Source organism: Micromonospora sp. C95, assembly GCF_018070465.1.
Classification (GTDB): Bacteria; Actinomycetota; Actinomycetes; order Mycobacteriales; family Micromonosporaceae; genus Micromonospora.
Genome location: NZ_JAGPXT010000026.1, coordinates 1 through 57,671 on the forward strand (window position 1 = coordinate 1; position 57,671 = coordinate 57,671).

The following is a 57,671-nucleotide window of genomic DNA, read 5'->3' on the forward strand; positions in this document are numbered from 1 at the left end:
TGTCGAGGGAGAAGCTTCCGGAGTTGTAGTCGTTGGCGCGGTTGAACGAGTTGCCGTCGGAGGTCCAGCGGTAGATCCGCATCGTCCCGTCACCCATGTCGTACCCGAGCGACGGCGCAGCCGGACGATCGTCCTCGACGATGTTGTCGTACCGGATCGGGGTGTAGAGCCCGGCGTACGACTGCGTCCAGGTGCGCTGCACGGTGTCCCGGCTGCCCGTCTGCTCGATCACCACCGGCTGGGTGTGCGCCGAGTCCGCCCACTTGACGAACAGCGCCACGTGGTTCTCGCTCGGGTCACCCGTGTGCCGCAGCAGCGCGTCGCCCGGCTTCAGGGAGCCACGGGAGATCGTGTAGGCGCGGTCCATCAGGTTGCCGGTCCAGAACGCGCTGCCCGAACCGCCCAGGCCCCACGCCATCGCGACGAAGCCGGAGCAGTCGGTGCGGTAGTCACCGTACTGGTTGCTGTAGCAGCGCACCTGGCTGTATGGGATTCCGACGGTCAACCAGCTACGGGCGCGGGTGAGCGCCTGTGACCGGGACATGTTCCGGTCGGCGCCGTTGTTGTCGCACGGCGTCGGCGTGGTGTCCACCGCGAGGAAGGTCCGGTTCGGCAGTGGGGGCAGGTCCGGGTAGAACGGCAGTGGCGGGTTACCGGGCGAGGCCGGCTCCGCCGCGTCAGGCACCGCCGGCGGTGCCGCCAGCACCGGCGCGGACAGGGCCGGGCCGGCGACGAGCAGCGCCAGGGGCAGTGCGAGCCCGGCGGCCAGCCGTCGGGCTCGGCCGACGCGGTATCTGTCGTGCATCCTCAAAGGTCCTCCCGTGATGTCTGCGGGGCCAGCTCGGCACCGCTTTACCGAGAGCCTGCCAACCGGGGCTGTCGATCGGCTGGAGGGCCAACTCCCGTACCGGATCCGTACTAGGCTCACCATTCGACCTAGCGGAGGCGGTATCGGTCGCACATGGATGGACACGGGGAGCTCGATCTCGGCCGGCTGCTGCGCGACGCACGCGTAGAGCGCGGCCTCACCCAGCAGGAGTTGGCCGTGCGGGCTGGCGTCGGCGTCGGCACGGTCCGCGACCTGGAACAGGGACGCAGCAGCCATCCGCGAGCCAGCTCCGTGCAGGCGCTCGCGGGCGCACTCAACCTGAGCCGGCGGCGCCGCGCCGAGCTGCAGAAGCTGGCCATCCGACAGCCGCCCCGCGCCGCTGCGCCCAGCGGGCCGGTACGCCTCGCGGTGCTCGGCCCGCTCACCGCGACGCGGGCGGGCGAGCGGGTGCCGCTCGGCTCCGGCCGTCACCAGATCGTCCTCGGGCGACTCGCCCTCACGCCGAACCGTCCGGTGAGTATCGAGGAGCTGATCGCTCTGCTGTGGGGCGATGGCGCACCACCATCCGCGGTGAACGTCGTGCAGACCCACGTCAGCCGCCTGCGGCGGCTACTCACGTCGCGGAACGAGCCGGACCGTCCGGCGCTGCTCACGCTCGCGCCCGGCGGATACCGCCTGTGTGTCGACGATGATCAACTTGACCTGGTGGCGTACCGGTCCCGGCTGGCCCAGGCCCGTCGACCCGGCCTCGAACCGCAACGCGCATTTGACCTGCTGGACGACGCCCTGGACCGGTGGCGTGGCGACCAGGCCGCCGAGGATGTGCCGGAGCTGGATGGCGATCCGTTGGTCACCGCGCTGGCCGACGAACGTGTCGAGGCAACCATCCGGCTGGCCCGGCTGGGCGAGACCCTGCGCCGGCAGTCGCAGGTACTGCCGCTGCTGCGCCGGCTGGCCGCCCAGCATCCCTGGCACGAGTCGCTGCATGCCCGGCTCGTCGTGGCGCTCGCCGAGTCCGGACAGCAGGCCGCCGCGCTCGATGCGTACGACGAGGTCCACCGCCGACTCACCGAGGAGCTGGGCATTGACCCCGGCACCGAGCTGATCGACGCCCGACAGTCCGTTCTTACCGGACAGCGGGTGCCGCGCGGGCACCTCACCGCCGGCCCGACGCGGCCGTGGCAGGCGCCCGCTCCGCCGCTCGACTTCATCGGGCGCGACGCCGAGCTGGACCGGGTGAAGTGGCTCCTGCGATACCCGCCGCACGGCCGAGGCGCCCCGCCGATGGTGGTGTGCGTGATCTCCGGAATGGCCGGGGTGGGCAAGACGAGCCTGGCCCTGCAGGTCGCCCGGTCCGTGCGGTCCGACTTCCCGGACGGCCAGATCTACCTGGACCTGCGCGGGGCCGACCAGCGACCGGCCGACGTCCCGTACGCCCTCGCCCGACTGCTGCGCGCACTCGGCGTCGAGGGACGCGCCATCCCCGGCGACGTCGACGAGGCGGCCGCGCTGTACCGCAGCGTGCTGATCGACCGCCGAGTTCTGGTGATCCTCGACAACGCCCGCAACGCGGCTCAGGTGCGCTGGCTGCTGCCCGGCCCGGGGGGCAGCGCGGTGCTGGTCACCAGCCGCAACCGCTGTGCGGAGTTGGATGGAGCGTCGTTGGTGGACCTACCGGTGCCCGGCATCGACGAGGCGCTCGGCATGCTCGCGGCACGGATCGGCCGGTCTCGGGTGCAGGCGGACCGGGGGAACGCGCAGGCGCTCGTCGAGGCGTGCGGACGGCTACCGGTGGCGCTGCGGGTGGTCGCCAGCTGGCTGGCCGTACACCCTGACCGTACGCTGGGTGACCTGCTCGACCGCTTCGCCGACGAGCGGGCCCGGATGACGCAGCTCGCCATCGGCGACGTGGCCGTGACGACCAGCTTCGAGCTCGGCCACCGGGAGCTGGAACCGCTGCCGGCCGAGGTGTTCCGGTCCGCCGCGCTCATCCCTGGCGCGTCCTTCTCCGCGGCCGCGGTGGCGGCCCTCGTGCCGGCAGACGAGCCGGCGGTCCGACGGGCGCTGAGCGCCCTGACAGCCGACCACCTGTTGCAGGCCGACGGCAACGGACGCTATCGCTTCCACGACCTGCTGCGCCTCTACGCGGCCCGGTCCGCGGAGCAGGCGCAGAGCCCGGCGGACCGCTCGGCCGCGCTCGGCCGGCTGTTCACCTGGTACCTGACCCGGACCGTGGCCGCGATGCAGCTGGTGTACGCGGAGATGGTGCGGCTCCCGGTCGACGTGGAGCTCGGTCCATCGCCGTTCCCGGACACCGACGCAGCGATGGCATGGCTCAACGAGGAGATCGACAATCTGGTCGCCGCGATCGAGGCGGCCGCCGCCGGTCCGCACCGGGCTCGTGCCTGGCAGCTCGCCGATCAGCTGCGCGGCTACTTCTTCGTGCGCCGGGACGCCGTGGCGTGGCTGGCCAGCGGAGAGGCCGGGCTCGCCGCGGCGGAGGCGGCCGGCGACGAACGCGCACAGGCCGCCATGCACCAGACGATCGGGCAGGCGTACTGGGCGATCGGCCGCCCGGAACCGGCGGGGGAGGCATACGGACGGGGCGTGGCCGCGGCCGCGCGCAGCGGTTGGCTGGTCGGCGAGGCGTACCTGATGCACAATCTCGGCCTGGTACACGCCGAACGTGGCCGGTTGGACGAGGCGGAGGCGCTCTATCAGCGCACGCTGCGGATCAGCACCGGCCCGGGGTTCGACCACATCCGCGCGGTCACGCTGAACGACCTCGGCACGATGTGCCAGGAGCGGGGCGAGTTCCACGAGGCAGTGCGCTACTTCGAGGCGGCGCTGGCCATCAACCGGGGGGCAGCCCGTCGCCCGTCGTCGATTGCGAACCGCGCGAACCTGGGCATGGTGTTACGCCAGTTGGAGGACTTCGACGCGGCCCGCGGTCACCTCGACGCCGCCCTGGAGCACTACCGTGCCACCGGTTCGCGCAACGGTCAGATGGCCGTGCTGGACGAGCTCAGCCAGCTGTACCGTCAGCGCGGCGAGTGGTTCCCCGCGGTGGAGACGGCCGTCGACGCGCTCCGCATAGCCCGGGAGCTTCGCGATGTCCGGTCCGAGGCCGGAATCCTCAACACGTTGGGGTTCGCGCTGCTGGGCACCCGGGCGGTCAGCGACGCGCAGGAGCGGTTCACCGAGGCGCTCGCGCTGAGCCGTCGGTACGGTTACCGCTACTACGAGGCGCAGGCCGGGGTCGGCCTGAGCGAGACGCTGCTGTACGACGACGCGACCGGTCAGGCGTACGCGACCGCGCGTGCGGCCTGCGAGACCGCCGGCCGCACGGAATACCGGGCGGTGCAGGCCGATGCGCTGCTCGTGCTCGCCCGGGCGGCTCTGGCGATGGGCGACCGGCACGCCGCTTCCTCACACGGCCGGGCTGCCCGCGAGCTGCACCGGGCAACCAACCTGCCGGGCCGGATCCGCGCCTGCGACGAACTGCTGGCCCGCATAGACGCGGCGACCGCGAGCACCGCCAGCACGTCGGCCTGACCCGGTGATGCGGCGATCCGGCCGGCTGGCCTCGGTCTCGCTCAGCCCGTGGACCGGCCCGGACCGAGTCGGAGCGTCACCTCGGCACCGCCGCCGGCACGCTCGCCGAGCGTCAGCCGGCCGCCGCTGGCCTGGGCCGCCCGGCGCGCGATGTCCAGCCCGAGCCCGGTCGAGCCGGCCTGGCTCGCACCCCGGCGCACCGAGTCGGCCGTGATGCCGGGGCCCTCGTCGGCGACCGTCAGGACCACCTGGTCGCCGACGGCACGGAGCCGGACGGCGAACGGGGTGCCGTCCGGGGTGTGCGCGAAGACGTTGCCGAGCAGGGCGTCCAGCGCGGCGGCCAACTCGTCGGCCGCGACGGCGACCGGGACCGGGCCGGGGGCCAGGTCGAGGTCGACCGCACGGCCGGTCTCCTCCGCCAGCACCGACCAGAAGGCGACCCGATCCGCCACCGTGGCCGCGGCGTCGGCGACCACCGAGCCGTCGGTGGGAGCACGCCAGCGGGCCTGCCGGATCAGACCGGTGACCGCCCGCTCCAGTCCGTCCACCGCGCCGATCACCCGGGCGGCGTCCTGCGGGTCGCGTAGTGACTCTGCCTCCAGACGCAGGGCGGTCAGCGGCGTACGTAGCCGGTGCGACAGGTCGGCCACCTGTTCCCGCTCCTGCACCAGCAACTCCTGGATCCGGCCGGCGAGGTGGTTGAGGGCGCCGCCCACCTCGCGTAGCTCCGCCGGCCCGGACGGCTCCACCCGCGCGCCAAGTTCGGCGTTGGCCAGCCGGTGCGAGACCTCCGACAGCTCGCCGATCGGACGGACCAGCGTGCGGGCCAGCCGGTCGGCGACGGCCAGGGCGATCAGCACCAGTAGCGTTCCGAGCAGGGCCAGCACCAGCCAGGCACGTCCCACCCCGGCGGTCATCTCCGCCCGTGGCACCACGGTGCGGATCACGGTGGTGCCGTCCGTGCGGCCCTGCACCGCGATGACCACCTCCCGGCCGTCGGCCGTCTCGGCGGTGAGGCTCTGTCCGCGCCCGGCCAGCTCCACCGCCGGGGTGCGGGTGGCGTTCGAGCCAAGCACCGTGCCGTCCGGCAGGAACACGCTGACCGGCCGGGCCGATTCGGCGGCGAGCTGTTCGACGGTAAGCCGCACGGTCTCCGGGTCGGCGGTGCCCACCACGGGGGCGAGGCTCTGTGCGTCGGCGGTGGCCCGCACCGTCGCCCGATCCTCGGCGGCGGTGCGCAGCAGCAACGCCAGCGGCACCAGGAAGGCGATCACGATGAGGACGCTCACCGCGGCGACCAGCAGCGCCAGGCGGGCCCTCACCCGTCGACCTCCGGGGTGACCAGGCGCACCCCGACCCCGCGTACGGTGTGCAGGTAGCGCGGGCGCTGGGCGCTCTCGCCGAGCTTGCGGCGCAGCCAGGACAGGTGCACGTCGACGGTCTTGTCCGCCCCGCCGTACGGGATCTGCCACACCTCGGTCAGCAACTCCCGTTTGGTCACCACCTCACCGACGCGGGTGGCCAGATGGCGCAACAGGTCGAACTCACGCGGGGTCAACTCGACCGGCTCGCCGTCCAGGTCGACCTGCCGGGAGCGGGGGTCGATCCGCAGGCCACCGACCACCACCGTCGGATCCTCCGGCTGACCGCCGGGCCCGCGACGGAGCACCGCACGTACCCGCGCGTCGAGTTGGGCGGCGGTGAACGGTTTGACCACGTAGTCGTCGGCCCCCGCGTCGAGCACCCGGACGATCTCCCGCTCGTCGTCGCGGGCGGTGGCCACGATGACCGGTACGGCGCTGACGGCCCGCAGCATCCGCAGCAGTTCGCGACCGTCCAGGTCGGGCAGCCCGAGGTCGAGCACGACGAGATCGGGGCGGTCGTCGAGGGCGTCGCGCAGCCCGGTCATCGCGGTGGAGGCGGCAGCCACGGCGTGCCCCCGCTCGCGCAGCGCCCGCACCAGCGGGGCGCGGATGGTGAGATCGTCCTCGATCAACAGCAGGCGGGCCACAGCAGGCAGAGTATCTCCGGCTCTCGTCACCGGCCGGCCTCGTTAACCCTTTCTTAGCGTTGCCCGAAGGTCAGCCCAACCGCCGGTCGGGGATAGTCGGGTGATGGGTCGTCGAACCTTCCTCGCCGTGGTCGGATGGCTGGCCACCGCGGTCGTCGCCACGCTGATCGGGCTAGCCGCGATCCGATTGGTCGGTGAGAGCCTCACCGGTACGCCCGGTGGGGTCCGTAGCCAGGAGGAGATAGCCAGGGCGCTCGCCGAGCCGGCGTCGGCCGGTACCGGTACGCCCGGCAGCGTGCCGACCGGCGCTCCGGCACCCGACAGCACGACGACCGGCACCGGCCCGAGCGGGTCGCCGTCCAGCCCGGTGCCGGCCGACCCGAGCGGGGATGCGGGCGACCGGCGCGCCTTCTCGACGCTGGGCGGCAGCGCGGTGGCCGAGTGCCGGCCCGACGGGGTCTACCTGGTCTCCTGGAGCGCGCGACCGGGCTACCGGGTCGACGACGTCGATCGTGGCCCGGACGACGACGCGGACGTGACGTTCGTCGGCCCGAGCGGCGAGTACGAACTTTCGGTGCAGTGCGTGGGCGGGGTCCCGACGCTCGATCCCGACGACTGAGCCGTCCGTACGTCCGGACGTCATCGCAGGTCAAGTACATGATCGGTATGTCGAATGTCCTTGATTGGACAGCCGTTCGCCTGGCTACCGACCGGGAACGCGACATACGTTCGAGGCACAAAGGGGGCTGATCGGCGCTGATCCCCCTTTAGTCGCCGCAACCAACTCAACACGCCAGGGTCGCTCGACCGGGCCGGGGAGGGAGTCCGATGTCCAGCGCGAGAGCCAGGAGCAGAGGGGCTCCCCAGCCGGTCCCGGGCGATGAGGCCACGGCACACGCCGAGGCCGAACACACCACCTGCGCCGGCGTCGGCATGCCGCTGAGCGCGAGAGTCCTGTTCGCCGTGGTCAGCGCCGACGGTCTCCTGGTCCGTGGACTGGGCGCGGCGGCGGCCAACCGGTTACGGACGGGGATGTACCAGGTGGTGTTCGACCAGGACGTCACCGGTGCCAGCCTGGTCGGCACCGTCGGCCTCACGGGTAGCTCCGGGTTGGCCCCCGCCGGTCAGATCGCGGTGGCCGGGCGTACCGGCATTCCGAACGCCGTCTTCGTGGCCACCTTCGACCCTGCCGGGTCGGCCGCCGACCGCCCCTTCCACCTGGCCGTGCTCTCCTGAGCAGGCCCGGGTCGCAGCCGAGCGCGCGGCGCCGTTGACCCGAGGGTCGAAACCGCGCCGCGCTCGGCCGTCTCCCACCGCCGCAGCCGTACGGCGGTACGTCAGCGGGGACCTGGCATGACCGGTCGTACCGGTCGGTCGTGTCGATCCCCGATCGGCGCAGGTCCAAACCCCAGGGTGGTGGTCAATTCCACCATCTGCGAAGCGCGGCGTGCAGCGGCCCCGGACGGGGTATGTGTCTGGGCATGGAGCACTTCACTATCGCGACCGTCGCCGAGAAGAGCCCGGACTTCCGGCGGGTGCTGTGGACCGGGAAGCACACCCAGTTGGTGATCATGACGATTCCGCCGGGCGGCGAGATCGGTGCGGAGGTCCACGAGGACATCGACCAGATCCTGACCTTCGTCAGCGGCACCGGCGAGGCGCGGGTGGCCGGTGAGAAGCGTGCGGTGGTGCAGGGCGACCTGGTGGTCGTACCGGCCGGTACCCGGCACAACTTCGTCAACACGGGGCCGAACCCGCTCGTGCTGTACACCGTCTACGGGCCGCCGGAGCACGCCGACCAGGCCGTACACCACACCAAGGAGGAGGCCGACGCCGCAGAGGCGGCGGGCGAGGACGAGCCGCCGACCTCCTGAGCCAGCCCGCCGGCCCGGGTCACCGGGCCGGCGGACCTCCCCCGGCGCCGGATGAGCCCCGGAATCGCGGGTACGCCGACCGTCATGGAGCAGCCGGCGATCTCGGATTACGGATACCTGTCCGACTGCCGTTCGGGCGCGCTGGTCAGCCGGGACGGTTCGATCGACTGGTGGTGTCCGAACCGGTTCGACTCGCCGTCGGTCTTCGGTCGGTTGCTCGACCCGGACGGTGGTCACTGGCGACTGGCACCGGTGGCCGTGGGACAGACCGAACACCGGGTACAGCGCGCGTACCACCCGGAGACCCTGGTACTGCGCACCGTGCACCACACCGCGGCGGGCAGCGTCGCGGTGACCGACGCCCTCGCCGCCGAGGTGGGTGCCCGCGCCCATGAGTTCGGCATGCGCTCCCCGGCCGTGCTGCTGCGCGTCGTCGAAGGGCTCTCCGGCCGGGTGCCGATGACTCTGGACTACCGGCCGCGACCGGAGTACGGCCTGGTCAGCCCGTACCTGAGGGAACTGCCCGACGGAGCGGTGGCGGGCGTGGCCGGCTCGACGACGCTCGTGCTGCGCTGTGCGGGGTTGCCCCTGCACGTCGAGCACGACCGGGTGCGGCAGACCTTCGTCGTCGGCGAGGGGCAGGTGCTCGGCTTCGATCTGGCCTACGCGCCGGCGTACGGCGAAGCACCGGCCCGGCTGGACCCGGTCCCTACGCTGGCGGACACGGTGCTGGCCTGGGAGGCGTTCCGCGAGAGCCACCGGTACGAGGGCCGTTATCCCGAGGTGGTGCGGCACAGCGCCACGGTGCTCACCGGCCTCACCTACGCCCGCAGCGGCGCGGTCGCCGCCGCGGCGACCACCTCACTGCCGGAACTGATCGGCGGCGACCGCAACTACGACTACCGCTTCTGCTGGCTGCGCGACTTCGCGATGACCATGCGCGCCCTCTGGGTGGCGGCCTGCCCGACCGAGTCGTCCCGCCTGTTCGAATGGGCGGCCCGCGCGATCGGCCGGGTCGGGCCGGACCCGGTGCCCGTGCTGTTCGGTCTGGAAGGGGAACGGGACGTCTCCGAGCACGTCTGTCCTCACCTGGCCGGGTACGCGGGGACCGGACCGGTACGTAGCGGCAACGACGCCTGGCGGCAGCGGCAGCTCGACGTGCCGGGTGAGGTCGTCTCGGCGGTGTGGCGGTTGCACGAACACCTCGGCGACCAGCTTTCCGTGGAACTGCGCGACATGGTGCTCGGTCTCACCGAACAGGTGGCGGCCACCTGGCAGCTGCCCGACCGGGGTATCTGGGAACCGCGCGACCGCGAGCGGCACTACCTGTCGTCAAAGGTGCTCTGCTGGGCAGCGATGGACCGGGCCGTGCGGCTGGCCCCACAGCTGGGAGAATGGGCGGACGTGCGGCGCTGGACCGGCATCCGGGACGAGATCCGGGCCACGATCCTCCGGGACGGCTTCCACCAGCGTCGAGGGGTCTTCACCACTGCCTTCGGCTCGCCGGACCTGGACGCGGCGGCCCTGTACCTGCCGGTGGTGGGCTTCCTGCCGGCCACCGATCCCCGGATGCGGGCGACCATCGAGGCGATCGAGCGGGAACTCGGCGATGACGACGGGCTGATCCACCGCTGGAAAGACGACCCGGCTGGCTTCGTGCTCTGCTCGTTCTGGCTGGTGGAGTGCCTGGTGCTGGCGGGCGAACAGGAGCGGGCGGCCCGGCTGTTCGAGCGGGTCAGTGGGCACGCCAACGACGTCGGGTTGTTCAGCGAGCAGATCGACCCGGCCACCGGGGCACACCTGGGCAACACGCCGCAGGCGCTGTCCCACATCGGCCAGGTGAACGCCGCGTGGCGGCTGACCAACCCCATGTTCGACTGACCCGCGGCGCTCGGCGGGGCGCCGTCGCGGGTCAGCGTGGCAGCACCGGTACGCCGGAGACGTCGATCGTCTCCGGGTATTTCACCCCGGCACCGGTGTTGAGCACGACGACCCGTTCGCCCGCCCGGATCCATCCGCTGGCGCGCAGCCGGCGCGCGGCCGTCAGACAGGCGGCACCCTCGGGGCAGAGCAGCAGCCCTTCCCGGGCGGCGAAGTCGCGCAGGTCGGTCAGGATCTCGGCGTCGTCCACCGCGATCGCGGTGCCGGCGGTGGCCCGCAGCGCGGCGAGGATCAGCTCGTCGCCCAACGGTGCCGGAACGGTGATGCCGAACGCCACGGTGTGGGCGTCCTCCCACGGCTGCGCGCGATCGTCCCCGGCGGCGAACGCCCGCACGATCGGCGCACAGCCGGTGGCCTGCACCGCCACCAGCCGGGGCAGTTTGTCCTCGACCCAGCCCAGCTCCCGCAACTCGCCGAGCGCCTTGTGGATGCCGATCAGCCCCACGCCGCCGCCGGTCGGATAGATGATGACGTCGGGCACCTGCCAACCCAGCTGCTCGACGATCTCGTACCCCATCGTCTTCTTGCCTTCGAGGCGGTACGGCTCGCGCAGCGTACCGGCGTCGAAGACGGTGCCCTCGGCGGCCGCGACGAGCGCGGCCACCTGGCGCCCGGCGTCGCCGATCAGGCCGTCGACCAGGCGCAGGTCGGCACCGGCGGCCACGCACTCCCGGCGGCAGATGGTCGGTGCGGACAGCGGCATCACGATGGTGGCGCCCAGCCCCGCCCGGGTCGCGTAGGTGGCCCACGCGGCGCCCGCGTTGCCGTTGGTCGGCATGGCGATCCGCCGGATGCCCAACTCGCGGGCCCGACTGACGCCGACGGCGGCACCGCGTGCCTTGAACGAGCCGGTCGGGGTCAGCCCCTCGTCCTTGACCAGCAGGTCGTCGACGCCGATGTCCGCGCCGTACGCCGGTGCGCGCAACATCGGCGTCCATCCCTCGCCGAGGGTGGTGACGTTGCGCGGGTCGGCCACCGGCAGCAGCTCCCGGTAACGCCACAGATCCGCCGGGCGCAACCCGAACCGCTCCGGCTCGATCACCCGGGCTGCCGCCGCCAGGTCGTAGCGCGCCAGCAGCGGTGAGCCGCACCCGCAGAGGTTCTGCGGTACGCCGGCGTCGTGTTCCCGGCCGCAGCGCGGGCACTCGAGGTGGGTCAGATACACGCCGCTCCTCGCCGTCTCAGCCCGCGTCCACGCTGCGCCACGCGCGGCTTCGCCGCCCCGGCTCGTAGCCGGAGTCCAGCCGCTTCGCCACCACCCCGGGCAGGCCCTGGTCGCGCGCCGCGCGCATGGTCTCGGCACCGGCGCCGGGGAACCACGGCGGAGTCTGCCAGTGCGGCCCGGCCAGCGCCAGCGAGTCGAGCAACTCGCGGCGCTGCGGGTACGGCAACTCCAGGCTGCTCACCCCCTCCAACCAGAGCAGGTCGACGAGCAGGTACTGGGCATCGACGCTGTTGCGTCCACCCCGCGCCGGACGGACCTGCCCGGCGCGGTCGATGCGGACCAGCACGCCGTCCAGCACCACCTCCGTCGGTGCCAGGGCCTCGGCCATCGGCCGCAACCACGGGTACGTCCCGGTGATCTCCGCGCCGCTGTCGGAGAGCAGCCGCAACCGCCCGCCGGAGACGTACGCGACCGCCCGTACCCCGTCCCACCGCAGCTCGTACCCCCAGGCGGTCTGATCGGTGGGCAGCCGGCCGGCCGGCGTGGGACGCATCGGCGCGACCAGGTCGGGCATGCTGGTCCAGCCCGGCGGCGGCGGATCGGTGCGTCGCACCATCCAGTCCCGGCCGTCGCGGCCGCCGGTGGCGAACAGCACGTACCGCCCGGTGGCCCGGGTGCCCCGCAGCTCGACCACCACCTCGCGGTCCTGCCACTTCTCGCAGCGGTAGGTGCCCTGGTCGTGGATGAGCATCCGCCCGCCGCCGTACTCGCCGGCCGGGATCTCACCGGAGAAGTCGAGATACTCCATGGGGTGGTCCTCGGTGTGCACGGCCAGATGGTTGCGCCCCGGTTCGCGGGGCAGGCCGCGTGGCACCGCCCAGGAGACGAGCACGCCGTCACGTTCCAGCCGCAGATCCCAGTGCAGGCTGCGGGCGTGATGCTGCTGGATGACGAACCGAGCGCCGTCGACGGCCCGGGACCGCCGGGGACGTTCGGCCGGCACCGGCTCGGGGGTACGCGCGGCGTCTCGCTTGCGCCGGTACTCCTCCAGCCGGTCAGCCACGTACCGATTCTCCGGCACATCGCGCCGACGCGCCCGGCGGCGGCCCGACGCGCCTCATCTCGGGCATGCCGAGCGGCATCGGGGGTAGAACTGTCGACATGGACCACAGCGACCACCCCACCGCAGTTCTCCCCGGTGACGTCCGGATCCCGCTGCTCGGCTTCGGTACCTGGCAGGCGACCGGCGAAGAGGGCTACAAGGCCGTACTCGCCGCGCTCGACGCCGGCTATCGGCACATCGACACCGCCACCATGTACGGCAACGAGGAGGAGGTCGGCCGGGCGGTCCGGGAGAGCGGGCTGCGCCGGGAGGACGTCTTCATCACCACCAAGCTCCCACCCGGGCGGGTCGGCCGGGAGCGGGAGACCATCGAGGAGAGCCTGCGCGCCCTCGGCGTCGACTACGTCGACCTGTGGCTGGTGCACCAGCCACCGCACGACTCCGGTGCCCTGATCCCGGTCTGGCGGGAGATGCTCGCCGCCCGCGACGCGAACCTGGCCCGGGCGGTCGGGGTCAGCAACTACAGCACCGCCCAGATCGACGCGCTGATCCAGGCGACCGAGGAGAACCCGGCGGTCAACCAGATCAGGTGGGGGCCCCGGCTCTACGACCGGCAGCGGCACGCCGAGCATCGGGACCGGGGGGTGGTGCTGGAGGGCTACAGCCCGTTCAAGACCACCGACCTGTCCGACCCGGTGCTGACCCGGATCGCCGGGGCGCACAACGTCTCACCCGCCCAGGTGGTGCTGCGCTGGCACCTCGATCACGAGATCGTGGCCATCCCCAAGTCGGTGACACCGGAGCGGATCCGCGCCAACGCGGACATCTTCGGCTTCTCACTGACCGCCGAGGAGATGCGCGACATCGACGCCCTCGGCTCCTGACCCTGCGGCTTCGCGACGCCCCGCGGCACCGCCGCGATTTGCGGCATCTCGGGCTCTCACCACGTCGGGAGAGCCCGAGATGCCGCATGCCGTGCGCGGTGCCGTCGGTCGTCGTCGTCAGGTGACGGCCGGCGGTGCCGGTTCGGTGTGCGCCCAGCGGTGCAGCGCGTAGCGGCGGCCCTTGTCCTCGACGAAAACCGGATCGTCGTCGGTCGGCCGGTAACCGCCGGACCGGGCCACGGCCACGCTGCCGGCGTTGTCCGACTCGATCTCCAGGTAAACAGTCGGCAGGCCGACCACCCGGTGGGCGTACCCGGTCATCAGCCGAAGAGCCCGGCTGGCCAGGCGTTGACCGCGATAGGCAGGGCCGATCGCGTAGCCGATGGTGCCGGCGGCCAGGTTGAGCATCACCTCGCCACGGGCCAGGTCATCGCCGTCGGTGACAGCGAGGTAGATCCGGGCACCGGCCTGTTCGGCGCGCCGGGCGGTGTTCAGGTACGCCTCGGCGGCGAGCAGGTCGAACGGGGTCGCCACCGGCAGGCGGTACGCCATCTCGGCATCGTCGAAGAGCGTGACCAACTGGCCCAGGTCGCCCTCGGACCACGGGCGCAGGACTATCCCGTCACCTTCCAGGCGTACGTCCACGGCAGCTCGGCCCCCATCGTCGTGGCTGCCAAGTCTGCGAGTTCCCGACAGCGCGGAGCAACCCCGGGTGGGACATCGGCCGGTGCCGTCAGACGGCCTGATCGGCGAATGCTGGGGGTGCGGCGTACGCCGCACCCCCAGCAAGCGCTCGTCAGGAGCGGGAGCAGGCGGCGCCGTTGAGAGTGAAGGCGGTGGGGTTGGCGTACGAGCCGTTGAGCGTGCCCTGGTAGCCGAAGCTGGCCGAGCCGCCGGGTGAGATCGTGCCGTTGTAGCCGACGTTGCGGGCGGTCACCGACGAACCGCTCTGGCTCACCGTGGCGTTCCAGGAGTTGGTCACCTGCTGCCCGGACGGCAGCGAGTAGGCCAGGGTCCAGCCGTTGATCGTGCTGGAACCGGTGTTGGTGATCTGCACGTCGGCGGTGAAGCCGTTGTTCCACGAGTTGGCCGTGTACTTCACCGCGCACGAGCCGCTACCCGAGGGCGGGGGCGTGGTGGGCGGCGGGTTGCTCGGCGGCGGGTTGTTGCCGCCGCCGTTGACCGCGGCGGAGAAGTTCGTCACGGCCAGCCCGACGCCGCCCTGCCAGGGCTCGAAGCCGGCCTGGATGCTGGTCAGGTACCAGGAGTTCGTGATCGCACCCCGGTTGCGGGTGTCGTTGATGAACGCCAGCAGGTTCAGGTTCGCACTGCTGATCGCCGACGGGGCGACGTACGAGATGACGTTGTTGGAGCCGTTGCTGCCCCGCCAGACCTCCCAGTTGCGGCCGTCGATGTTGGCGTTGCCGACGGGTGAACCGATCGGCTGGATCGGGCCCTGCCGGTTGAACCAGATCATGATCTCCATCTGGTTCACGCCGTCGCGCTTGGGCGACGGGTCCAGCCAGATGTCGTACGAGGCGTTGTAGGTGCCGTTGCTCACGTACCGGTAGTTGATGCTGCTGGTCGCGCTGCTGATCTGGCTGACCTGGATCGGCAGGTTGGTGCCGGGGGAGCAGTTGGTGTAGTGGCAGCCGAAGAAGACCGACGGGTACGCCGTCGGAGCGCCGTTGGTCGGGCTGCTGCCGTTCTGGGTGATGATCTCGAAGCCGTTGTTGGTGACGTTGATGCACTGCTGGGCGGTGGTGCCCCAACGGTTGTTCTGCACCACGTACCGGTTCTGGATCACGGTCGAGCCGTACTGCTCGCAGATCTGGGTGTCGGCGGAGGCGGATCCGCCGAGGGCCACGGTGACGATCGAGCCGGCGGCGGCCAGCCCGACGGCCACGATGGCCCGCAAGGTACGTCTCATGATGCTCCTAGCGCTGCGACGTCGTTGCGACGCCGGGACGGATGCGGACGGAGCGGTCGGGAACGCGCCGTCGACAGTTGCGGGAGCGCTCCCATGCTCATCGTCACATTTACATCCTTGAAACAATGGGCGCAACCGCTGCGGGCGATTGGCGTCAATTGCGACGTGTGTCGTGGGCGCACGATCGGACATTCACCGGCCCCGGCTGGCTGGTGACCAGCGCCGACGGGTGGATCCGGTGCTGCCGAGGGGTGCCGGAGGTGAGCCGGTTGCCTCTGGTGTGTACCGATTGCGCCGAGTAGTCTCTTGCCTTCAACGCGTGCCGAACCCCCTCCGGAGGCGTACACCCCCATGCGTGGCTCCCCCCTGCGCATCCTCGTCGTCGGCGCGGGCATCGCCGGGCTGGCCGTGGCCCGAGCGCTGCGCCTGGCGGGCTTTCGGCCTGACCTCACCGACAAGGCGCCGCCGCACGACCTCACCGACGCCGGCCTGTACCTGCCCGGCAACGCGGCCCGCGCGCTGCGCCGGCTGGACCTCGACGACCCCGTCCGCCCGTACGGGAAGGTCATCCACCGGCAGCGGTTCCTCGACTCGACCGGTGCGCCGCTGTGCGAGGTCGACCTCGACGCACTCTGGACCGGGGTCGGCGAGTGCCGGGCGCTGGCCCGTTCCGACCTGCACCGGGTGCTGCTCAGCGGTGCCGGCGGCGCGGTCCGGCACGGCGCGGAGGTACGCACCATCGAGCTGCTGCCGGCCGCCGTCGGCGTCACCTTCGTCGACGGCACCCAGACCGAGTACGACCTGGTGATCGGGGCCGACGGGCCGCGTTCCTCGATCCGGGCACTGGCCGCGCTCGGCGGCCCACCCCGCCCGGCCGGGCAGGTGGTCTACCGCGGCGTCGTCCGGGACGGTCCGCCGGTCGACGAGTGGACCGCCCTGCTCGGCCGACGCTGCGGCTTTCTCGTGGTGCCGATCGGCGCCGGTCGGCTGCACTGCTACGCCGACGAGGCCGGCACCGACCTGCCGGACGACCCGCTGGCCCGGTTGCGTGACCTGTTCGGCGAGTACGGCGGACCGGTGCCGGAGGTGCTCGCCGCGCTCGACGGGGTGTACGCCACCACCACCGACGAGGTCGAACTCGGGCGCTGGTACCGGGGCCGGGTGCTGCTGGTCGGCGACGCCGCCCACGCCACCGCGCCGACCCTGTCCCAGGGGGCCGCGATGGCCCTGGAGGACGCGGTGGTGCTCGCCGAGTCACTACGCGCGGCGGGCAGCGTCGAGGCTGCGCTCACCGCGTACGAGAGTCGCCGTCGGCCGCGTACCCGATGGGTGCAGGACCGGACCCGGGACCGCAACCGCACCCGAGACGTGCCGCCGGCGCTGCGCGACCCGCTGCTGCGCGGACGCGGCGACCGCATCTTCGGGGAGCACTACCGGCTGCTTCTCGGTCCGCTGTGATCACCCCCGAGCGACCCCACGCGGTGCTGTCACCTGCCGGGGACTATCCTCCTTGCGGATGACGGCCCGCCGAGTCAGCGCGTGCCGAGCGGGACAACCCAGAACCGGAGGCCACTCGTGACCACCGTCGCACCCAAGCCGGTCGTGACCCGGCCCTGGCCGGTCCGGGAGCCGGTCAAGGGGTCGGCCATCGCGCGGCTGCTGCGGACCACGGACGCGAAGCAGATCGGGATCATGTACATGGTCACCGCGTTCGTGTTCTTCATGATCGGTGGCCTGATGGCCCTGATCATGCGGGCCGAGCTGGCCCGGCCCGGCCTGCAGTTCCTGTCGCCTGAGCAGTACAACCAGCTGTTCACGATGCACGGCACGATCATGCTGCTGTTCTTCGCGACGCCCATCGTGTTCGCGTTCGGCAACTACGTGGTGCCCATCCAGATCGGTGCTCCCGACGTCTCCTTCCCGCGACTGAACAGCTTCGCCTACTGGCTGTACCTGTTCGGCGGCACCATGGCCACCGCTGGCTTCCTCACCCCGGGTGGCGCGGCGGACTTCGGCTGGACCGCCTACACGCCGCTGAGCACCGTCGAGCACTCCCCGGGTGTCGGCGCCAACATGTGGGTGGTCGGTCTGGCCATCTCCGGTCTGGGCACCATCCTCGGTGCGGTCAACCTGATCACCACGATCCTGACCCTGCGCGCGCCGGGCATGACCATGTTCCGGATGCCGATCTTCACCTGGAACATGCTGGTCACCAGCCTCCTGGTGATCCTGGTCTTCCCGCTGCTGGCGGCCGCGCTGTTCGCGCTGGCCGCCGACCGGTTGCTGGGTGCGCACGTGTACAGCCCGGAGACCGGCGGGCCGATGCTGTGGCAGCACCTGTTCTGGTTCTTCGGCCACCCCGAGGTCTACATCATCGCGCTGCCGTTCTTCGGCATCATCAGCGAGATCATCCCGGTCTTCTCCCGTAAGCCGATCTTCGGTTACAAGGGCCTGGTCGCCGCCACCATCGCCATCGCCGGCCTGTCGATGAGCGTCTGGGCGCACCACATGTTCGCCACCGGTCAGGTGCTGCTGCCGTTCTTCAGCTTCCTGAGCTACCTGATCGCCGTACCGACCGGCATGAAGTTCTTCAACTGGATCGGCACCATGTGGCGGGGGCAGATCAGCTTCGAGTCGCCGATGCTGTTCTCCCTCGGCTTCCTGGTCACCTTCCTCTTCGGTGGTCTGACCGGAGTGCTGCTGGCCGCCCCGCCGCTGGACTTCCACCTGCACGACTCCTACTTCGTGGTGGCGCACTTCCACTACGTGCTCTTCGGCACGATCGTCTTCGCGGTCTTCGCCGGGATCTACTTCTGGTTCCCGAAGATGTTCGGCCGGATGCTCGACGAGCGACTCGCCAAGATTCACTTCTGGCTCACCATGATCGGCTTCCACACCACGTTCCTGATCCAGCACTGGCTGGGCAGCGAGGGCATGCCCCGGCGGTACGCCGACTACCTGCCCATCGACGAATTCACCACGCTGAACATGATCTCCACGATCGGCGCGTTCATCACCGGTATCTCGACGTTGCCGTTCATCTACAACTGCTGGAAGTCGTACAAGGCCGGCCCGGTGGTCGAGGTCGACGACCCGTGGGGTCACGGCAACTCGCTCGAATGGGCGACCAGTTCGCCGCCGCCGCTGCGCAACTTCGACCGGATGCCGCGGATCCGCTCCGAGCGGCCGGCCTTCGACCACAAGTTCCCCGAGCTGGCTGCCGGGCAGACCCTGGCCGGTCCGCCCGAGGGCGGTTCCAGGCCGCTGACCAGCGAGTCCGACGGTGGTGCCAGCTACACCGAGGACGTGGCCAGCGACACCGACCGCCGCTGACCCACCGCGTCGCACGACGGGCGCCGATCCCCACACCGGGGTCGGCGCCCGTCTCGTCCTTCCCCTGCCGAGGGCCGAGGCTGGTATCAGGTCCGCGACCCCATCCGCGCCACTACCGCCGCATCGGGTGTCGCTCTCCGTGACAAGCAGTCATGGCGCCGAGTTGTGCACTCTGCGTGATGGCCCTGGAATGAAACCCATCTGTCCCCTTCCGTCCTTTGCTCTGCTTCAACCCACGCAATAGCGGTTGAGCTGCTGTGATGTGGCGGCTCGGTGAGGGCGTGCCGGCCGATGCGACACGGTCCGTAATCCATTGCGTCGGTTGAAGCAGAGCAAAGGCAGCGGATAGGGGAGGTGGGGGTGGGGCGGATGGTCACGCAAAGTCACCACCAGGTCTGGCTCGGCGACACGGCGCCAGCGGCGGTGATCCGCTGGCCGCTCGGCGATTTGCCCGGTGTGCGGTGATCTGCCGTGCCGTCTAGCGATCTGCTGGCCGGGTGGCGCGTCGGGAGTGGGTCAGGAGGCGGCCGGGGTGAGGGAGGGCGCGGTGTGCTCGTCGCCGGGGCGGGTGGTGGCCGCGATGTCCGCGCGGCGGTGGCGCAGCTCGATCGGCAGCACCGCGAGGGCCACCAGGGCACCGATCGCGCCGGTGACCGCGAACCCCCACAGCGGTGCCGAGGCGTCGATGACCGCGCCGGCCAGTGGGGCACCCACCGCGATGCCGACGGTGACCGCCGAGCCGTGCAGGCCCATCGCCTCACCGCGTACGCCGGCCGGTGCGAGCCGGCTGACGGTGTCGGAGGTCGCCGCGATGGTCGGCGCGCAGAGCGCTCCCGCCGGGATCAACGCCAGGCAGAGCAGCCACCAGTGGGAGCCGCCCAGTCCGACGGGGATGGTGCAGAGGCTCAACAGGCCCATCAGTGCCACCGGCGAGAACGAGCGGCGGACCGCGCCGTAGGCGAATCCGCCCAGCAGGGACGCCACCGCCCAGACGGAGAGCACCGCGCCGGTGAAGCCGGCGTCGCCGCTCTCCCGCAGCACCGCGATGACCGCCACGTCGGTGCCGCCCAACACCAGGGTCGCCGCCGCGCTGACCGCGAACACGGCGACCAGGCGCGAGGTCAGCCACTGCCGCCGCGCCACCCGTGGCTGCGGGCCCGTCGACGTCTCGGCCGCGCTGCGTACCGGCGGATTGAGCAGCCACAGCACCACCCCGGCGACGACGATGCCGGCACCGACGAGGTAGAGCGTGAGGCGGGCGGAGATGGTGGTGACACCCACCGTGGCCAGGGCGGGACCGATCATGAACGACAGCTCGACCGACATCGAGTCCAGGGCGTACGCCGGCCGACGCTTCTCCGGCGGTACCAGCGCGGCGACGGACTGCCGGATCACCGAGAAGATTGGCAGCGCCAACAGGCCGGCCAGGAAGGCCGCCGGCAGCAGCAGGTAGTACGACAGCACCGGTGCGGTCGACCAGAAGGCGGCCTCGGCGACGGTGGTGAGAACCAGCACGGGCCGCAGGCCACGACGGTCCACCAGGCGGCCGAGCAGCGGGCCGCCGACCGCGGCGCCGACGGTGATCGCCGCGCCCACCAGACCGGCCGCACCGTACCCGCGCCCCAGGTCCTGCACGACGTAGAACGTGAGCGTGACGCCGGTGGCGGTCAGCGGAACCCGCGCCAGCACCGCGACGAGCAGCAGCGACCGCAGGCCGGGCAGGGCGAGCGCCTCCCGGTAAGGCTTCATGTTCACGTCGGTCCGTACCTCCGCCGGACATCCTCGACCCGCGGCGCGACGGCTGCCAACGAATTAACGCCTCATGCGGCCTTGATCACAGGGGCGCCGGATGTGGTGATTCCGGCCCCCTCGAACGCGCGCAACGCGACGTCCGTGGTGTCCGGCGCGACGGCCGCCGTCAGGTCCAGCAGCACGCTTGTGGCGAAACCCTCCCGGGCGGCGTCCAGCGCGGTCGCCCGCACGCAGTGGTCGGTGGCGATGCCGACTACGTCCACCCGGGCCACGCCGCGTCGTCGCAGCCAGTCGGCCAGACCCTCGCCGTCGTCGGCGTGCCCCTCGAACCCGGAGTACGCGGCGGCGTACTCGCCCTTGTGAAAGATCGCCTCGATCCGGTCGGTGGCCAGCTCCGGGTGGAACTCGGAGCCGGGCGTGCCGACCACGCAGTGCCGGGGCCAGGTGCTCACGTAGTCCGGCGAGTCGGCGAAGTGCGTGCCGGGGTCGATGTGGTAGTCCTTCGTCGCGACGACGTGATCCCAGCGGTCCGGCTCGGTGGCCAGCAGCCGGGAGATCCCGGCCGCCACTCCCGCTCCGCCGGCCACGGCCAGCGAGCCGCCCTCGCAGAAGTCCTTCTGCACGTCCACGATGATCAGCGCGTTGCTCACCGACCTCACTCCTCTCACTCGGCGGGTACCACGGTGACCGGGATGGCCGGATCGCCCGCGGAGAGCTTGAGACCCTCCCACGGGATAGAGATCAGGCACTGCCGCAGGTGCTCCCGCGACTCGTCGAGCGTCGGCAGGGCCATCGGCTCGCCATCCACGACGTACGACCGTTGCAGCAGCCGGTCGTTGGGGCGGTGGTCCGGCACCCCCTGCGGTACGACGATCTCCTCGGTGGCCGTACCGGTCGGCTTGTGCCGGCGGACGGCGACCTTGCGCCCGCCGATGGTCGCCTTCTGCTCGGACCGTTTGACCACCGGGCGGCCCTCGACCTCGACCAACTTGTAGACCAGCCCGGCGGTGGGCGCGCCGGAACCGGTCACCACGGCGGTGCCCGCGCCGTACATGTCCACCGGCTCGGCGGCCAACGCCGCGATGGCGTACTCGTCGAGGTCACCCGAAACGATGATCTTCGTTTCGGTGGCGCCGAGAGAGTCCAGCAGCTGCCGTGACTGCTGGGCGATCACGGCCAGGTCGCCGGAGTCGATGCGGACCGCCCGCAGCTCCGGCCCGGCCACCTCGATCGCGTTGCGGATGCCCTGGCTGATGTCGTACGTGTCGACCAGCAGCGTGGTGTCCTTGCCCAGCGTGGCGACCTGCGAGGCGAACGCGGCCCGCTCGTCGTCGTGCAGCAGGGTGAAGGCGTGCGCGGCGGTGCCGGCGGTGGGAATGCCGTACCGCTGGCCGGCGGCCAGGTTGGAGGTGAACCGGAAGCCGGCCAGATAGGCCGCCCGGGCCGCGGCGACCGCCGCCTCCTCGTGCGCCCGCCGCGAGCCCATCTCGATGAGCGCCCGGCCGCGGGCGGCGGTGACCATCCGCGCCGCGGCGGCAGCCACCGCGCAGTCGTGGTTGAGCACCGACAGCACAAGCGTCTCCAGCACCACGCACTCGGCGAAGCCGCCGGAGACGGTCAGGATCGGCGAGCCGGGGAAGAAGAGCTCGCCCTCGGCGTACCCGTCGATCTCGCCGGTGAACCGGTACCGGGACAGCCATTCGGCCCCCGGCTCGTCCACCACTCCGGTGCGGCGTAGGTACTCGATCTCGGCCGGGTCGAAGCGGAACGCCCGGATCAGGTCGACCAGGCGTGCGGTGCCGGCGACCACGCCGTACCGGCGGCCGGCGGGCAGCCGCCGGCTGAACACCTCGAACACGCAGCGCCGGTCAGCCGTGCCGTCGCGCAGGGCGGCGCTGACCATGGTCAGCTCGTAGTGGTCGGTCAGCAGCGCGGGACGAAGGGTGTGCACCCACTCAGACTAGGGTTCACATCGCCGTCGTGCCGTCGTGCCCCGGGATCGTGCCGAGGGCCATGCGCAGCTCCGCCCGGCTGGTCACCCCGAGCTTGGTGTACACGCGTTGCAGGTGGTTCTCCACCGTGCGGGCGGAGAGAAACAGCTGCTCGGCGATGGCGCGGCTGGTGCCGCCGACCGCCGCGAGCCGCGCCACCTGCCACTCCCGGTCGGTCAACGTCGGGGTGGCCGCCTGGAGCGCCGGAGTGTGCACCATGTCACACCCGGCGAGCAGCGCGCCGAGCCGTTGCCGGGCCTGCCCGACCTCGGGCGAGCGACGCTGCCGCAACAGGTGCACGGCCTCCGCTACGGCCTCGGCGGCAAGCAGGTCGAGCCCCCGCTCCGCCAAACCGTCGGCGGCACTGAGCAACCCCTCCGGCAGGCCGTCGGCCGACGCCCGCGCATGCCGAGCCAGCAGCGGCGGCAACTCCCCGTCGACCTGCTCGGACAGCTCGGTCAACCGCTGCGCCACGGTGCGGCGATCGCCGTCGGAACACCTCGGACCGGTCTGCGCTCCGGCCTGCCCCAGCCGCACCAGGTCGTGCAGCACCAGGGCCTCGTGCCCGGCGAAGCCGTCCGCGCGCAGCCGGTCCACCAGGGCGTGCAGCCGCTTCACCGCGGTGGCGGTCTCACCACCGGCAGCCAGCGTCGCCGCCCGGGCCTGTTCCAGCCATGGGTACAGCACCACCATGGTCGGCGAGTGCAGGCGGTCGGCCTCGGCCATCGCCTCGGCGGCCTGCCGGGCGTCGCCACGCAACGCGGCGGCCTGGGCCCGCTCCGACTGGGCCAGGCCCGCGTAGACCCGGCTGGTCGCCAGTACCGCGCAGGCACTGAGCGCGGCCTGCAACGCGCTGTCGCTGCGTCCGCGCAGCCGCGCCGCGTACGCCCGCAGGATCGCCAGGTAGCCGGTGCCGAGCCGGAAGTCACCCGCGTCGGCGAGGTCGGCGAACTCGTCGGCCACCAGCGCGTCGATGCCGGCGAGATCGCCGGAGAGGGCCAGCCGGGTGCCTCGGGCCAGCTCCACCGCCAGTTGCAGGTACGGCATGTCGGCCCGCCAGCTGGCCACCTTCGCCTGCACCAGGTCCACCGCGGAGGCGCTGCGGCACAGCTGCCCCTGCACGGCCTGTAGGTGTGCGATCGTGCAGCGGGCCAGCTCGCGGGCGGCGACACTGGCCGCCGGCCGGTCCAGCACGCCCTGCGCGAGCCGAAGCGCGGCCGGCGCGTCCAGCCGGTGCAGCCGCATGATCGCCTCGAAGGCGCGGACCCGAGCCTGGGCGGCGGCGTCGGTCAGCTTCGTGCCCTCGGCGGCGATCTCCTCCACGGTGGACGCCTGGCTCAGCCCCCAGTAGCTGACCATGCCGCGTACGGTCAGCCACCGGCTGAGCCGTTCCTCCTGACCCGCGTCGGTGGCGACGGCGTCGAGCACGCCGAGCGCCTCGGCCGGCCGGTCGGCGAACATCAGAATGGTGGCCAGCAGTTCGGCCGCGTCGAAGCCGCCACCGGCGTCGAGCGCCGCGCGGGCCAGCCGGGTCGCCAGGGGTACGTCGTAACGGGCGAACGCCTCACCGGCGGCGGCGATCAGCATCGCCGGGTCCTGCGCGGTGCCGGAGGCCAGTCGCCACCTCGCCACCCGCAGCAGATCCTCCCGCCGTCGCTTGCCGACCTTCTCCAGCAGGTCCGCCAGGTGCGCCTGCAACCGGCGGGTCCGGCTCACCGGGCACTGCCGGCGTACCACCTCGCCGTAGAGCGGGTGCGCCAGCCGGACGTCGAGGCGCCGGTCGGACTCCACCATGGTGATCAGGCCGCGTTCCTCGGCGTACTCCACGTCGTGCTGTTCCACGGCCTGGTGCAACAGCCGCAGGCCGAGCGGCTCGCCGAACGCGACCAGCTCGACCACCGCCCGTACGCCGGAGGTGAGCTGGCCGATCCGGATGTCGATCAGCTCGGTCAGGCTGGGCGCCAGCTCCAGCCGGCCCGTCCAGGTCCAGACGCCGTACCGCTCGACCAGTTCACCGCTGTTGGTGGCCGCGTGCACCAGCTCGCGCAGCAGCAACGGGTTGCCGGCGCTGAGCCGACCCAGGCGGTCGGTGGAGCCGCTGTCCACCTGACCGCCGACGATGGCGGTCAGCATCGCGGCGGTCTCGTCCGGTGGCATCGGGCCCAGCTCCGCCCGCTCCACCAGGCCATCTGTCCACAGTGCGCGGATCGGCAGCGGGATCTGCTCCCCGTCGCGCAGGGTGCCGACCACGGAGGCGTTCTCCGCGCGGGCCACCAGGTGCACCAACGCGGCCGACGGCGGATCGAGCAGGTGCGCGTCATCGACCGCGAGGACGATCCGCCGCCCGGCGGCCTGCTGCTGCAACACGTCGACGGCCCAGCGCAGGATGCCGGCCGGTGACAGCCCCTGCGGCTGCTCCGGCAGCACCTGGACCAGGCCGCCGAAGGCCATCGCGGAGGTGGTGGCGCTGGCCGCGATCCGCCAGACCGCGTACTCGTCGCCGGGCAACGCCTCGACACCTTCGTGCAACAGCCGGCTCTTGCCGATGCCGGCGCTGCCGGTGAAGAGGACTCCCCGGCCACGCACGCCGGCCACCGCCATCCGGAGACGGTCGAGTTGCTCAGCCCGGCCCACGAAGCTCCACCGACTCATTCGCGCAGCATATCGACGGAACTGTGGCCCGTACGGCAGCGCGCGAGGGGGAACTTGAGTAGTTGTAGAGTTACCGGTGAGTATCGCAATTGTCCCGTTCCCGGCGCTCGCCCCCTTACCCTTCCGGAATCCGAGTGTCGACACCGGATGCTCACTGCGGCCGGCTCGCCGGTCGCCCTGCCTCGGAGGCCGCCGCCTGATGAAGCCGGGCCCGCTCCACCATCTCGGCACGCCCGACGACCCGGTGGGGCCGCCTGGACGCCGGCCCTTTCCGGAGCGGCTCGGCGTGTCCAGCACCGACGCCCGGGAGCCGGTCGCGGTGGTCGCGGCCGGTCCCGCCGGCGCCGGGCGCACCGGCGTACTCGCCGCGCTGCTGGAACTCGACTCCGGGCTGCTCGTGGTGCCGAGTGGCGGCTGGCTGGTGATCCGGCACAGTGCCGAACCCACCCGGGCCGCCTACGTGCCCGGCTACCGTACGCCGCACGCGTACCGGCCCGAACTGCCGACTGCGGGTCCGGCGCTGGCCAGGCCGCCGCGCCGGGTCGAGTTGAGCCTGCCCCAGCCGTTGACGAGACGCTTCGGGGTTGTCGACACGCCGGACATCGCCACGCTGGGCGCGGCCGGCTGCGGCGTGCTGCGCGACGCGGTGGGGCGGGCCGGTGCGCTCCTGTTCGTGATCGCGGCGGATCAGTCGTTCGGCGCCACCGAGCTGAGTCTGCTGTCCGACCTCGCCGGGACACCGGTGCGGGTCTTCTTCGCGGTCACGCCGGGCGCCGCCGGCTGGGCGGCCGGCGAGGGTACGGCGGCGGTGTGGGAGTCGGGGGAGTCCGGCGGCCCGGCGGTCGATCCGGTCACGGTCACCGTCGAGGCACACCGGGCCGCGCTGCTCGCCGCCGTGCCCGGGCTGGCCGACGCCCGCTGGTTCCCGCTGGTCACCGGTGGCGAGGCCGACCTGCGGCGGGCACTCGTGGACTGGGCGTCGGCCGAGGAACTACGGCGGGGCAGTCTGGAACCGCCCGAGTTGCCGGGGGAGCGCGGCCGGGTGCCGGTGCTCGCCGAGCCGGGTGAATGGTCGGAACAGCTCGACCGGCAGGCCCGCACCGCGGCCCGGCGCATCCGCCAGCACCTCGCCCTGGAGCTGGCCAACATGCACCTGCGCCTGGTGCAGGAGATCGTCTTCGGCGTCGGCTGCGCCGGCCTGCCCCAACTCCTCGACCGGGAGGTGGCGGCGCTGTCGCTGCTGGCCACCGCGCAGTGCGACCACCATGCCGGCGAACTCGTCGACGACGCCGCCGGCCGGCTCTTCGGTGCGCCTCTGCCCGAGGGAGTTCGCCGGCGCATCGACAAGGCGGTCCGCTGGGGCCTGGTCGACGACCCCGCCGGGCAGGAACTGGCGCGGGCCTTCCTCGTCACCAGCACAGCGGGCGTGGCGTCGCTCACCGGTCCGGCGGCTGTCGACATGCTGTCCGCGTACCCCACGTCGCCCCGCACGGCGGTGCTCCCACCGGTGGCCGTGGCACTGTCCGGGGGCTGCTGGCAGCACTGGCGTTCACCCGGCAACAACGACCCGAGCGCGGCGCGGGCCTGGGCGCAGCGGGCGCTGCGGGAAATCGAGTTGGAGCTGTCCCGAGAGGTCGCCCGCCGGTTCGAGGCGGTCCGGCTCTCGCTCGGCGCGGTGCTGTCCGATGCTGCCGAACACGGCCTCCTGCTCGCCTGACCCGGCTGCCGTGCGCCCCGCCGGCGATGCCGGCGGGGGGTCCGTGCACGCCCGGAACCGGGTCGGCCGGGGCGAGAGCGCGGCCGTCGATGGTGATCCGGGCTGGTCCGGCGTTCCGGTTCCTCGATTCCCCGGATCCGGTGGCACGATGGGGGGCATGGCGGCTCCGCAGGTTGCACCGGTCGAGACCCCGGACACCGATGAGGTGCCGGCAGCCGACCGGCCGTGGGTGACGATCGTGTGGGACGACCCGGTCAACCTGATGACCTACGTGACCTGGGTGTTCCAGAAGCTTTTCGGATACAGCCGGGAGAAGGCCGAGCAGCTCATGCTGGACGTGCACCACAAGGGCAAGGCGGTGGTCTCCAGCGGGGCCCGGGAACGCATGGAGCACGACGCCTCCCAGCTGCACGCGTACGGTCTCTGGGCGACGGTGGACCGGTCGTGAGCGCGAGGAGTGAGCCGGGTTTGCGAGCCCCGCAGTCGCGAACAGGGATGGCACCGTGAGCGCGAGGAGTGAGCCGGGTTTGCGAGCCCCGCAGTCGCGAACAGGGATGGCACCGTGAGCATGTTCCGCCGCCGGGGCGACCGGTACATCGCCACCTTCGCGGTGGACGAGGTGCGGGTGCTCCGTAAGGTCGCCTCCGAGGTGGTCGGCCTGCTCACCGACGGTTTCGACCACTCCGACCCGGTTGTCTGCCGGCTCTTCCCGGAGGTCTACCCGGAAGACGCGACGGGCACCGCCGAGTTCCGCCGGTACACCGAAGGTGACCTGAAGACCGCAAAGATCGATCAGGCCGGTGCGATCCTGGCCGCCCTGCCCGGCGACAGCGGCGGGGAGGTCCGCCTGGACGCCGAGGCGGCCGAGGCGTGGCTGCGGGCACTCAACGACGCCCGGCTGGCGATGGGCGTACGGCTGGAGATCAAGGACGGGACGGACCTGGGCGCGGAGCTCGACGACGCGGTCGCCGACGATCCGAGTTCCAGCCGGGTGTTCCAACTTTCGGTCTACGCGTATCTCGGATACCTCCAGGAATCCCTGCTCAACGCCTTGATCGAGTGACTGTGACCGGCGCCGCCTCGCGGTCGGCCGTGATCGGGCGCTACCCTTGGCGGCGTGCTGAGCATCGACCGGTCGATCGTCGACGCGATCGTCGCCCACGCCCGTCGGGATCACCCCGACGAGGCCTGCGGTGTGGTCGCCGGTCCCGTCGGCAGTGACACGCCGACCCGGCACATCCCCATGGAGAACGCCGCCCGGTCGATGACCTTCTACGAGTTCGACTCGATGGAGCACCTGCGGGTGTGGCGCGAGATGGACGACCGGGACGAGGAGCCGGTGGTCATCTACCACTCGCACACCGCCACCGAGGCGTACCCGTCACGGACGGACATCTCCTTCGCCGGTGAGCCCGACGCCCACTATCTGCTCGTCTCCACGCGCGAGCCCGACACGGAGGAGATCCGCTCCTTCCGCATCGTGGACGGCGTGGTGACCGAGGAGCCGGTGCGGATCCTCGACGCCGGGGTGGATCCACACGCCGTGCAGTCATACATGTTCGGGCAGAGCCCGGCGACGGTCGACTACGAGTGTTCGGGCCGCTGACCACCCTCAGCCCCCGCACGCCCCTTCCCGTCACCGAGCACCTACCCGATCGAGGAGTACGACACCATGGCCATCGAGGTTCGCATCCCCACCATCCTGCGCAGCTACACCGGCGGCGCGAAGGTCGTCGAGGGCAGCGGTGACACGCTGAACGACCTGCTCACCGACCTGGACTCGCGGCACTCCGGGCTGCGTGGCCGGCTGGTCACCGAGGCCGGCGCGCTGCACCGCTTCGTCAACGTCTACGTCAACGACGAGGACGTCCGCTTTCTCGGCGCGTTGGACGCCAAGCTCAACGACGGCGACAGCGTGACCATCCTGCCCGCGGTGGCCGGTGGCGCGTTCGGCTTCGCCGCGGCGGCGGCGATGGCGCAGCACAGTGCCACCGCGGCGGCCCCGGGCCAGCACGTCGAGGCCGCGCCGGCCGAGCGCCGGGCGCGCGTCACCGCGAGCTGAGGCGGCCGCGATGACGCGGTACGACAGCCTCCTGGACGCCTGCGGCGGAACGCCCCTGGTGGGGCTGCCCCGACTGTCACCCACGGTGCCCGAAGGCGCGCCGCCGGTGCGGCTGTGGGCGAAGCTCGAGGATCGCAACCCCACCGGCAGCATCAAGGACCGGGCCGCCCTGTTCATGGTCCGGGCCGCGGAGGCGGCCGGCCGCCTCCGGCCCGGCGACACCATCCTGGAGCCGACCAGCGGCAACACCGGCATCTCGCTGGCCATGGTGGCCAAGCTGCGGGGGTACCGCCTGGTCTGCGTGATGCCCGAGAACGTCTCCACCGAGCGGGTGCAGCTGCTGCGGATGTACGGCGCAGAGATCATCTTCTCGCCGGCGGCGGGCGGCTCCAACCAGGCGGTGGCCACCGCCAAGCAGATCGCCACCGAGCATCCGGACTGGGTGATGCTCTTCCAGTACGGCAACGAGGCGAACGCCCGGGCGCACTACGAGACGACCGGGCCCGAGCTGCTGCACGACCTGCCGACCATCACCCACTTCGTGGCCGGGCTCGGCACCACCGGCACCCTGATGGGCACCGGACGCTACCTGCGCGAGAAGGTCGAGGGCATCCAGATCGTCGCCGCCGAGCCCCGCTACGGCGAGCTGGTCTACGGGCTGCGCAACATCGACGAGGGGTACGTCCCGGAGCTCTACGACGCGACCGTGCTCAACCGTCGCTTCTCCGTCGGCACTCGGGACGCGGTACTGCGTACCCGGCAACTGGTGGAGGTCGAGGGGTTGTTCGTCGGCTTCTCCACCGGCGCGGTGCTGCACGCCGCGCTGGCGGTGGCGCACGAGGCCGCGCGGGCCGGCCGCCGGGCCGACGTGGCGTTCGTGGTCAGTGACGGCGGCTGGAAATATCTGAGCACCGGGGCGTACGGCGGGACGCTCGCCGACGCGGAGGAGGCGCTGGACGGTCAGCTCTGGGCCTGACCTGCGGCGCGACCGACATGTGACGAGGGCCACCGGCAACGCGGCGGTGGCCCTCGTCGCGTCGGTCCACCCGAACCGACCACTTCGGTGACGGGTGGTCGATCGGACGGGCGAAACCGGTGTCACGTTGATGACAACTTCCAGCAGATCATTCTTGCCCTTGCACGCGCGGGCGTAGGCTGCCCAGCGTGGCGTACGCGTCGGTAGTGATCACCGCCGGAGCGGCGGCCGGCACGTTCACTACCTATCGTGACAGCGAGACAACTCGATGCGACTGACCGTCCTGGGCTGTGCGGGCAGCTTCCCCGGACCCGAGTCCCCCTGCTCCGCCTACCTCGTGGAGGCCGAGGACTTCCGGCTCCTGGTCGACTTCGGCTCGGGCTCACTGTCCACCCTGCAACGCTACGCCGGGCTGCACGCCCCGGACGCCATCCTGCTGACCCACCTGCACTGCGACCACATCCTGGACGCCGCCACCTACGTGGTGGTGCGGCGGTACGCCCCGGACGGGCCGTACCCGCCGTTGCCGGTGTACGCGCCGGCTGGCGCCCCGGACCGGCTCGCCACCGCGTACGGGCAGGAGGACAGCACCGTCGAGGACGTCTACCAGTTCTACGCGCTGCAACCCGGCACCTTCCCGATCGGCCCGTTCACCGTCACCGTCGACCGGGTGCTGCACCCGGTGGAGACCTACGGCGTACGCCTGGAACACGCCGGCCGGGTGCTCTGCTACTCCTCGGACACCGCGCCCTGCGAGGCGCTGCTGCGCCTGGCCCAGAACGCCGACGTCTTTCTCTGTGAGGCCAGCTACCTCGACGGCGCCGACAACCCGCCGGACCTGCACCTCACCGGGGGTGAGGCGGGCGAGGCAGCCGCCAAGGCCAACGTCGGGCGGCTGCTGCTGACCCATCTGGTCCCCGCCTGGGGTAGCGAGGCGCTGACGGTGGCGGCCGCCTCCGCCGCGTACGCCGGTCCGCTGGAAGTGGTCCGGCCCGGCGCCAGCTACGAGGTCTGACCGACCGGGCGCGGGTTCGTGCCGCACTGTTCGCCGGGCGGTCAATTGGACGTCTCCTGGACCTTCGCTGCCACCACCACGGTGAAGACATGCGGATCGCCATCGTGACCGAGTCGTTCCCGCCCGACGTCAACGGAGTCGCCCACTCGGTCGTGCGGGCCGCCGAGCACCTCGTCGCCCGCGGCCACGAGCCGTTGGTGATCGCACCCGCCCCGCCGGGGACGCTGCGCCGCGACACCGACCGGTACCCGTACCCGGTGGTCCGCATCCCGAGCGTGCCGTTGCCGCGTTACCAGGGCTTCCGGCTCGGCGTGCCGACGAACAACCGGCTGGCCGGGGTGCTGCTGGAGCACTCGCCCGACGTGGTGCACCTGGCCAGCCCGTTCATTCTGGGCGCCCGGGCGGCGACGCTGGCGGCCCGGCACGGGCTGCCCACCGTCGCCGTGTACCAGACCGACGTCGCCGCGTACGCCCGGGCGTACCGGGTCGGTTGGGGCGAGGCCGCGGCCTGGCGGCGGCTGCGGGAGATCCACAATTCGGCCCGCCGCACCCTGGCCCCCTCCACCCGGGCCGCCGAGGACCTAGCCGCGCACGGCGTGCAGCGGGTCTGGCTGTGGCGCCGGGGCGTCGACGCGGAGCGCTTCCACCCGGACAAGCGCTGCCCGAGCCTGCGCCGGGCCCTCGCCCCCGCCGGGGAACTGCTGATCGGTTACGTGGGACGGCTCGCCCCGGAGAAGCGGGTCGACCTGCTCGCCGCCACCGCCCGGCTGCCCGGTGTCCGGGTCGTGGTCGCCGGTGACGGCCCGGCCCGCCGCCAGCTCGAACGGGACCTGCCCGGCGTGCGGTTCCTCGGCGTCCAGCACGGCGAGGCGCTGGCCCGCCTCTACGCCAGCCTCGACCTGTTCGTGCACACCGGCCCGCACGAGACCTTCGGCCAGACCATCCAGGAGGCGTTGGCCAGCGGGGTTCCGGTGGTCGCGCCGGCCAGCGGCGGGCCGGTCGACCTGGTCACCCCGGGCCGGACCGGCGAACTGGTGCCACCCGGAGACGACAAGGCGATCGCCGAAGCGGTGGCCGGGCTGGCCGCCGACGAGGCACGCCGGCAGGCGTACGGCATCGCGGCGCGCGCGGAGGTGAGCGGACGTAGCTGGGCGGCGGTCGGCGACGAACTCGTCGGGCACTACCGGGCCGCCCGCGCCACCACGCCCGCCCTCGACCTGCCGGCGGCGTCGTGACCGGCTCCCACCCGGACCGCACCAGCACGCTCCAGCGCACCGGCACCGCCACCCAGACCTCGGGCGCGCCCACCCGCGCGCTCCGGATCGTCCGGCTGGCCAGCTTCGTCACCGGAACCTCCGGCGGGCTGCGCACCGCGTTGCAGCAGTTGGGCGAGGGCTACCGGGCGGCCGGGCACGAACCGGTGCTCGTGGTGCCCGGCCGCCGCGACGACGACGAACAGCACCCGTGGGGCCGCGTGGTCACGCTCGCCGGACCACCGCTGCCGCACAGTGGCGGCTACCGGCTGCTGACCGCCCGCCGCCGGCTGGCGCGGCTGCTGACCACGCTCGCACCCGACCGGCTGGAGGTGTCCGACCGCGCGACGCTGCGCTGGACCGGCGACTGGGCGCGGGCGAACGGCGTGCCGTCGGTGATGGTCTCGCACGAGTCCCTCACCGGCCTGCTGGGCACCTGGGGAGTACCCGGCCCGGTGGGACGGCGGCTCGCCGACCGGCTGAACGCCGACACGGCCCGCCGGTACGACCGGATCGTCTGCACCACCCGATGGGCGGCCGAGGAGTTCGCCCGCCTCGGCGTGCCCCATGTCGACCTGGTACCGCTCGGCGTCGACCTGGACACCTTCCACCCCGGCCGCGCCGACCCGGCGGTCCGCGACCGGTACGCGAACCCGGGCGAGGTGCTGCTGGTGCACTGCGCGCGGCTGTCCGTGGAGAAGCGGCCCGAGCTGGCCGTCGACGCGTTGGCGCAGATGCGCCGGGCCGGTGTGCCGGCGGTGCTGGTGATGGTCGGTGACGGCCCGCGCCGCACCGCGCTGCAACGGCGCGCGGCCGGGCTGCCCGTCACCTTCACCGGCTTCCTGCCCGACCGTCGTGCCCTCGCGGCGGTGCTGGCCGGCGCCGACGTGGTCCTGGCCCCCGGCCCGGTGGAGACCTTCGGCCTGGCCGGTCTGGAAGCGCTGGCCTGCGGCACCCCGGTGGTGGTGAACGCGGCCAGCGCCTTACCCGAGGTGGTCGGCCCGGGCGGGCTCGCCGCGGCCGGCACCCCGGCGGCGTTCGCCGGGGCCGTCGACCGGCTGCTGTCGCGTCCCGAGGCCGATCGGCGGGCCGCCGCCCGCGATCGGGCGGAGCAGTTCGGCTGGCCGGCAGCGGTCGCCGGGTTCCTCCGGGCGCACCACGCCCACACCGACCGCTGATCCCGCCAGCCGGCCGAGGACGCGGCGGACACCCGGGGAGGGTGCGATCGGCGGACCACATAGGGTGCAGGGATGGCGCGACCTGACGGGCGGCGACCCGACCAACTTCGACCGGTGACCCTGACCCGCGGGTGGAGCACCCATCCCGAGGGCTCGGTGCTCGTGGAATTCGGCGGCACCCGGGTGCTCTGCACCGCGAGCGTCACCGAGGGGGTACCGCGCTGGCGCCGTGGCTCCGGGCTGGGGTGGGTGACCGCGGAGTACGCGATGCTGCCCCGGGCCACCAACACCCGGTCCGACCGGGAGAGCGTCAAGGGTCGGGTCGGTGGGCGTACCCACGAGATCTCCCGGCTGGTCGGCCGGAGCCTGCGCGCCGCGATCGACCTCAAGGCGCTCGGTGAGAACTCGATCGTGCTCGACTGCGACGTGCTGCAGGCCGACGGTGGCACCCGGACCGCCGCGATCACCGGCGCCTACGTGGCGCTGCACGACGCGGTGAACTGGCTCGCCGCCCGCAAGGCCCTGAGCGGGCAGCCGGAGAAGGTGATGCACCGGTCGGTGGCGGCGGTGAGCGTCGGTGTGGTCGACGGCGAGCCGCGCCTGGACCTGTGCTACGACGAGGATGTGGCCGCCGAGGTCGACATGAACGTGGTCTGCACCGGCACCGGCGACTTCGTCGAGGTGCAGGGCACCGGCGAGGCCGGTGTCTTCGCCCGCGACCAGCTCGACGCCCTGCTCGACCTGGCCGTGGTCGGCTGCCTGGACCTGGCCGAAGCCCAGCGGAAGGCTCTGCTCCCATGAACAAGGTGCTGCTCGCCACGCGGAACCAGAAGAAGCTGATCGAGCTGCAGCGCATCCTGGACGGCGCACTGGGCGCGCACCGGGTCGCCCTGATCGGGCTGGACGACGTCGAGGCGTACCCGGAGCTGCCGGAGACCGGGCTGACCTTCGGCGAGAACGCGCTGATCAAGGCGCGGGAGGGCTGCCGGCGTACCGGGCTGCCGACGATCGCCGACGATTCCGGGCTGGCCGTCGACGCGCTCAACGGGATGCCGGGGGTGTTCAGCGCCCGCTGGGCCGGGCGGCACGGTGACGACCAGGCCAACCTCCAACTGGTGCTCGACCAGATCGGCGACGTGCCGGACGAGCACCGGGGTGCCTCCTTCGTCTGCACCGTCGCCCTGGTGCTGCCCGGTGGCAAGGAACACCTGGTCGACGGCCGGCAGGCGGGTCGCCTGCTGCGTGCCCCGCGCGGCGACGGCGGGTTCGGTTACGACCCGATCTTCCTCGGCGACGGCCAGGACCGCACGAACGCCGAGCTGACCCCGCCGGAGAAGGACGCGATAAGCCATCGTGGCAAGGCGCTGCGCGAGCTGGCCGCCCTGGTCGCCAAGGTGCTCTGACCCGCGACACGAGTTGCGGCATGTCGCGGTATCCGGGGCGGTTGAAGGCACGAGTTGCGGCGTCTCGGGCGCCATCACCCGGCCTCAGCCGAGGGGGCCGATCTCCTGCTCGATGGCGGTACGGAGGTCGGGGGCGGCCAGCACCGCGCGGGCGGCTTCCATCACCGGGGCCAGGAACACGTCCGGGCCGGGTTCGCCGGCCGCCGGCCCGAGCGCGGCGATCGCCGCCCGCCCGGCCGGCGACGGGGCCAACGGTGCCCGCAACTGCAACCCGCGTACGGCGGCGAGCAGTTCCACCGCGAGCAGGCTGGTCAGGTTGTCCAGCACGGTGCGCAGCTTCTTTGTCGCCGCCCAGCCCATCGAGACGTGGTCCTCCTGCATGCCGCTTGTCGGCAGCGAGTCCACCGAGGCCGGCGCGGCCAGCCGGCGGTTCTCGGCGACGATCCCGGCGGCCGTGTACTGGGCGATCATCAGCCCGGAGTTGACCCCGGCGTCGGGGGAGAGGAACGCCGGCAGGTCCCGGGACCGGGTCACGTCGAGCAGCCGGTCCACCCGACGCTCGGCGATCGCGCCCACCTCGGCGGCGGCGATGGCCAGGAAGTCCGCCGCGAAGCCGAGGGGTGCGCCGTGGAAGTTCCCGGTCGACTCGACCCGGCCGTCGGGCAGCACCACCGGGTTGTCCACCACCGAGACCAGTTCCCGGGCGGCGGTGGTCCGGACGAATTCCAGGGTGTCCCGGGCCGCGCCGGCCACCTGCGGCGCGCAGCGCATCGAGTAGGCGTCCTGTACCGCGTGCGCCAGGTCGTCGCGGTGCGAGTCCATCACCGCCGAGTCCTGCAACAGCCGGTGGATGTTGGCGGCCGAGACGCCCTGGCCAGGATGCGGGCGGATGGCGTGCAGCTCCGCCAGGAACGGCCGTTCCGAGCCGAGCATCGCCTCGATGGCGAGGGCGGCGGTCACGTCGGCCATGGTGAACAGGTGGGCGGCGTCGGCGATGGCGAGCAGCAGCATGCCGAGCATGCCGTCGGTGCCGTTGATCAGCGCCAGCCCCTCCTTGGCGGCCAGCTCGACCGGGGCGAGGCCGGCCCGGCGCAGCGCGTCGGCGGCCGGCACCCGTCCGCCGTCCGGGCCGAGCACCCAGCCCTCGCCGAGCAGCACCAGCGCGCAGTGCGCCAGCGGGGCCAGGTCACCTGAGGCACCAAGCGAACCGTGTTCCGGCACCCACGGGGTGACCTCGTGGTTGAGCAGGTCCACCAGGGCCTCGGCGACCAGCGGCCGTACCCCGGAGTGGCCGAGCGCCAGCGAGCGGACCCGCAGCAGCATCATCGCCCGCACCACCTCCCGGGGCATCGGCGCGCCGACCCCGGCGGCGTGCGACCGGATCAGCGCGTGCTGCAACTCGGCGCGGCGCTCGGGCGCGACGAAGGTGTTGGCCAGGGCCCCGAAACCCGTCGACACGCCGTACACGGGACGGCCGGCGGCCTCGATGCCATCCACGATGGACCTGCTGGTGGCCATCGCGTCGACGGTGGCCGGGTCGAGGACCACCTTCGCACCGCCGCGCGCCACGGCGAGCACGTCGGCGGGGGAGACTCCGGTGGGCTGGATGGTGACGGTCATCGCGGTACTCCGTTGTGCAGGACCTGGCGGACTAGAGGCACCCCGGGCCGGTAGGCCAGGTGCAGGTGGGACGGTGCGTCGAGGATGATCAGGTCGGCCCGGGCGCCGGGCCGCAGCACCCCGACGTCGTCACGGCGCAGCGCCCGCGCGCCGCCGGCGGTCGCGGCCCAGACCGCCTCCGCCGGGGTCATCCGCATCTCGCGGACGGCCAGGGCGATGCAGAACGGCATCGACGAGGTGTACGACGAGCCGGGGTTGCAGTCGGTGGCCAGCGCCACGGTCACCCCGGCGTCGAGCAACCGACGGGCGTCCGGGTACGGCGACCGGGTGGAGAACTCGGCACCGGGCAGCAGGGTGGCCACGGTGGCGGTCTGCCCGTCGTCCGACGCGGTCGAGGCCAGCGCGTCGACGTCGGCGTCGGTCAGGTGGGTGCAGTGGTCCACACTTGCCGCTCCCAGCTCCACCCCGAGTCGCACGCCCGGTCCGGGGCCGAGCTGGTTGGCGTGCACCCGCACGTCCAGGCCGACCGCCTGCCCGCAGGTCAGGATCGCCCGGGCGTGGTCGGCGTCGAAGGCGCCCCGCTCGCAGAAGACGTCGATCCAGCGGGCGTACGGCCGGGCGGCAGCCAGCATCGGCCCGCAGACCAGCCCCACGTACTCGTCGGGGCGGTCGGCGTACTCGGCCGGTACCACGTGCGCGCCGAGGAAGGTGGTTTCCCCGGTGACCTCGGCGGCGATCCGCAGCGAGCGGGCCTCGTCGGCGACGGTGAGGCCGTACCCACTCTTGATCTCGATGGTGGTGGTGCCCTGGCGCAGCGCCTCCGCGCGCAGCCGGCGCACGGTGGCCCGCAGCTCGCCGTCGGAGGCGGCCCGGGTGGCGCCGACCGTGGTACGGATACCGCCGCCGGTGTACGGCTCGCCAGCCATCCGGGCGGCGAACTCGGCGGCCCGGTCCCCGGCGAAGACGAGGTGGGCGTGGCTGTCCACGAAGCCGGGCAGCACCGCCGCGCCGGCCGCGTCGATCCGTCCGTCCGCCGCCGGTGCGTCGGCCGCCGGGCCGACCCAGGCCACCTCGCCCTCCTCGACGAGCAGCGCGGCGCGTCGCCGGATCCCCAGCGGGCCGCCCTCGCCCGAGCCGGCCACATTCGTCACCAGCTCACCGATGTTGTCCACAAGCAGGCTGCTCATGGGGCGGTCACCTCCGCGATCGCCGTGGCCAGTTCCTGCGGTACGTCCACCCGTACGTGCCGACCGTCGCGGACCAGCACCTGACCGTCCACCACCACCTGCGCGACGTCGGCGGTGCTCGCCGCGAACCAGACGCCCGCCGGAGTCACCCCGGCCGTGCGTACGCTGTCCAGCCGCACGGTGACCAGGTCGGCGCGGTCGCCGACGGCGATCCGGCCGGCGTCGGTCCAGCCCAGCGCGGCGTGTCCGGCGCTGCTCGCGGCGGTCGACAGCTCCGCCGCGGTGAAGTGGCCCCGCTTGCGGGTGCGCAGCCGCTCGTCCAGTTCGACGGCGCGCGCCTCCTCGAACAGGTCGATCACCGCGTGGCTGTCACTGCCGAGGCTGAGCGGAATGCCGGCGTCGGCCATCCGGCGGGCCGGACCGATACCGTCGGCGAGATCCCGCTCGGTGGTGGGGCAGAGGCAGACCCCGGTCCGGCTCTCGCCGAGCAGGCCCACGTCGGCGCTTGTCGGGTGGGTGGCGTGTACCGCCGTGGTGGCCCGGCCGAGTACCCCGTGTTCGGCGAGCAGCCGGGTCGGGGTGCAGCCGTGCACCGCCCGGCAGGCGTCGTTCTCGGCGGGCTGCTCGGACAGGTGCACGTGCAGCGGCGCGCCGCGGCGGTGCGCCCAGCCGGCGACGGTGGCGAGCTGCTCGGCCGGCACCGCGCGTACCGAATGGATCGCGGCGCCGAGCCGCGCGTGCCCGCCGTCCGGAGTGAACGCGTCGAGCCGTTCCGCCCAGCGCAGCGCGTCGCCGTCGCCGAACCGCTGCTGCGGCCCGACCAGCGGCCGGCCGTCCACCGAGGCGGTCAGGTAGCAGGTGTCCAGCAGGGTCAGCCGGATGCCCGCCTGCGCCGCCGCCTCGACCAGCGCCGCACCCATCGCGTTCGGGTCGGCGTACCGGCTGCCGCCGGGCCCGTGATGCAGGTAGTGGAACTCGCCCACGCAGGTGATGCCGGCCAGCGCCATCTCGGCGTAGACCGCCCGGGCCAGCGCCAGGTACGAGTCAGGGTCGAGGCGGCCGGCGACCGCGTACATCCGGTCGCGCCAGCTCCAGAAGTCGCCGCGCCCGGCGTGGGTACGCCCGCGCAGCGCCCGGTGGAACGCGTGGGAGTGCGCGTTGGCCAGCCCCGGCAGGGTCAGCCCCGGCAGTCGCACCGCGTCGGCCAGCACCTCGACACCGGCGTCGGGCCGACCGTCCGGCGCGAGCGCGGTGACGCCGGTGATCCGGTCGTGCACGGTCTCGATCAGCACGTCCGGGGTCGGCTCGGCCTCCCCGGGAAGCCAGGCGTACTCCGCGAGCCACCGGGTGGCACTCATCGCAGCAACTCCGCCAGCACCCTGGCCAGGGCGGTCACCCCGGTGGCGCAGTCGGCGTCGGTGGCGGACTCGGCGGGCGAGTGCGACACCCCGGTCGGGTTGCGGACGAACAGCATCGCGGTGGGCACGTGGGCGGCGAGTACCCCGGCGTCGTGCCCCGCCCCGGTGGGCAGCACCGGCGCGCCCAGCAGCCCGGCCAACCGGTCGGCCAGCCCGCCGTCGAAGGCCACCAGCGGGGTCGCCGACTCCTCGGTGAGCGCGACCTCGGTGCCGTCCCGGCGGGCCCGCTCGACGGCCTTGCCGTGCACGGCGTCCACCATCCCGCTCAGCGTCTCCGGCTCCGCCGCGCGGGCGTCCAGCCAGCCGGTCACCCGCGACGGGATCGCGTTCGTGGCGTTCGGCTCCACCGCCACCCGACCGACGGTGGCGTGGGCGCCGCGCAGCCGCGCCTCCTTGTTGGCGGCGAGCACCGTGAACGCGTACGTGAGCATGGGGTCGCGGCGGTCGGCCATCCGCGTCGTACCGGCGTGGTTGCCCTCGCCGGTGAAGTCGAAGCGCCAGCGGCCGTGCGGCCAGATGGCGCTCGCGACGGCCACCGGCGCGTCCTGGTCGACAAGCGCGCGGCCCTGCTCGACGTGCAACTCCACGAAGGCCGCGAAGCGGCCGAGCAGCTCCGGTCGGGCCCCCGCCGGCCGGTCACCCAGCGCCTCGGCGAAGCTCACCCCGCCGGCGTCGCGCAACCCGGCCGCCCGCTCGACGTCCAGCGCGCCGGTGAGCAGCCGGGACCCCAGGCACGGTACGCCGAACCGGGCGCCCTCCTCCTCCACGAAGGCCGCCACCGCCAGCGGCCGGACGGGCGTGACGCCCTCGGCGCGCAGTTCGTCGACCGCGAGGAAGGCGCTCACGATGCCCAGCGGACCGTCGTACGCCCCGCCGTGCGGCACCGAGTCGAAGTGGCTGCCGGCCAGGATCGCGTCACCGGCGTCCGGGTCACCCCACCAGGCGAACAGGTTGCCGTTGCCGTCGTCGGTCACCGGCATGGCCCGTTCGGCGGCCTGCGCCCGGAACCACTGCCGCAGCCGCAGCTCCGGCTCGGTGAGCGCGTACCGCAGGTAGCCGCCGCTGCGCTCGTCCCGCCCGATCGGGGCGATCTCGTCCCAGAGCTGCCGGAACCTGTCGAGCCGGTGCTCGTCCGCTGTCGAATTCGTCAACAAAGAGTTTCCCTCACTCCGCCATCGGGACGCGGACGCCGGTGCGCTCGGCCACCTCGCGGGCGGCGTCGTAGCCGGCGTCGACATGCCGGATGACGCCCATCGCCGGGTCGTTTGTCAACACCCGCTCGATCTTCTGCCCGGCCAGCGCGCTGCCGTCGGCCACGCAGACCTGGCCGGCGTGGATGGACCGGCCGATGCCGACCCCGCCGCCGTGGTGGATGGAGACCCAGGACGCCCCGCTGGCGGTGTTGACGAGCGCGTTGAGCAGCGGCCAGTCGGCGATCGCGTCCGAGCCGTCGGCCATCGCCTCGGTCTCCCGGTACGGGCTGGCCACGCTGCCGCAGTCCAGGTGGTCGCGGCCGATCACCACCGGCGCACTCAACTCACCCGAGGCGACCATCTCGTTGAACCGTACGCCGGCCCGGTCCCGCTCGCCGTAACCGAGCCAGCAGATCCGCGCGGGCAGCCCCTGGAACGCGACCCGCTCGCCGGCCATCCGCATCCACCGGGCGAGGGACTCGTTCTCCGGGAACAGGTCCAGGATCGCCCGGTCGGTGGCGGCGATGTCGGCCGGATCGCCGGAGAGCGCCGCCCACCGGAACGGCCCCTTGCCCTCGCAGAACAACGGCCGGATGTACGCCGGTACGAAGCCGGGGAAGTCGAACGCGCGCTCGTACCCGCCGAGGCGGGCCTCGCCCCGGATCGAGTTGCCGTAGTCGAACACCTCCGCGCCCGCGTCGAGGAAGCCCACCATCGCCTCGACGTGCTTCGCCATCGACGCGCGGGCCCGGTCGGTGAACTCGGCCGGCTTGGCCGCCGCGTACTCCCGGGCGTCGGCCAGCTCGACCCCCTCCGGCAGGTACGACAGCGGATCGTGCGCGCTGGTCTGGTCGGTGACGATGTCGACCGGCACACCCCGGCGCAGCAGCTCCGGGAAGACGGTGGCGGCGTTGCCGACGACACCGACGCTCAACGCCCGCCGGTCACGCCTGGCGGCGAGCACCCGCGCGACCGCGTCGTCCAGGTCGTCGGCGATCTCGTCCAGGTAGCGGTCGTGTGCCCGGCGGGCCAGCCGGCTGCGGTCCACGTCCGCGATCAGACAGGCACCACCGTTCATGGTGACCGCGAGCGGCTGCGCCCCGCCCATGCCACCGCAGCCCGCGGTCAACGTCAGGGTGCCGGCCAGCGTGCCGTCGAACCTCTTGGCGGCGACGGCGGCGAACGTCTCGTAGGTGCCCTGGAGGATGCCCTGGGTGCCGATGTAGATCCACGAGCCGGCGGTCATCTGCCCGTACATGGTCAGGCCGAGCTGCTCCAGGCGGCGGAACTCCGGCCAGGTCGCCCAGTCGCCGACCAGGTTCGAGTTGGCCAGCAGCACCCGGGGCGCCCACTCGTGGGTCCGCATCACCCCGACCGGCCGGCCCGACTGCACCAGCATCGTCTCGTCGTCACGTAGCTCGGTCAGCGTCCGCACCAGGGCGTGGTACGACGGCCAGTCCCGGGCGGCCCGGCCGGTGCCGCCGTACACGACGAGATCGTCGGGGCGCTCGGCGACCTCAGGATCGAGGTTGTTCATCAACATCCGCAGGGCGGCCTCCTGCGGCCAGCCACGGGCGGTGCGTTCTTTTCCGCGTGCGGCGTGGATGCTGGTTCGCGGGCCGGGCGCGGCCTGGTCGGATCGCGTCATCGTGGTTCTCCTCCTAACCGAGGAACAACTGTCGACGGGCCACCGAGGCTTCGAACGCCTCCAGCCGCCGCTGGGTCTCGGCCGGGGCGGCGTCGCAGATCGCCTGGAGCAGCACCATGGCCAGGGTCATCGGAGCGGTGTGCAGGTCGAACACGAGTTGCGCGCCGACCGCGGCGGAGAGCACCACGTCGGCGTGCTCGGTCGCCGGGCTCACCGGTGAGTCGGTGATCGCCACCACCGTCAGCCCCGCCGCGCGGGCCTCGCGCAGCGCGTCCAGGGTCTCCCGGGGGTAACGCGGCAGCACGAACGCCAGCATCGCCCGCGCCCCCGCCTCGGCGGCCTGTTCGAGACGGTCGGTGAGCAGACTGCCGCCGTCATCGAGCACCCGCACGTCGGGATGCACCTTGGCGGCGAAGTACGCGAAGTACGCGGCAAGTGGCGCGGCGGAGCGCAGACCGAGCACCGGCAGCGGTCGGCTGGCCGCCAGCAGGCGCCCGGTCTCGGCGATCCGCTCCCGGTCGGCCAACTGCCCGGCCAGCCGGTCCAGGTTGCCGATCTCGGCGCGTACCGCCTGCTGGAGTTCGTTGCCGGCGGTGGCCGGGCCGGGCGCGGCGGCGGTCAGCTCGCGCAGCCGGCGACGCAGTGCCGGGTAGCCGTCGTGGCCCAGCGCCACCGCGAACCGGGTGACCGACGGCTGGCTGACCCCGGCCAGCTCGGCGACCTCGGCGGCGGAGAGGTAGCCGATCGCGGGGGCGTGCTGCACCAGGCAGTGCGCGATGCGCCGCTGCGTCGGGGTGAGCCGGACCCCGTCGAACAGTCCGACGACCCGCTCCGCCGACACCACCGCAACTCCCTCATTCACTCCGTGACTCTATGCATAAAAACTTTCATTCGGCAAGCTGATCATTCGTTTCTACTGTGGACAGGCGCTGGTCTGCGGTTTCGGGCCGGTGCCCGGAGGCGGGGTGACCGGCGGGCAGATGAGGGTGCGGCAGGTGGATAGGATCCGCACGGCGGTCGAGTAGAGGAGTTGCCATGCAGCCGGAGGGCCCCTACCGGTACACCCACCTGCTGGGCGGGTCGCCGGTCGGTAAGGCCTGGGCGGCCATCGACGACAAGGGGCGACTCGTCACCGTGGCCGTTCTGGACGCCACGGTGGCCGCCTCCGAGGGCTGGCGCGAGGCGTTCGCGGGGATGGTCACCTCGTTGGCCCAGGGTTCGGATATGGCCTACACGTATGCGGATTTCTCCGCCGCCGCGCCGTGGGTGGCGTATCCGGCCGAGGCCGGGCCGGGCGCGGAGAAGCTGTTCCGGTCCCTTGGCGTCGAGTACACGCCCGTGCAGACGTCCCCGTCACCGACCTCGGCGCCACCGGTGTCGGCACCGCCGCAGCCGGTCTCCGGGGCACCCGAGCCGACGTCCGGCGCTCCGCAACCGCAGTGGGCAGCCCAGGCGGAGGCGATCCCCTCCCAACCCGCGCTCGCCTCGCACCCGATCTCCGGCGCTCCGGCCTCGCCAGCGGCGACGGGCGCAGGGCTGGCACCGTCCTCTCCGTCCCCACTCGCGGCGCCGGCCGACGTCGCCCCCCGCGACCCGTTCGCCTCTCCCGTTCGTCGAATCACACCCTCGGGACCGCCCCGTCGGCGTACCGGGCTGTGGATCGGTGCCGCCGCACTGGCCCTGGTGGTGCTTGCCAGCGCCGGTGCGGTCGCCCTGCTCTCCCGTGGGAACGACGCCACTGCGCCGCCGGTGGCATCGACCCCCGACATGGCGGCGCCGCCGCCGATGCCGACCGCGCCGCCGCAGTCGCCTGGTATCGAACCACCGGAGCCCGGCACGTGGCCCACCCAATGGCCAAAGTTCACCGAGCGGGACCAGGTGCAGACGCTGGTTGATCTCGAAGGGGTCGGATTTCCGGTCAAGGTGCCGGAGGGCTGGACGTGCACGCTCGTCGCCCGGGCCGACGGGTACGTCAAGTACAACTGCGGCAACGCGGCGTCGGGCAACCAGTTGATTGGCGGCGAGCTGATCGTGCGGAACTGCCCCGAACCGTGCAACGAACAGTGGCAGAACGCCATGCGTGCGGTCGAGGAAGCCTGGGGTGCACAGTGGATCCGCAGTGGCCAGTACGGCAGCTTCGCCGAGCAGATCATCAAGATCGACGGTGCGGAGCGACACGGCCTGGTCGTTGTCGCCTACTTCCGTAGTGGCGAAGCAGGTCTGATCAATCGCCAGGTTGTCGTCCGGATGACCGCACCCGTCCCGGAGGCCTATCAACTGCGTCGCTTCGCCGGCTACATCCGGGACGTCACCATCTTCTGATGACTCTCTTATCGTCCACACCCGAGGCCGCTCGCCGACCGCTCGCCGACCGGAGTGTCGCTCTGGTCCATGAATGGTTTGGCGCCACCGGCGGGTCCGAGCAGGTCTTCCTGAGCATGGCCGAGGTCGTACCGCACGCGGACCGCTTCGTCCTCTGGAAGGACGATGACGCCACGGTTGACCAGTCCATCCAGGAGTCCTGGATGGCGAAGACCCCGTTGCGGCGCAACAAGGCCCTTGCGCTGCCCGCCATGCCGTTGACCTGGCGGACGCTGACCCGCAAGAGATACGACGTCGTCGTCTCGTCGAGTCACGCCTTCGCGCACACCGTCAAGATCGGAAGTCCGGATCGGACCCGTCACCTCAGCTACGTGCACTCGCCGGCCCGCTACGTGTGGAGCCCGGAGCTGGACCAGCGGGGCGCCAACGCTCTGCTCGCACCGGTCCGCGCCGTGCTCCGGGCAGGTGACCGGAGGCTGAGCCGGCACGTGCACAGCTACGCGGCAAACTCCCGTGAGGTGCAGGCACGGATCCGTCGCTACTGGGGGCGCGACGCACGGGTGATCAACCCGCCGGTCGAGGTGGACTACTTCGGGGCCGCCCCGCCCCAGGTGCGTGATCAGGACCGCCGCTATCTGTTGGGCGTCGGCCGGTGGATCTCGTACAAGAACTTTGACCTGATGATCGAGATTGCCGCGGCGGCCCGCCTACCTCTGGTGATCGCCGGGGGAGGGCCGGAGGAGGAAAACCTGCGTCGGCTGGCTGCCCGGGTCGACGTGCCGGTCGAGTTCGAGTTTCGGCCCTCGAAAGAGCGCCTCCGCGAGCTGTACTGGGGCGCGATGGCGCTGCTCTACCCGGCGCTCGAGGATTTCGGCATGATTCCGGTGGAGGCGCAGGCCTGCGGTACGCCGGTCGTCGGATGGGCTCGTGGCGGGCTACTGGAGACCGTGGTGACGGGCGAGACCGGCATCCTTCTCGACGCCACCGATCCGGCCGCGTACGTGGCGCCGGTAAGGCGGGCGGCACGGCTGTCCCCAGCGGCGACCATGGCCAATGCCCGACGGTTCACCCCCCAGGCCTTTCAGGCGAACATCGCCGCCTGGTTGGCCGACGAGGCGTAGCCGACCTCGGCATCCGGCGACGGGGCCGGACCGGCGGGTATTGGCTTCGTCTGCCGCCTCCCTTAGTCTTGCGCCGGGCTCAGAGCACTGCGAGCGGGAGTTGACCTATGGTGACGGCCTCCGTGCCGGAGCAGTCCCGGCTCGGTGACGGGTCGGTGGCGGACGTGCTGATGTTGGGCACGGCCGAGTGGGACTCCCCGATCGCGACCAATCAGCATTACGTCGCGCGCGAGCTCGCCCACACCACCCGGGTGACATTCGTCGAGTCACTGGGTCTACGCCGGCCAAGGCTGCGGCGCGACGATGTGGTCCGGATGGCGTCGAGGGCCCGCCGGGCGTTCGGCGGCGGGAACGCGGCCCCGGCTCACCGGCCCCGGCCACCCGGCGCGCAGATCGTCTCGCCGCTGGTGCTGCCGGTGCACCGGGCACCGACATTTCCGGTCAACCGGGCGCTGCTGCGCCGAGCCACCAGTGACTGGCTGGCGGCCCCCCGGCCGCGCGTCCTCTGGACTTTCACCCCGGTCACGTACGGGCTGGAGGCGTCGGCGGACGTCGTGATCTATCACTGTGTGGACCTGCTGGCAACCTTCCCCGGGGTGGACGCTGTGGCGGTAGGCCGTGGCGAGCGGTCCCTGTCGTCGCGGACCGCCGTCGCCATCGCCACCAGCACGGCCGTGCGGGAACACCTCGCCGCCGTCGGCTTTCCCCGGATCGAGCTGCTGCCGAATGTCGCGGACGTGTCGGTATTCACGGCGGCGAGCCGGCCGGTGGCCGAGCGCCGTCCCGCCGTGCTCTTCTCCGGCAACCTCACCGTCCACAAGCTCGACCCGAGGCTGCTCGAGTCGGTCGCCACCGCCCTGCGCGGCCGGGGGGAGATGCTGCTGGCCGGACCGCTCGCCGCCGGTGGCGGCAGCTTCGACAGCGAGATGCGGCGTCTCGAGGAGTTGGGTGCCCGCCATCTCGGTGTCCTCACCCCCGCGCGGTTGGCCGAGATAGCCGGTACGTGCGCCGTCGGACTCATCCCATATGCGATAAACGATTACACGCGGGGCGTGAGTCCGCTGAAGTGCTTCGAATACCTCTCCTCCGGTCTGGCGGTACTCAGCACCGGCCTGCCGTCGGTGCGGGAGCTCGCCGAGACGAATCCGCACGTCACGGTCGCCGACGTCGGTGACTTCGCAGCCCGTGTGGTGAAGTTGCTCGACCCGGTGAGCAACACCGTGGTGACGGACCGGATGGCGAGCGCGGCGGAGCAGGGCTGGGAGGGCCGTGGCGCGGTGCTGCGCGCGCTGCTGGAGAGCGAGCTGGGCCGGGCCCGATAGCGGGCCATGAGCAACGATCGCCGGCCGCGCCGCGGTCGCAAACGGGGGTGTCGGGGGGATGAGTCGGGTTCTGGTGGTCAGTGTCGAACCGCCCTGGCCGGCACAGCACGGCGGGCGGATCCGTACTGCCCGGGTGGCCGAGGCGCTGAGCCGTCACGTCGAGGTGCTGGTCACCTTTCCCGACCACGGCCGGCGCGACTCTGAGCCTCCGGTCGCGACTCGCGCGCTGCCCTGGTCGCCGCCACCGGCGCTACGCACCCGCGCGTCGGGTCGACCGCACCTGGGCGGGCACTATCTGGTGCCCGTGGCCGGGGCCCTAGACGCGCTGTGCGACGAGTTCCGTCCCGACGCGGTCTACTGGTCGCACTCCTATCTGGCGGCGTGGGCCCCTCCGGCGTCCCGACGTCTCGCGAGCGTCGTCGAGTTCGCCAACATCGAGAGCCGGCGCCTGCGGACCCTGGTGGCGTCGGCTCGCGGATGGCAACGAATAGCCCGCCGTGCCGAGGCGGTCAAGGCCGGCCACTGGGAGCCACGGCTCGCCGCACGGGCGGCCCTCTGCGTCGCACTCTCCCGGCCAGATCTGGATGTGCTGCGAGGCTGGACGCGCGACGTCGTTCTCGCCCCCAACGGCGTTGACGTCTTGCCCTACCACCCCTCACCGCCGGACGGGTACGTGCTCGCGCTGGCGTCGTACGACTACGAACCGAACGTGCTGGCGCTCCGGGCGTTGGTGCGGGACGTCTGGCCGTTGGCTCGGGCGGAATTTCCCGAGGCGCGGCTGGTGGTCGCCGGCCGGCGTAGCGAGGCGCTGACTGCCGAACTTGGCGCCGTCCCCGGCGTTGCCGTGCTCGGCACTCTCGACGACGTGTCGGAGGTCTACGCCGCGGCCGCGTTCACCGTCGCGCCCGCGACGATCGGCGGGGGCGCGCAGCTCAAGCTGACCGAGTCGATGTCGCGGGGGCGCAGCGTCGTGATGAGTCCGTTCGCGGCTCGGGGCCTTCCCGATCCGATCCGGAAGGCCGACGCCTACTGGGTTGGCGACGATCCGCGCTCTTTCGCGAAGGCGGTCGTCGAGGCCCTTCGGAACGTGCCCGCACGGCACGCGCGTGAGCGCACCGGGTGGCAGCACTGCGAGGCGCTCGGCTGGCCCCGGACGGTCGGCGAGCTGATCGACTCCGTGACCGCCATCGCCGGTCGGACGTCGGCGCCGTGATCCGCCGGGTCCACCTCGTCGAGTCGGGCGGACGGGGCGGTGTCTTCAACCACAGCGTCGAGGTCGCCGCCGGCCTGGTGGAACTCGGTGTGGACGTCGTCGTGCATACCGCCGACGACTGCGAGGCGGCGCCCGCCTCGGTGCCACTGTGCCGGTGCGTCACCTGGCACCGCGCCTCGTCCAGCCGACTGATCCGGCAGGCGAGGACCTCGGCACGGTATCTCCTGCGCACGTTGCCGCACCTGCAGGGTGTGATCAACGCCGAGGATGTGGTCCACATCCAGGGCAGTTTCGCGCTGACCCCAGAGCTGATCTCGGTTGCCCGGCGCCGCGCCGCGACCGTGGTCGTCAGCCCGCACAACACTTTCACCCGGTCCAACGCCCGCGGTGCGGGCCGTGCGCTGCGCAGCGCACTGGAGGACGCTGACCGGGTCCTCGTCTACTCGGACGCCGACCGGCGGAGGTTGCACGACCAGGGGGTGCCGGACGTCGCCCGGGTACCCCTGGTGCAGTGGATCCCACCCGCGGATCCGGCCCTCGTGGCCGGCTGGCGCGCGAAGCTGACGCCGGACGGAGCCAGACTCGCCCTCCTGGCGGGCCAGGTCCGCGCCGACAAGAACCCCGAGCTCTTCGTCCGGGCACTGGCCGGACTGCCCGCCTGGCGGGCCGCGGTGGTCGGCGAGGACCTCGGGGTGGGCCGGCAGATCGACGCACTGATCGCACGGACCAGGGCGGCGGTGACCACCGTCTACCGCTATCTGGACGTCGACGACTTCACCGCGCTGGTCGCCGCCGCCGATGTCGTCGTGGCGCCGTACGAGGTCGCCAGCCAGTCGGGTGTCCTGGCGGTGGCGGCCGGGCTCGGTGTGCCGACGGCGGTGGTGCCGTGCGGCGGTCTCGCCGAGTTGGCCACCGCCGTCGCCCGGGACAACAGCGCCTCGGCGGTACGCGAAGCCGTCCTCGCCGCCTACGACGCCGGGGCGGAACCGGTCGACACGGCGGACGCAGCCGGCCGCTTCCTACACGAGTACACCGTCGCCCAGCAGTGCCGGGCCAAGGGCCGGAAGTGAGGCGTGCCTTGTCAACGATGACCGTTACGGTGGTCTCCGTATCGGACACCGCAGGTGGCGCCGAGGCGCACACCGTCGCGCTCGGGCAGGGGATGCGGCAGCGCGGGCACCGCACCCTGTTGTACGGCCGGTGCCCGGGTTGGGAGGAGCACGGCCTCGACCGACGGGAGATCGCGCTCGGGCCGAAGTGGTCGAGGCGGACGATGGTCACCGGAATGGCGCGGGTGCCCTTCGAGCGACGCCGGACCCGGGAGATCGCCGATTCATCGATCTACTATCTACAGTTCAAGCGGGAACAGATCGCGTTGACGGCCCCGTTGGCCCGCCGGGCCCCGGTGGTCTGGACCGAGCACGGACGATGGATGGGCGGGGCGGCCGGTCGACTGCTTCTCGCGGGTTACGCTCGCGCCGCCGAGCATGTCGCTCGGGTGGTCTGCGTCAGTGAGGCGGTGGCCGCCGACCTGGCGCCGGTGATCGGGCGCGACAAGCTGGTCGTGGTCCCCAACGCGATCGACACCCGGCGTTACGCCACCCCGTCGGCCGAGACCCGGGCGGTGCTGCGCGAGCGCCTGCTTCCGAGCCGGTTCCAGCACCGGCGGATTGCCATCCTCGCCGCCCGGCTGCACCGCGCCAAGCGACACGACCGGGCGATCAGGGCGGCGCTGACCAGCGGTAGCGTCCTGATCGTCGTCGGCGACGGACCGGACCGGGAGCGGCTGGAACGGCTCGGCGCGAGCAGCGCGGACGTGCATTTCACCGGCCACCGGGATGATGTGCCCGATCTTCTCGCGGCCGCCGACTTCTACCTCTACTGCGGGGCGGAGACCGATGGCACCCCCACCTGCGTCCTCGAAGCCGCCGCCAGCGGGCTGCCGATCGTGGCCTTCCGTGGCGACCCCGGCACCGAGCTGGTGCGCCGCTGCGGTGGCCTGGTGATCGGTGAACCGACGGAGCTGACGCCCGGGAAAGCGGCAACGCTGCTGGTCGGGCGGGGTGGCGTCGTGGCCTACGTCGAGCGGCAACACGGCCGGGAGCCCTGGTTGGACGCGTACGAGCAGGTTTTCGCGGAGTGCCTCCGATGAGTTCGCCCGGGCCCACCACGACCGAGCCGGGAGAACGCGACACCCCGCCTGCCCCCGGCGCGGCCGGTGAGGTGGTGGGTACGGCGGGCTCGCGGTCGGCCCGCGGACTCAGCACGGCCACGGCCGTCTCCCTCGGGTTGCGGCTCGTCGGCATGGCCGTTGGCATGGCGACCACGTCCGTGCTAGCTCGCTACCTGAACCCTGACGGGTACGGCGTCTTCGCCCTCGCGCTCACCCTCGGTACGGCGGCGGCGCAGGTCGCCGACATGGGCACCACGATCACGGTCAGCTCCCGGATCGCACGGGAGAAGGTGTCGGCGGGTCGCATCCTGACCACGGGTCTGGCCATCCGCACGGCGGTGGCGCTGGTCGCCACGGTGATCCTGCTCGTCGCGGCCGCTCAGGGGCTATTCGGCGAGTCCAGCGGGGTGGTCAGCGTCGTCGCGGTCGCCACACCGCTGTCCGCGGCGTCCATCCTCACCGCCGGGGCGACCGCCCGGTTCCGTCCAGAGGTATCCGCCATCCTCGCGCTCGTCCAGGGCGTCCTGTGGCTGATCGCGGTCGTCGTCATCGCCCGGACCAACGGCGACGTGCTACTCCTCGCCTGGTTCTTCGTGGCCGTCGTGGCGCTGCAGACCGGTATCGGCGTGATGATCAACCGTAGGCTGGTGCCCCTCGGTCGGCCGTCCTGGACGGAGGCCGGCAGGATCCTCGCGCTGAGCTGGCCGCTCGCCGTCAGCTCGCTCGCGGTCATGGTCTACTACCGCCTCGGCTCGGTGGTCCTGTTCCATCTCCAGGGTGCCGCCGAGGTCGGCTACTACTCAGCGGCCTACAAGTTCCTCGATGTCGCCCAGCTCGGCCCGGCCATGCTGGTGGCTCCACTACTGCCGATCGTGGCGACCAGCATGTCCATGAACGGTCACCGCCGAAACGTGGTCTTCAGTCTGGCGACGCGCACCGGGACGGTGGTCGGCGTCGGTAGCGCGGTCATGCTGGTCGCACTCGCTCCTGTCCTCGTCGCGCTCCTCTACGGCGAGGACTACGGCCCGGCGGTGCGGCCGCTGATGCTGCTGGCCGTGGCCTTCGTTGGTGTCACCCTCGGCTACGTCGGCACGACGATCTGCTCGGCGCTGGGCGTCGTACGGCCGATCGCGGTGTTGACCGTCTCGGTGGCGGTGGTCAACCTCGCGGCCCAGTTCTGGGCGTGTGCCCGTTGGGGAGCGACCGGCGCGGCGGCTGTTGCGGCGGTCACGGAGTTGATCATCGGCCTCTCGACCTGTCTGTTGGCCGCTCGTGCGATGACGTCGCGGCTGCCCCTGCGCGAGGTGGCGAGCGTAGCGTTTGCCGGAGCCGCCACGATCGGTCTGCTGTGGCTGGTCGACCTCCCGTGGCCGATCGAGGCGGCGCTGGCCGGTGGCCTGTTCGGCGCCGCGGTGCTGGTCTCGCAGGCGCTCACCATGGCGGATCTCACCCGGGTACTGTCCCGCAAGGCGCTGTGAGCACGGCCGCCACCGCCGCGTCAGTAGGTGGCGCCGGTGTTGAGGTTGCGCCAGGTCAGGTCCGTGCACACCACCGGACCAGCCCCGCACGGCAGCCCGTCGTTCGTGTTCGTCGCCGAGCTGCCCTCCGCCCGGACGAGCCTGCTGACGTCAACGGCCAGCTCCAGCACGTACGAGGTGACGGAGCCGCCGGACCCGACCGCGACCCCCTGCGCGCCGGGGGCGACGCGCAGCGCGTTGCCGCGCACCACCGCCGCTCCCGAGCTGCGTACCCTCGCGATCCCGCCGGTGGTGTCCTCGGCGGTGACATGGGACAGCAACAGGTCGGTGCGGGTGTTCAGGTCGGCCAGCCAGGCTTTCCCCGTGGTCCGAGCACCACTGATGGTCACCCGAGGCAACGTGTGGGTGGCAGCGGTGGCGGCGATCAGGCCACCGCCGCGTCCGATGATCGCCGTGTCCGACAGGCTCGCCTGCCGTACCGTGGCGCTCGCCGCCCACTCGGGAAGTTTCAGCAGGTAGCTGTCGCCGGGGATGACTGCTTCGACGCCCTCGATGGTCAGATCGTCGACGGCACCGGCGATCCGCAGGACGGTGGCGCCGGCAGCCGACGCGGCGATGGTCAGACGGCCCATCCGGAGCTGTTGGAGTCGTGCTGTGGGCTCAACGCTCAGCAGGGGACCGGCGCCGAGATGAGCGACCTCCACGTCCTCGACGGCGAGTTCCTCGACGGTTGCGGCGGTCAGCGGTGCGACCCGCACCACCGCCCCGTCCGCCTCCGAATCGGCGAAGGTGAGCCCCCGGAGCTGGACCCGGCCGACGCTCGACCCGTTGAGGAAGACCACGTGCCGACCGGGGACGGTGGTGGCGGCGACTTGCTCCACCGTCAACTCGTCGACGCGGCCGCCGGTGGTACGCCATTCGGCGGTGTCGTCGCCGATCCAGATGACATTGTTGTGTGCGAGGCCGGCCACGCCGCGCACGGTGGTACGTAGCGCGGCGGTGTCCGGTGAGCCGCCGAGCACCTTGACCAGCGCCGCAGCCGAGACCACGTCGATGTCCTCGATGAGAGTGTCGGTGACCGGGCCCGAGACGTCGTCGTACGACTGCCAGTCCCGCGGTGTGATGGCGACCGTGTCGTCACCGGTCACTCCCCGGATGGCGATGACCCTGGTCCGCGCGGCCGGACCCTGGATGTGCACACCGTCGGACCGCACCTCGAACTGGATGCGCGTGACGGTCGCATCGGTGACGTCACCGAGCGAGATGGCGTACTTGTCGCCGGAGGTCTTCACCGTCAGCCCCTGCAACACCAGATGGTCCACTCGGCGAAAGCACAGCGTGTGCAGGTCGGTACCGCTGCCACCGACATCGGCGGCGCGGACCCAACTGCCGCCGATCACGGTGATGTTCGCGTCCCGTCCGCCGTCGGTGACCGCCGCGTTGGTGAGGAGGTTGCAGCCGCTGCCCGGCGCTAGGGACACCGTGCAGTTCGACATGACCAGTGTCGTGCCGCGATGCACCACGATTGGCGCGCTGACCTGGTAACTGGCGCCCTTGGGGCCGTGCACGAAACCACCCGCGCCAGCCCAGAGGGCGGCATTGAGTGCCGCCGTGTCATCGCCGCCGGACGGTTCGGGAAGCACGACGCGTGTCGCTCGCGGGGAGTCACCCGCCAGGACCATGCCGCAGGCAACTGCGAGCAGGGCACGACGACTGATCATCTCGGCTCCGAATGGTCGGTGACCTCGGCGGGAGGACGTGCGGCGCTCGCGGTGCGAAGCGGAACACGCGCCGTGGGCATCCTACTGAAACTGACTGGTCGTGGGGCTTGGCGGGCGGAACGTGCGGTAGCGCCCCCCGGCGGGGAGCCTGATACTGTGTGCCGCGGCGGCGGCTGCCCGTGGTGCTCGACCTACCACAGTGCACGGCCGCTGCTCCGGTCACGGTCGCCCTGGTTGGGGTCGTCCCGGGCCTGTCATGGCTAGCGTTCCGGTGTTGTTGTCAGCGGGTTCTGCGCCAGTGAAGGTCGACGGGACCAGGTCACGGGCAAAGGCGGCGATGGGTTCCAGAGGGACTTCGACTGGTTCGGGCACTGATACCGACGTCCAGCCGTGCCGTCGGCCCGCGGGCGGTTCCGCATCCGCCGAGAATGCGGGGATCAGACCGCACCCGATACTCCGCGGATGGCGTCCTCTCGCCGCGACCGCCCGGCATCCGCTCACGTGGGCGTCCTGGACGGGTGCCGCGTTCTCCGCCGCGTACCTCGCGTGGACCCTGCCCTCGCCCGTCGGGATCCTCCTCGCGGTCGTGCTTCCGCTCCTCGTGCTCCGGTTCCCCGTGGCCGGCATCCTGCTGGTGGCGCTGCTCGCCCAGGAGATCAAGCCGAATGGGCGCTTCGGGGAGCTGACCACCTTCGGTCACCAACTGCTGATCAGTTCCGGGAAGATTCCGGCCATTCTGCCGCTCGCGTTGACGGCTGCGTTGGCAGCCGTCGCACGATGGTGGCCTGCACAGCCCGCTCGGCTCCGTTCTCTCCGGGGGGTGCTGCTCGGCCTCGCCGTTGCCCTCGTCGTCGTGGCCACCACCGCCGGCCTGATCCACGGGCAGTCGCTCTTCTCTGCCGTCAACCAGAACGCTCGCCCCTTTGTCCTGCTGGTCCTGGGGCTTGTCATCGGGATGAGTCTGCGGTGGCTACCGGACGACCGTAAGTTGCTCCCGGTCACGGTCGGAGTGGCCCTGACCCTCCTGCTCGTCGCGGCAGCCGTCGCCATCCCGTTCGGCGAGATCGCCGATGAACGGCTCAGCGCCTATTTCGTTTACTACGATTCGGCGTTGCCCGCGATAGCGGCGGCAGTCTTCATCGGCCTACTCGGGGACACCGGTTGGCGTTGGGACTGGCAGCACATGAGCGTGGCCGTCGCGGCGCCGCTGCTGATCGTCATCAGCTTCCGCCGCAGCGTGTGGCTCGCGGCGCTGGTGGTCGTCGTCGCCGCGCTCGTGGTTGCCTGGTCGCGGTGGCGGTGGATCCTTCAGCGGCTCGCCTTCGCCGGCCTCACGGTGGCGGTTGTGGTGTTCGCCGCACCGGGCCTCGCCGCCGATGTCGGTCTCCGCAGTACCGGAAGCTTCGAGGTCGGGGACAGCGGGACGGCTCCGACCAACGATCCGTCTCCGACGGGTGACCGCCCTAAGGCCAGTGCGCCCGCCACGGCCAGTGCGCCCGCCACAGCCAACGGAGCGACCGCAACCAGTTCCGCATCCACGACGACTCGGCCGGACCCGGCCGGCGGTCCGGCCGCATCCGCGGCTGCACCGCCACCGAGTGGACAGGCCAACTCGCCCGTGCCTGTCGGTCCGAGCGTGCCGCCATCAGGATCCGGGCCTGCGGGGGTGGAACACCAGACGGCATCGACCGGCGGCCATATCGAGGATCTTCGGATCGGATGGCAGCATGTCCGCGCGAACTTCTGGACCGGGATCGGTCCGCTCGCCCCGCAGATCCCGGGCCTTGCTGCGGCTCAGGCGGAGCGCATCTACGTGCACAACCAACTGTTGCAGGACTGGCTCCGGTACGGCCCTGCCGCGCCGTTGCTCGTCGTCCTGTTCTTCCTGGTCGCGGGCATAGCGGGGCTCGCCCGTCTGCGCGATCCCGGTAGCGACGTCGTCGCTCGCACGGCGGCCGCGTTCTGCCTGGTGATGCCGGTGTGTTTCATGACTGCACCGTTCCTGTCCGAGACGAGCCGGTGGCCACTGGTGGCCGGCCTGGCTGCCGGCATACTCGCCATCCGGGCGGGATCTGCCACCGACCCGAGTGGAGATTGATCGGGAGGTCATGGTGACGGGTGTGCCGCAGAACCCGGTCGGGGCGGAGGATTCGAGCCTGGGCCCAGTGTCCGTGGTCGTTCCCACCCGCAACAGGAGCGACCTTGCCCACGCGAGGGCGCGTTGGGCGCTGGCGCAGCCGGTTGTGCGGGAGGTGATCTTCGTGGTCGACGGGAGCACGGACGACACCGCGGCCCGGCTACAGCGCCTCGCTTGCGACGACGCCCGGCTGCGCGTCCTCGTCAATGAGCGCAGCGTCGGCCCACCCCGCGCCAGGAACACTGGGATCCGGGCCGTGAACTCGGAGTGGGTGCTCCTCATCGACGATGACGATGTGCCGAGCGAGAATCTGATCGTTGAGCTACTCCGGACAGCGCAAGAGGCGAGCGCGGATGTCGTCGGTGTGCCCTGGTTCAACCTGAGCGAGATGGGGAGCATCGAGGAGGTGATCTCGCAGGCGCCGCGTGCACCCGGTGGGCCGCAACTGGATCGACCTGGGCTCTTTCCTGAGGCGTCCTGGACACAGTGCGTGTGGATGCCGGCAAACGCGCTGTTCCGGCGGTCTGTCTTCGAAACGGTTGGGTACGACGAGGCGTACACGGGCAACTTCTACCGTGAGGAGACGGACCTGTACGTTACAGCGGCGCGGGCTGGTTACCGGGTTGTGGTGACTGACCGGGGCTACACCTATGCCCGATCCCGCCTCGGCGGCGGCATCGACAGGAAGTCGAAGTTCCGGTACGAGTTTTCGGTGCTCCGCAACAACTGGTACTTCCTGCGCAAGCACGGTGCCTGGCTACGTGAGCAAGGATTGATCCGCGGGCCAGGTCGTGAACAGGCATCGCTGTTCGCCCGACGGATGACACCACTCGTCCGCGCTGCCTGGCGGCGCTTGTCGGTTCGGCCGCGACGATGAGGATTGCGATCGCCAGTCCGGATCCGGCAAACAACTCGGGTGGCGTCGAGCGGTTCTGCCACACGCTGAGCGAGGTTATCGGAGGACTGGGCGGCACCGCCACCGTGGTCAGCGCCACCGAGGTGGCCAAGCTCCCGCACGATCTGGCCATCACCAATGGAATGGTCAGTGGACGTACGAAGGCCCCGCGAATCCATGTCTACCACGGGTGCTGGGTGGACCACGTACGGTTGGGATGCCGAACCAACGACTACTCCCTGCCATGGAGGACGCAATTCCTGGTCAAGGGAGCAGCCAAGGAGATCTGGTCGGGTATCAACGCGTACCGGGTCGCGGTCTCCGAACCGACGGCCGCCGAATTGGCGCGGTGGTACCGGCTGCGGGTTCACCGGGTGATTCCGAACGGCGTCGACATCTCGATGTTCGCCATCGGCGACCGCGACACGGCCCGCAAGCAGGTGCAGGTCGATGCCGCCGAGCGGCTTGCGCTCTTCATCGGACGCGCGGAGGCGCGCAAGCGACCGGACATAGCGGTAGCCGCCGCGTCCCGCGCCGGCTACCGCCTGTTGAGCGCGGGCTCGGGCTCGGTCGCCGGCGCGACCAGCCTTGGCGTCTTGTCGCCGATGGAGTTGAGAACCTGGATCCAGGCGGTGGACTGCGTGCTCGCGCCGAGCGACTACGAGGCATGCTCGCTGGCCATCTTGGAGGCGATGGCCACCGGCGCGGCCGTGGTCACGACGCGGGTGGGTTACGTGCGCTCGTTGGTCGCCCAGGTGCCGGCGTACGGTGAACTCACCGCATCGGCCGGCGACCTGGACGAGTTCGTCCGGGCGCTGAGGCTGCTTCCATCCCGGCAGCGAGCGGTCGCCGAGGCCACCGCGTTCGTCCGGGCGGAGAACAGCCTCGAACGCTTTGCCCGGCACTGGTCCACGGCTATCGAGGAGGCACTGGCGCGAAGGGCATAGCCGACGCACGACGGCTGCTCAGCTGGTCTGCCGTCAGCGGCCGCCACCGCGAAGGACTTCCGCGACCGTACGCAACAGGACCTTGATGTCGAGCCAGAGCGACCAGTTTTCGATGTAGTAGTTGTCGAACCGCGCGCGGTCGGAGATCGGCGTGTCCCCGCGCAGGCCGCTGACCTGTGCGAGCCCGGTGAGGCCGACGGGCACCCGGTGGCGCGCCGCATAGGTCGGGTACTCCGCGGAGAACTTCTCGACGAAGTACGGCCGCTCCGGCCGTGGTCCGACCACGCTCATGTCGCCGCGGAGAACGTTCCACAGTTGAGGCAACTCGTCCAACGACGTGCGCCGCATGAACCGCCCGATTGGCCCGACTCGGCGGTCGTGCGCGATCGACCAGTTGGTCTGCGACTCCTGTTCGTCCAGCGGGCGCATGGTCCGGAACTTGATGACCTTGAAGGGCTTGCCGTACCGGCCGATCCGCTCCTGGTGGAAGAAGATGCCGCGACCCCCATCGATGAAGGTCGCGACGGCGCAGAGCAGTAGCAGCGGGGCCAGCAGGATCAGTGCCACCGTGGCGAACGTCAGGTCGGAGGCCCGCTTGACGGCCCAGCGTGGACCGGAGAGGGTGATGTCGCTGATCTTGATGATCGGGATGGCGCCGATGTGGTCCGGGTATCCACCCTGTGTGCCGGAGC

At 71.9% G+C, this 57,671-nt stretch carries 47 protein-coding genes and 1 pseudogene (1 of these 48 running past the window's edge); 29 read left to right on the plus strand and 19 right to left on the minus strand.

The annotated features are described in order from the left end of the window. A pseudogene (locus tag KBX00_RS23450) lies at positions 1 to 805 on the minus strand (hypothetical protein); the annotation flags it as partial. A 156-nt stretch (positions 806 to 961) separates the two neighbouring features. On the opposite strand from KBX00_RS23450, the gene KBX00_RS23455 reads away from it, so the two are divergent. After that, positions 962 to 4,384: a BTAD domain-containing putative transcriptional regulator gene (locus tag KBX00_RS23455; protein ID WP_210830225.1), complete on the plus strand. Its 3,423-nt coding sequence runs from the start codon at positions 962 to 964 to the stop codon at positions 4,382 to 4,384. Between the two features lie 41 nt (positions 4,385 to 4,425). Here the strand turns inward: KBX00_RS23455 and KBX00_RS23460 are convergent, their stop codons facing one another. Continuing rightward, positions 4,426 to 5,706, minus strand: coding sequence for a HAMP domain-containing sensor histidine kinase (locus tag KBX00_RS23460; protein WP_210830226.1), 1,281 nt, complete (start codon positions 5,704 to 5,706; stop codon positions 4,426 to 4,428). Next, entirely contained in the window at positions 5,703 to 6,395 is a 693-nt protein-coding gene (locus KBX00_RS23465; RefSeq protein ID WP_210830227.1) for a response regulator transcription factor, read from the minus strand. Before KBX00_RS23465 ends, KBX00_RS23460 begins: the two co-directional genes overlap by 4 nt. 103 nt (positions 6,396 to 6,498) lie before the next feature. Here KBX00_RS23465 and KBX00_RS23470 point away from each other — a divergent pair, with 103 nt between their 5' ends. From KBX00_RS23470 to KBX00_RS23485, 4 genes are all read left to right on the plus strand, one after another. Continuing rightward, positions 6,499 to 7,014 (plus strand): septum formation initiator, encoded by a 516-nt coding sequence (locus KBX00_RS23470; protein WP_210830228.1) that lies wholly within the window; start codon positions 6,499 to 6,501, stop codon positions 7,012 to 7,014. A gap of 209 nt (positions 7,015 to 7,223) precedes the next feature. Then, entirely contained in the window at positions 7,224 to 7,631 is a 408-nt protein-coding gene (locus tag KBX00_RS23475; RefSeq protein ID WP_210830229.1) for a hypothetical protein, read from the plus strand. 245 nt (positions 7,632 to 7,876) lie between these two features. Beyond that, a complete protein-coding gene (locus KBX00_RS23480; protein ID WP_301548477.1) occupies positions 7,877 to 8,269 on the plus strand; it encodes a cupin domain-containing protein in 393 nt (130 codons plus the stop codon). Between the two features lie 84 nt (positions 8,270 to 8,353). Continuing rightward, positions 8,354 to 10,150 (plus strand): glycoside hydrolase family 15 protein, encoded by a 1,797-nt coding sequence (locus tag KBX00_RS23485; protein ID WP_210830231.1) that lies wholly within the window; start codon positions 8,354 to 8,356, stop codon positions 10,148 to 10,150. A 31-nt stretch (positions 10,151 to 10,181) separates the two neighbouring features. Here KBX00_RS23485 and KBX00_RS23490 read toward each other — a convergent pair whose 3' ends face one another. Continuing rightward, entirely contained in the window at positions 10,182 to 11,375 is a 1,194-nt protein-coding gene (locus KBX00_RS23490; RefSeq protein ID WP_210830232.1) for a threonine synthase, read from the minus strand. A gap of 16 nt (positions 11,376 to 11,391) precedes the next feature. Continuing rightward, positions 11,392 to 12,438: a DNA polymerase ligase N-terminal domain-containing protein gene (locus KBX00_RS23495; protein WP_210830233.1), complete on the minus strand. Its 1,047-nt coding sequence runs from the start codon at positions 12,436 to 12,438 to the stop codon at positions 11,392 to 11,394. A gap of 98 nt (positions 12,439 to 12,536) precedes the next feature. Between KBX00_RS23495 and KBX00_RS23500 the strand changes: the two genes are divergently transcribed. Then, positions 12,537 to 13,322 carry an aldo/keto reductase gene (locus KBX00_RS23500; RefSeq protein WP_210830234.1) on the plus strand — a complete coding sequence of 262 codons (786 nt, stop codon included), beginning with the start codon at positions 12,537 to 12,539 and terminating at the stop codon, positions 13,320 to 13,322. Positions 13,323 to 13,439: 117 nt separating this feature from the next. On the opposite strand, the gene KBX00_RS23505 is transcribed toward KBX00_RS23500, so the two are convergent. Continuing rightward, on the minus strand, positions 13,440 to 13,967 hold the full coding sequence (locus tag KBX00_RS23505; RefSeq protein WP_210830235.1) for a GNAT family N-acetyltransferase: 528 nt from the start codon (positions 13,965 to 13,967) through the stop codon (positions 13,440 to 13,442). A 151-nt stretch (positions 13,968 to 14,118) separates the two neighbouring features. Next, positions 14,119 to 15,252, minus strand: a complete 1,134-nt coding sequence (locus tag KBX00_RS23510) for a cellulose binding domain-containing protein (RefSeq protein WP_210830236.1) — start codon at positions 15,250 to 15,252, stop codon at positions 14,119 to 14,121. 351 nt (positions 15,253 to 15,603) lie between these two features. On the opposite strand from KBX00_RS23510, the gene KBX00_RS23515 reads away from it, so the two are divergent. Beyond that, positions 15,604 to 16,710 carry an FAD-dependent monooxygenase gene (locus KBX00_RS23515; protein WP_210830237.1) on the plus strand — a complete coding sequence of 369 codons (1,107 nt, stop codon included), beginning with the start codon at positions 15,604 to 15,606 and terminating at the stop codon, positions 16,708 to 16,710. 117 nt (positions 16,711 to 16,827) lie between these two features. Continuing rightward, positions 16,828 to 18,585 (plus strand): cytochrome c oxidase subunit I, encoded by a 1,758-nt coding sequence (gene ctaD, locus KBX00_RS23520; RefSeq protein WP_210830238.1) that lies wholly within the window; start codon positions 16,828 to 16,830, stop codon positions 18,583 to 18,585. A 516-nt stretch (positions 18,586 to 19,101) separates the two neighbouring features. Here ctaD and KBX00_RS23525 read toward each other — a convergent pair. The 4 genes from KBX00_RS23525 to KBX00_RS23540 form a co-directional block, all read right to left on the minus strand. Further along, a complete protein-coding gene (locus tag KBX00_RS23525; RefSeq protein WP_210830277.1) occupies positions 19,102 to 20,334 on the minus strand; it encodes an MFS transporter in 1,233 nt (410 codons plus the stop codon). A gap of 71 nt (positions 20,335 to 20,405) precedes the next feature. After that, positions 20,406 to 20,987 carry an isochorismatase family protein gene (locus tag KBX00_RS23530; RefSeq protein WP_210830239.1) on the minus strand — a complete coding sequence of 194 codons (582 nt, stop codon included), beginning with the start codon at positions 20,985 to 20,987 and terminating at the stop codon, positions 20,406 to 20,408. 14 nt (positions 20,988 to 21,001) lie between these two features. Then, complete coding sequence (locus tag KBX00_RS23535) at positions 21,002 to 22,288, minus strand: nicotinate phosphoribosyltransferase (protein ID WP_210830240.1); 1,287 nt, start codon at positions 22,286 to 22,288, stop codon at positions 21,002 to 21,004. A 16-nt stretch (positions 22,289 to 22,304) separates the two neighbouring features. After that, positions 22,305 to 24,980 (minus strand): LuxR C-terminal-related transcriptional regulator, encoded by a 2,676-nt coding sequence (locus tag KBX00_RS23540; RefSeq protein WP_210830241.1) that lies wholly within the window; start codon positions 24,978 to 24,980, stop codon positions 22,305 to 22,307. A gap of 286 nt (positions 24,981 to 25,266) precedes the next feature. On the opposite strand from KBX00_RS23540, the gene KBX00_RS23545 reads away from it, so the two are divergent. The 11 genes from KBX00_RS23545 to rdgB all read left to right on the plus strand — a co-directional run bounded on the left by KBX00_RS23545 (position 25,267) and on the right by rdgB (position 34,584). Then, complete coding sequence (locus tag KBX00_RS23545; protein ID WP_307869060.1) at positions 25,267 to 26,697, plus strand: hypothetical protein; 1,431 nt, start codon at positions 25,267 to 25,269, stop codon at positions 26,695 to 26,697. Positions 26,698 to 26,854: 157 nt separating this feature from the next. Beyond that, a complete protein-coding gene (gene clpS / locus KBX00_RS23550) occupies positions 26,855 to 27,145 on the plus strand; it encodes an ATP-dependent Clp protease adapter ClpS (protein ID WP_093401920.1) in 291 nt (96 codons plus the stop codon). Between the two features lie 120 nt (positions 27,146 to 27,265). Further along, positions 27,266 to 27,760, plus strand: coding sequence for a DUF2017 domain-containing protein (locus KBX00_RS23555; RefSeq protein ID WP_210830278.1), 495 nt, complete (start codon positions 27,266 to 27,268; stop codon positions 27,758 to 27,760). A 54-nt stretch (positions 27,761 to 27,814) separates the two neighbouring features. Beyond that, positions 27,815 to 28,303, plus strand: a complete 489-nt coding sequence (locus KBX00_RS23560) for a Mov34/MPN/PAD-1 family protein (protein ID WP_164445901.1) — start codon at positions 27,815 to 27,817, stop codon at positions 28,301 to 28,303. A gap of 66 nt (positions 28,304 to 28,369) precedes the next feature. Then, entirely contained in the window at positions 28,370 to 28,759 is a 390-nt protein-coding gene (locus KBX00_RS23565; RefSeq protein ID WP_301548479.1) for a MoaD family protein, read from the plus strand. 10 nt (positions 28,760 to 28,769) lie between these two features. Continuing rightward, entirely contained in the window at positions 28,770 to 29,735 is a 966-nt protein-coding gene (locus KBX00_RS23570) for a PLP-dependent cysteine synthase family protein (RefSeq protein ID WP_093401916.1), read from the plus strand. A gap of 268 nt (positions 29,736 to 30,003) precedes the next feature. Then, positions 30,004 to 30,750: an MBL fold metallo-hydrolase gene (locus KBX00_RS23575; RefSeq protein ID WP_210830243.1), complete on the plus strand. Its 747-nt coding sequence runs from the start codon at positions 30,004 to 30,006 to the stop codon at positions 30,748 to 30,750. An 89-nt stretch (positions 30,751 to 30,839) separates the two neighbouring features. Next, positions 30,840 to 31,985, plus strand: coding sequence for a glycosyltransferase family 1 protein (locus tag KBX00_RS23580; protein WP_210830244.1), 1,146 nt, complete (start codon positions 30,840 to 30,842; stop codon positions 31,983 to 31,985). 86 nt (positions 31,986 to 32,071) lie between these two features. Beyond that, positions 32,072 to 33,181: a glycosyltransferase gene (locus KBX00_RS23585; RefSeq protein ID WP_307869062.1), complete on the plus strand. Its 1,110-nt coding sequence runs from the start codon at positions 32,072 to 32,074 to the stop codon at positions 33,179 to 33,181. Between the two features lie 72 nt (positions 33,182 to 33,253). Next, the gene (gene rph, locus KBX00_RS23590; RefSeq protein WP_210830246.1) at positions 33,254 to 33,982 is read left to right on the plus strand and encodes a ribonuclease PH; all 729 of its coding nucleotides are present in this window, start codon (positions 33,254 to 33,256) and stop codon (positions 33,980 to 33,982) included. Further along, complete coding sequence (gene rdgB / locus KBX00_RS23595; protein WP_210830247.1) at positions 33,979 to 34,584, plus strand: RdgB/HAM1 family non-canonical purine NTP pyrophosphatase; 606 nt, start codon at positions 33,979 to 33,981, stop codon at positions 34,582 to 34,584. The genes rph and rdgB overlap by 4 nt, the downstream gene beginning before the upstream one ends. An 84-nt stretch (positions 34,585 to 34,668) precedes the next feature. Here rdgB and hutH read toward each other — a convergent pair whose 3' ends face one another. The 6 genes from hutH to KBX00_RS23625 are packed head-to-tail and all read right to left on the minus strand — an operon-like array spanning position 34,669 to position 42,512. Continuing rightward, positions 34,669 to 36,204, minus strand: a complete 1,536-nt coding sequence (hutH, locus tag KBX00_RS23600; protein ID WP_210830248.1) for a histidine ammonia-lyase — start codon at positions 36,202 to 36,204, stop codon at positions 34,669 to 34,671. After that, positions 36,201 to 37,391, minus strand: a complete 1,191-nt coding sequence (gene hutI, locus KBX00_RS23605; protein WP_210830249.1) for an imidazolonepropionase — start codon at positions 37,389 to 37,391, stop codon at positions 36,201 to 36,203. The genes hutH and hutI overlap by 4 nt, the downstream gene beginning before the upstream one ends. Next, positions 37,388 to 38,749, minus strand: coding sequence for a formimidoylglutamate deiminase (locus KBX00_RS23610; protein WP_210830250.1), 1,362 nt, complete (start codon positions 38,747 to 38,749; stop codon positions 37,388 to 37,390). Before KBX00_RS23610 ends, hutI begins: the two co-directional genes overlap by 4 nt. Then, positions 38,746 to 39,960, minus strand: coding sequence for an allantoate amidohydrolase (locus KBX00_RS23615; protein WP_374225355.1), 1,215 nt, complete (start codon positions 39,958 to 39,960; stop codon positions 38,746 to 38,748). The genes KBX00_RS23610 and KBX00_RS23615 overlap by 4 nt, the downstream gene beginning before the upstream one ends. 13 nt (positions 39,961 to 39,973) lie before the next feature. Then, the gene (gene hutU, locus KBX00_RS23620; protein WP_210830252.1) at positions 39,974 to 41,650 is read right to left on the minus strand and encodes a urocanate hydratase; all 1,677 of its coding nucleotides are present in this window, start codon (positions 41,648 to 41,650) and stop codon (positions 39,974 to 39,976) included. A gap of 13 nt (positions 41,651 to 41,663) precedes the next feature. Then, a complete protein-coding gene (locus KBX00_RS23625) occupies positions 41,664 to 42,512 on the minus strand; it encodes a MurR/RpiR family transcriptional regulator (protein ID WP_210830253.1) in 849 nt (282 codons plus the stop codon). 173 nt (positions 42,513 to 42,685) lie between these two features. Here KBX00_RS23625 and KBX00_RS23630 point away from each other — a divergent pair, with 173 nt between their 5' ends. The 7 genes from KBX00_RS23630 (at position 42,686) to KBX00_RS23660 (ending at position 51,279) form a co-directional block, all read left to right on the plus strand. Next, complete coding sequence (locus KBX00_RS23630) at positions 42,686 to 43,972, plus strand: hypothetical protein (RefSeq protein WP_210830254.1); 1,287 nt, start codon at positions 42,686 to 42,688, stop codon at positions 43,970 to 43,972. Further along, a complete protein-coding gene (locus tag KBX00_RS23635; RefSeq protein WP_210830255.1) occupies positions 43,972 to 45,093 on the plus strand; it encodes a glycosyltransferase in 1,122 nt (373 codons plus the stop codon). Before KBX00_RS23630 ends, KBX00_RS23635 begins: the two co-directional genes overlap by 1 nt. Before the next feature lie 107 nt (positions 45,094 to 45,200). Continuing rightward, positions 45,201 to 46,415 (plus strand): glycosyltransferase, encoded by a 1,215-nt coding sequence (locus KBX00_RS23640; protein ID WP_301548481.1) that lies wholly within the window; start codon positions 45,201 to 45,203, stop codon positions 46,413 to 46,415. Positions 46,416 to 46,473: 58 nt separating this feature from the next. Then, complete coding sequence (locus tag KBX00_RS23645; protein ID WP_210830256.1) at positions 46,474 to 47,628, plus strand: glycosyltransferase; 1,155 nt, start codon at positions 46,474 to 46,476, stop codon at positions 47,626 to 47,628. After that, on the plus strand, positions 47,625 to 48,698 hold the full coding sequence (locus KBX00_RS23650) for a glycosyltransferase (protein WP_210830257.1): 1,074 nt from the start codon (positions 47,625 to 47,627) through the stop codon (positions 48,696 to 48,698). The genes KBX00_RS23645 and KBX00_RS23650 overlap by 4 nt, the downstream gene beginning before the upstream one ends. Before the next feature lie 17 nt (positions 48,699 to 48,715). Then, complete coding sequence (locus tag KBX00_RS23655; RefSeq protein WP_210830258.1) at positions 48,716 to 49,780, plus strand: glycosyltransferase family 4 protein; 1,065 nt, start codon at positions 48,716 to 48,718, stop codon at positions 49,778 to 49,780. Next, entirely contained in the window at positions 49,777 to 51,279 is a 1,503-nt protein-coding gene (locus KBX00_RS23660) for a flippase (protein WP_210830259.1), read from the plus strand. Before KBX00_RS23655 ends, KBX00_RS23660 begins: the two co-directional genes overlap by 4 nt. A 20-nt stretch (positions 51,280 to 51,299) precedes the next feature. Here KBX00_RS23660 and KBX00_RS23665 read toward each other — a convergent pair whose 3' ends face one another. Beyond that, the gene (locus tag KBX00_RS23665; protein WP_210830260.1) at positions 51,300 to 53,000 is read right to left on the minus strand and encodes a hypothetical protein; all 1,701 of its coding nucleotides are present in this window, start codon (positions 52,998 to 53,000) and stop codon (positions 51,300 to 51,302) included. Between the two features lie 616 nt (positions 53,001 to 53,616). On the opposite strand from KBX00_RS23665, the gene KBX00_RS29720 reads away from it, so the two are divergent. The 3 genes from KBX00_RS29720 (at position 53,617) to KBX00_RS29725 (ending at position 56,979) form a co-directional block, all read left to right on the plus strand. Then, positions 53,617 to 55,098: an O-antigen ligase family protein gene (locus KBX00_RS29720; protein ID WP_210830261.1), complete on the plus strand. Its 1,482-nt coding sequence runs from the start codon at positions 53,617 to 53,619 to the stop codon at positions 55,096 to 55,098. A gap of 67 nt (positions 55,099 to 55,165) precedes the next feature. Then, complete coding sequence (locus tag KBX00_RS23675) at positions 55,166 to 56,014, plus strand: glycosyltransferase family 2 protein (protein ID WP_210830262.1); 849 nt, start codon at positions 55,166 to 55,168, stop codon at positions 56,012 to 56,014. Positions 56,015 to 56,118: 104 nt separating this feature from the next. Next, positions 56,119 to 56,979 carry a glycosyltransferase family 4 protein gene (locus tag KBX00_RS29725; RefSeq protein ID WP_210830263.1) on the plus strand — a complete coding sequence of 287 codons (861 nt, stop codon included), beginning with the start codon at positions 56,119 to 56,121 and terminating at the stop codon, positions 56,977 to 56,979. Between the two features lie 33 nt (positions 56,980 to 57,012). Here the strand turns inward: KBX00_RS29725 and KBX00_RS23685 are convergent, their stop codons facing one another. After that, positions 57,013 to 57,671, minus strand: the end of a protein-coding gene (locus tag KBX00_RS23685) for a sugar transferase (protein WP_210830264.1). Its footprint extends 772 nt past the window's final position; 659 of the gene's 1,431 nt are visible here — the last part of the coding sequence; its start codon lies off the right edge, out of view; its stop codon occupies positions 57,013 to 57,015.

What these genes read in the sequence shown, in the direction of transcription:
- KBX00_RS23455 (WP_210830225.1), top strand. Translation starts at nt 962, where the DNA reads ATGGATGGACACGGGGAGCTCGATCTCGGCCGGCTGCTGCGCGACGCA.
- KBX00_RS23470 (WP_210830228.1), top strand. Translation starts at nt 6,499, where the DNA reads ATGGGTCGTCGAACCTTCCTCGCCGTGGTCGGATGGCTGGCCACCGCG.
- KBX00_RS23475 (WP_210830229.1), top strand. Translation starts at nt 7,224, where the DNA reads ATGTCCAGCGCGAGAGCCAGGAGCAGAGGGGCTCCCCAGCCGGTCCCG.
- KBX00_RS23480 (WP_301548477.1), top strand. Translation starts at nt 7,877, where the DNA reads ATGGAGCACTTCACTATCGCGACCGTCGCCGAGAAGAGCCCGGACTTC.
- KBX00_RS23485 (WP_210830231.1), top strand. Translation starts at nt 8,354, where the DNA reads ATGGAGCAGCCGGCGATCTCGGATTACGGATACCTGTCCGACTGCCGT.
- KBX00_RS23500 (WP_210830234.1), top strand. Translation starts at nt 12,537, where the DNA reads ATGGACCACAGCGACCACCCCACCGCAGTTCTCCCCGGTGACGTCCGG.
- KBX00_RS23510 (WP_210830236.1), bottom strand. Translation starts at nt 15,252, where the DNA reads ATGAGACGTACCTTGCGGGCCATCGTGGCCGTCGGGCTGGCCGCCGCC.
- KBX00_RS23515 (WP_210830237.1), top strand. Translation starts at nt 15,604, where the DNA reads ATGCGTGGCTCCCCCCTGCGCATCCTCGTCGTCGGCGCGGGCATCGCC.
- KBX00_RS23525 (WP_210830277.1), bottom strand. Translation starts at nt 20,334, where the DNA reads ATGAAGCCTTACCGGGAGGCGCTCGCCCTGCCCGGCCTGCGGTCGCTG.
- KBX00_RS23540 (WP_210830241.1), bottom strand. Translation starts at nt 24,980, where the DNA reads ATGAGTCGGTGGAGCTTCGTGGGCCGGGCTGAGCAACTCGACCGTCTC.
- clpS (WP_093401920.1), top strand. Translation starts at nt 26,855, where the DNA reads ATGGCGGCTCCGCAGGTTGCACCGGTCGAGACCCCGGACACCGATGAG.
- KBX00_RS23555 (WP_210830278.1), top strand. Translation starts at nt 27,266, where the DNA reads ATGTTCCGCCGCCGGGGCGACCGGTACATCGCCACCTTCGCGGTGGAC.
- KBX00_RS23565 (WP_301548479.1), top strand. Translation starts at nt 28,370, where the DNA reads ATGGCCATCGAGGTTCGCATCCCCACCATCCTGCGCAGCTACACCGGC.
- KBX00_RS23570 (WP_093401916.1), top strand. Translation starts at nt 28,770, where the DNA reads ATGACGCGGTACGACAGCCTCCTGGACGCCTGCGGCGGAACGCCCCTG.
- KBX00_RS23575 (WP_210830243.1), top strand. Translation starts at nt 30,004, where the DNA reads ATGCGACTGACCGTCCTGGGCTGTGCGGGCAGCTTCCCCGGACCCGAG.
- KBX00_RS23580 (WP_210830244.1), top strand. Translation starts at nt 30,840, where the DNA reads ATGCGGATCGCCATCGTGACCGAGTCGTTCCCGCCCGACGTCAACGGA.
- rph (WP_210830246.1), top strand. Translation starts at nt 33,254, where the DNA reads ATGGCGCGACCTGACGGGCGGCGACCCGACCAACTTCGACCGGTGACC.
- rdgB (WP_210830247.1), top strand. Translation starts at nt 33,979, where the DNA reads ATGAACAAGGTGCTGCTCGCCACGCGGAACCAGAAGAAGCTGATCGAG.
- hutH (WP_210830248.1), bottom strand. Translation starts at nt 36,204, where the DNA reads ATGACCGTCACCATCCAGCCCACCGGAGTCTCCCCCGCCGACGTGCTC.
- hutI (WP_210830249.1), bottom strand. Translation starts at nt 37,391, where the DNA reads ATGAGCAGCCTGCTTGTGGACAACATCGGTGAGCTGGTGACGAATGTG.
- KBX00_RS23610 (WP_210830250.1), bottom strand. Translation starts at nt 38,749, where the DNA reads ATGAGTGCCACCCGGTGGCTCGCGGAGTACGCCTGGCTTCCCGGGGAG.
- hutU (WP_210830252.1), bottom strand. Translation starts at nt 41,650, where the DNA reads ATGACGCGATCCGACCAGGCCGCGCCCGGCCCGCGAACCAGCATCCAC.
- KBX00_RS23630 (WP_210830254.1), top strand. Translation starts at nt 42,686, where the DNA reads ATGCAGCCGGAGGGCCCCTACCGGTACACCCACCTGCTGGGCGGGTCG.
- KBX00_RS23635 (WP_210830255.1), top strand. Translation starts at nt 43,972, where the DNA reads ATGACTCTCTTATCGTCCACACCCGAGGCCGCTCGCCGACCGCTCGCC.
- KBX00_RS23640 (WP_301548481.1), top strand. Translation starts at nt 45,201, where the DNA reads ATGGTGACGGCCTCCGTGCCGGAGCAGTCCCGGCTCGGTGACGGGTCG.
- KBX00_RS23645 (WP_210830256.1), top strand. Translation starts at nt 46,474, where the DNA reads ATGAGTCGGGTTCTGGTGGTCAGTGTCGAACCGCCCTGGCCGGCACAG.
- KBX00_RS23655 (WP_210830258.1), top strand. Translation starts at nt 48,716, where the DNA reads ATGACCGTTACGGTGGTCTCCGTATCGGACACCGCAGGTGGCGCCGAG.
- KBX00_RS23660 (WP_210830259.1), top strand. Translation starts at nt 49,777, where the DNA reads ATGAGTTCGCCCGGGCCCACCACGACCGAGCCGGGAGAACGCGACACC.
- KBX00_RS23665 (WP_210830260.1), bottom strand. Translation starts at nt 53,000, where the DNA reads ATGATCAGTCGTCGTGCCCTGCTCGCAGTTGCCTGCGGCATGGTCCTG.